This is a genomic window from Herbaspirillum sp. alder98 (assembly GCF_020179755.1).
Taxonomy (GTDB): Bacteria; Pseudomonadota; Gammaproteobacteria; order Burkholderiales; family Burkholderiaceae_D; genus Herbaspirillum.
Window position 1 is genome coordinate 115,344 of sequence record NZ_JAIUCY010000009.1, and the last position, 57,392, is coordinate 172,735.

At 60.0% G+C, this 57,392-nt stretch carries 53 protein-coding genes and 1 tRNA gene (2 of these 54 cut by a window edge); 10 read left to right on the forward strand and 44 right to left on the reverse strand.

Features of this window, described 5'->3' with window-relative positions; translation table 11 throughout:
- The 3 genes from LBW87_RS18815 to metH form a co-directional block, all read right to left on the reverse strand.
- Positions 1-843, reverse strand: partial view of an MFS transporter gene (locus LBW87_RS18815; RefSeq protein WP_225203074.1) — the 5' portion only. It extends 339 nt beyond the left edge of the window; the window shows 843 of its 1,182 coding nt (coding positions 1-843); it begins with the start codon at positions 841-843; the stop codon falls past the left edge of the window.
- Positions 844-961: 118 nt separating this feature from the next.
- A complete protein-coding gene (locus LBW87_RS18820) occupies positions 962-1,294 on the reverse strand; it encodes a hypothetical protein (RefSeq protein WP_225202996.1) in 333 nt (110 codons plus the stop codon).
- Between the two features lie 86 nt (positions 1,295-1,380).
- Complete coding sequence (gene metH / locus LBW87_RS18825; RefSeq protein ID WP_225202997.1) at positions 1,381-5,124, reverse strand: methionine synthase; 3,744 nt, start codon at positions 5,122-5,124, stop codon at positions 1,381-1,383.
- A gap of 179 nt (positions 5,125-5,303) precedes the next feature.
- Here metH and LBW87_RS18830 point away from each other — a divergent pair, with 179 nt between their 5' ends.
- Positions 5,304-5,888, forward strand: coding sequence for a 5'-methylthioadenosine nucleosidase (locus LBW87_RS18830; RefSeq protein WP_225202998.1), 585 nt, complete (start codon positions 5,304-5,306; stop codon positions 5,886-5,888).
- Positions 5,889-5,894: 6 nt separating this feature from the next.
- On the opposite strand, the gene LBW87_RS18835 is transcribed toward LBW87_RS18830, so the two are convergent.
- Positions 5,895-6,770 carry a dimethylarginine dimethylaminohydrolase family protein gene (locus LBW87_RS18835; protein ID WP_225202999.1) on the reverse strand — a complete coding sequence of 292 codons (876 nt, stop codon included), beginning with the start codon at positions 6,768-6,770 and terminating at the stop codon, positions 5,895-5,897.
- A 165-nt stretch (positions 6,771-6,935) separates the two neighbouring features.
- Here LBW87_RS18835 and LBW87_RS18840 point away from each other — a divergent pair, with 165 nt between their 5' ends.
- On the forward strand, positions 6,936-7,403 hold the full coding sequence (locus LBW87_RS18840; protein WP_225203000.1) for an Lrp/AsnC family transcriptional regulator: 468 nt from the start codon (positions 6,936-6,938) through the stop codon (positions 7,401-7,403).
- 37 nt (positions 7,404-7,440) lie between these two features.
- On the opposite strand, the gene fmt is transcribed toward LBW87_RS18840, so the two are convergent.
- The 8 genes from fmt to gabD all read right to left on the reverse strand — a co-directional run bounded on the left by fmt (position 7,441) and on the right by gabD (position 18,171).
- Positions 7,441-8,394 (reverse strand): methionyl-tRNA formyltransferase, encoded by a 954-nt coding sequence (gene fmt / locus LBW87_RS18845; RefSeq protein WP_225203001.1) that lies wholly within the window; start codon positions 8,392-8,394, stop codon positions 7,441-7,443.
- 14 nt (positions 8,395-8,408) lie between these two features.
- The gene (locus LBW87_RS18850; protein ID WP_225203002.1) at positions 8,409-9,209 is read right to left on the reverse strand and encodes an SDR family oxidoreductase; all 801 of its coding nucleotides are present in this window, start codon (positions 9,207-9,209) and stop codon (positions 8,409-8,411) included.
- An 84-nt stretch (positions 9,210-9,293) separates the two neighbouring features.
- Positions 9,294-10,001 carry a thiol:disulfide interchange protein DsbA/DsbL gene (locus tag LBW87_RS18855; protein ID WP_225203003.1) on the reverse strand — a complete coding sequence of 236 codons (708 nt, stop codon included), beginning with the start codon at positions 9,999-10,001 and terminating at the stop codon, positions 9,294-9,296.
- 129 nt (positions 10,002-10,130) lie between these two features.
- Complete coding sequence (locus LBW87_RS18860; protein WP_225203004.1) at positions 10,131-10,772, reverse strand: SPOR domain-containing protein; 642 nt, start codon at positions 10,770-10,772, stop codon at positions 10,131-10,133.
- Positions 10,773-10,812: 40 nt separating this feature from the next.
- On the reverse strand, positions 10,813-12,552 hold the full coding sequence (argS, locus tag LBW87_RS18865; protein ID WP_225203005.1) for an arginine--tRNA ligase: 1,740 nt from the start codon (positions 12,550-12,552) through the stop codon (positions 10,813-10,815).
- Positions 12,553-12,746: 194 nt separating this feature from the next.
- Complete coding sequence (locus LBW87_RS18870) at positions 12,747-14,861, reverse strand: primosomal protein N' (RefSeq protein ID WP_225203006.1); 2,115 nt, start codon at positions 14,859-14,861, stop codon at positions 12,747-12,749.
- Between the two features lie 652 nt (positions 14,862-15,513).
- On the reverse strand, positions 15,514-16,593 hold the full coding sequence (hemE, locus tag LBW87_RS18875; RefSeq protein WP_225203007.1) for a uroporphyrinogen decarboxylase: 1,080 nt from the start codon (positions 16,591-16,593) through the stop codon (positions 15,514-15,516).
- Positions 16,594-16,716: 123 nt separating this feature from the next.
- Entirely contained in the window at positions 16,717-18,171 is a 1,455-nt protein-coding gene (gene gabD, locus LBW87_RS18880) for an NADP-dependent succinate-semialdehyde dehydrogenase (protein ID WP_225203008.1), read from the reverse strand.
- A 153-nt stretch (positions 18,172-18,324) separates the two neighbouring features.
- Here gabD and LBW87_RS18885 point away from each other — a divergent pair, with 153 nt between their 5' ends.
- Positions 18,325-19,113, forward strand: a complete 789-nt coding sequence (locus LBW87_RS18885) for a transporter substrate-binding domain-containing protein (RefSeq protein WP_225203009.1) — start codon at positions 18,325-18,327, stop codon at positions 19,111-19,113.
- Positions 19,114-19,758: 645 nt separating this feature from the next.
- On the opposite strand, the gene LBW87_RS18890 is transcribed toward LBW87_RS18885, so the two are convergent.
- The 15 genes from LBW87_RS18890 to LBW87_RS18960 all read right to left on the reverse strand — a co-directional run bounded on the left by LBW87_RS18890 (position 19,759) and on the right by LBW87_RS18960 (position 32,682).
- The gene (locus tag LBW87_RS18890; RefSeq protein WP_225203010.1) at positions 19,759-20,571 is read right to left on the reverse strand and encodes a polyphosphate kinase 2 family protein; all 813 of its coding nucleotides are present in this window, start codon (positions 20,569-20,571) and stop codon (positions 19,759-19,761) included.
- Between the two features lie 35 nt (positions 20,572-20,606).
- Positions 20,607-21,047, reverse strand: a complete 441-nt coding sequence (locus LBW87_RS18895) for a CoA-binding protein (RefSeq protein WP_225203011.1) — start codon at positions 21,045-21,047, stop codon at positions 20,607-20,609.
- Positions 21,048-21,204: 157 nt separating this feature from the next.
- The gene (locus LBW87_RS18900; protein ID WP_008111583.1) at positions 21,205-21,627 is read right to left on the reverse strand and encodes a F0F1 ATP synthase subunit epsilon; all 423 of its coding nucleotides are present in this window, start codon (positions 21,625-21,627) and stop codon (positions 21,205-21,207) included.
- Positions 21,628-21,693: 66 nt separating this feature from the next.
- Positions 21,694-23,094, reverse strand: a complete 1,401-nt coding sequence (gene atpD, locus LBW87_RS18905) for a F0F1 ATP synthase subunit beta (RefSeq protein WP_225203012.1) — start codon at positions 23,092-23,094, stop codon at positions 21,694-21,696.
- A 50-nt stretch (positions 23,095-23,144) separates the two neighbouring features.
- On the reverse strand, positions 23,145-24,014 hold the full coding sequence (gene atpG / locus LBW87_RS18910; protein ID WP_225203013.1) for a F0F1 ATP synthase subunit gamma: 870 nt from the start codon (positions 24,012-24,014) through the stop codon (positions 23,145-23,147).
- Positions 24,015-24,043: 29 nt separating this feature from the next.
- Positions 24,044-25,585: a F0F1 ATP synthase subunit alpha gene (gene atpA, locus LBW87_RS18915; protein WP_225203014.1), complete on the reverse strand. Its 1,542-nt coding sequence runs from the start codon at positions 25,583-25,585 to the stop codon at positions 24,044-24,046.
- A gap of 46 nt (positions 25,586-25,631) precedes the next feature.
- The gene (locus LBW87_RS18920) at positions 25,632-26,165 is read right to left on the reverse strand and encodes a F0F1 ATP synthase subunit delta (RefSeq protein ID WP_225203015.1); all 534 of its coding nucleotides are present in this window, start codon (positions 26,163-26,165) and stop codon (positions 25,632-25,634) included.
- A gap of 1 nt (position 26,166) precedes the next feature.
- Positions 26,167-26,637: a F0F1 ATP synthase subunit B gene (locus LBW87_RS18925; RefSeq protein ID WP_008111589.1), complete on the reverse strand. Its 471-nt coding sequence runs from the start codon at positions 26,635-26,637 to the stop codon at positions 26,167-26,169.
- Positions 26,638-26,712: 75 nt separating this feature from the next.
- Positions 26,713-26,958 (reverse strand): F0F1 ATP synthase subunit C, encoded by a 246-nt coding sequence (gene atpE / locus LBW87_RS18930; RefSeq protein WP_006461334.1) that lies wholly within the window; start codon positions 26,956-26,958, stop codon positions 26,713-26,715.
- A 72-nt stretch (positions 26,959-27,030) separates the two neighbouring features.
- A complete protein-coding gene (gene atpB / locus LBW87_RS18935) occupies positions 27,031-27,852 on the reverse strand; it encodes a F0F1 ATP synthase subunit A (RefSeq protein ID WP_225203016.1) in 822 nt (273 codons plus the stop codon).
- A complete protein-coding gene (locus LBW87_RS18940; protein WP_225203017.1) occupies positions 27,849-28,193 on the reverse strand; it encodes an ATP synthase subunit I in 345 nt (114 codons plus the stop codon). The genes atpB and LBW87_RS18940 overlap by 4 nt, the downstream gene beginning before the upstream one ends.
- A 666-nt stretch (positions 28,194-28,859) precedes the next feature.
- Positions 28,860-29,954 (reverse strand): LLM class flavin-dependent oxidoreductase, encoded by a 1,095-nt coding sequence (locus LBW87_RS18945; protein WP_225203018.1) that lies wholly within the window; start codon positions 29,952-29,954, stop codon positions 28,860-28,862.
- Between the two features lie 55 nt (positions 29,955-30,009).
- Positions 30,010-31,011: an NrtA/SsuA/CpmA family ABC transporter substrate-binding protein gene (locus LBW87_RS18950; RefSeq protein ID WP_225203019.1), complete on the reverse strand. Its 1,002-nt coding sequence runs from the start codon at positions 31,009-31,011 to the stop codon at positions 30,010-30,012.
- A gap of 61 nt (positions 31,012-31,072) precedes the next feature.
- Positions 31,073-31,819, reverse strand: a complete 747-nt coding sequence (locus LBW87_RS18955) for an ABC transporter ATP-binding protein (RefSeq protein ID WP_225203020.1) — start codon at positions 31,817-31,819, stop codon at positions 31,073-31,075.
- Positions 31,819-32,682 carry an ABC transporter permease subunit gene (locus tag LBW87_RS18960; protein ID WP_225203021.1) on the reverse strand — a complete coding sequence of 288 codons (864 nt, stop codon included), beginning with the start codon at positions 32,680-32,682 and terminating at the stop codon, positions 31,819-31,821. Before LBW87_RS18960 ends, LBW87_RS18955 begins: the two co-directional genes overlap by 1 nt.
- Positions 32,683-32,857: 175 nt before the next feature.
- On the opposite strand from LBW87_RS18960, the gene LBW87_RS18965 reads away from it, so the two are divergent.
- On the forward strand, positions 32,858-33,745 hold the full coding sequence (locus LBW87_RS18965; RefSeq protein WP_225203022.1) for a LysR family transcriptional regulator: 888 nt from the start codon (positions 32,858-32,860) through the stop codon (positions 33,743-33,745).
- A 110-nt stretch (positions 33,746-33,855) separates the two neighbouring features.
- Here LBW87_RS18965 and LBW87_RS18970 read toward each other — a convergent pair whose 3' ends face one another.
- Complete coding sequence (locus LBW87_RS18970; protein ID WP_225203023.1) at positions 33,856-34,839, reverse strand: AraC family transcriptional regulator; 984 nt, start codon at positions 34,837-34,839, stop codon at positions 33,856-33,858.
- Between the two features lie 113 nt (positions 34,840-34,952).
- Here LBW87_RS18970 and LBW87_RS18975 point away from each other — a divergent pair, with 113 nt between their 5' ends.
- From LBW87_RS18975 to LBW87_RS24075, 3 genes are all read left to right on the forward strand, one after another.
- Positions 34,953-35,846, forward strand: coding sequence for an SDR family oxidoreductase (locus LBW87_RS18975; protein WP_225203024.1), 894 nt, complete (start codon positions 34,953-34,955; stop codon positions 35,844-35,846).
- Between the two features lie 453 nt (positions 35,847-36,299).
- Positions 36,300-37,277, forward strand: a complete 978-nt coding sequence (locus tag LBW87_RS18980) for a site-specific integrase (protein WP_225203025.1) — start codon at positions 36,300-36,302, stop codon at positions 37,275-37,277.
- Positions 37,278-37,304: 27 nt separating this feature from the next.
- On the forward strand, positions 37,305-37,511 hold the full coding sequence (locus LBW87_RS24075; RefSeq protein WP_225203026.1) for a type II toxin-antitoxin system MqsA family antitoxin: 207 nt from the start codon (positions 37,305-37,307) through the stop codon (positions 37,509-37,511).
- 117 nt (positions 37,512-37,628) lie between these two features.
- On the opposite strand, the gene LBW87_RS18990 is transcribed toward LBW87_RS24075, so the two are convergent.
- The 6 genes from LBW87_RS18990 to LBW87_RS19015 form a co-directional block, all read right to left on the reverse strand.
- Complete coding sequence (locus tag LBW87_RS18990) at positions 37,629-38,318, reverse strand: hypothetical protein (RefSeq protein WP_225203027.1); 690 nt, start codon at positions 38,316-38,318, stop codon at positions 37,629-37,631.
- A 581-nt stretch (positions 38,319-38,899) separates the two neighbouring features.
- Positions 38,900-40,201: a DUF5677 domain-containing protein gene (locus LBW87_RS18995; protein WP_225203028.1), complete on the reverse strand. Its 1,302-nt coding sequence runs from the start codon at positions 40,199-40,201 to the stop codon at positions 38,900-38,902.
- A gap of 35 nt (positions 40,202-40,236) precedes the next feature.
- Positions 40,237-41,112, reverse strand: a complete 876-nt coding sequence (locus LBW87_RS19000) for a DNA adenine methylase (protein WP_225203029.1) — start codon at positions 41,110-41,112, stop codon at positions 40,237-40,239.
- Between the two features lie 12 nt (positions 41,113-41,124).
- Entirely contained in the window at positions 41,125-42,897 is a 1,773-nt protein-coding gene (locus tag LBW87_RS19005) for an ATP-binding protein (RefSeq protein ID WP_225203030.1), read from the reverse strand.
- Positions 42,898-43,337: 440 nt separating this feature from the next.
- Complete coding sequence (locus LBW87_RS19010; protein ID WP_225203031.1) at positions 43,338-44,222, reverse strand: hypothetical protein; 885 nt, start codon at positions 44,220-44,222, stop codon at positions 43,338-43,340.
- Between the two features lie 933 nt (positions 44,223-45,155).
- Positions 45,156-45,231 (reverse strand) — tRNA-Arg (locus LBW87_RS19015).
- A gap of 232 nt (positions 45,232-45,463) precedes the next feature.
- Here LBW87_RS19015 and LBW87_RS19020 point away from each other — a divergent pair.
- Positions 45,464-46,039 carry a c-type cytochrome gene (locus tag LBW87_RS19020; RefSeq protein WP_225203032.1) on the forward strand — a complete coding sequence of 192 codons (576 nt, stop codon included), beginning with the start codon at positions 45,464-45,466 and terminating at the stop codon, positions 46,037-46,039.
- A 77-nt stretch (positions 46,040-46,116) separates the two neighbouring features.
- On the opposite strand, the gene LBW87_RS19025 is transcribed toward LBW87_RS19020, so the two are convergent.
- The 5 genes from LBW87_RS19025 to LBW87_RS19045 form a co-directional block, all read right to left on the reverse strand.
- Positions 46,117-46,827, reverse strand: coding sequence for an OmpA family protein (locus LBW87_RS19025; RefSeq protein WP_225203033.1), 711 nt, complete (start codon positions 46,825-46,827; stop codon positions 46,117-46,119).
- Positions 46,828-47,012: 185 nt separating this feature from the next.
- On the reverse strand, positions 47,013-47,426 hold the full coding sequence (locus tag LBW87_RS19030) for a hypothetical protein (RefSeq protein WP_225203034.1): 414 nt from the start codon (positions 47,424-47,426) through the stop codon (positions 47,013-47,015).
- Positions 47,427-47,449: 23 nt separating this feature from the next.
- Positions 47,450-47,854 carry a phage holin family protein gene (locus LBW87_RS19035; RefSeq protein WP_225203035.1) on the reverse strand — a complete coding sequence of 135 codons (405 nt, stop codon included), beginning with the start codon at positions 47,852-47,854 and terminating at the stop codon, positions 47,450-47,452.
- Positions 47,855-47,863: 9 nt separating this feature from the next.
- Positions 47,864-48,172 carry a DUF883 family protein gene (locus LBW87_RS19040; protein WP_225203036.1) on the reverse strand — a complete coding sequence of 103 codons (309 nt, stop codon included), beginning with the start codon at positions 48,170-48,172 and terminating at the stop codon, positions 47,864-47,866.
- A gap of 198 nt (positions 48,173-48,370) precedes the next feature.
- Positions 48,371-49,519, reverse strand: a complete 1,149-nt coding sequence (locus tag LBW87_RS19045) for a gamma-glutamyl-gamma-aminobutyrate hydrolase family protein (protein WP_225203037.1) — start codon at positions 49,517-49,519, stop codon at positions 48,371-48,373.
- A 331-nt stretch (positions 49,520-49,850) separates the two neighbouring features.
- On the opposite strand from LBW87_RS19045, the gene LBW87_RS19050 reads away from it, so the two are divergent.
- A complete protein-coding gene (locus tag LBW87_RS19050; RefSeq protein WP_225203038.1) occupies positions 49,851-50,387 on the forward strand; it encodes an NAD(P)H-dependent oxidoreductase in 537 nt (178 codons plus the stop codon).
- 36 nt (positions 50,388-50,423) lie between these two features.
- The gene (gene kefC / locus LBW87_RS19055; protein WP_225203039.1) at positions 50,424-52,268 is read left to right on the forward strand and encodes a glutathione-regulated potassium-efflux system protein KefC; all 1,845 of its coding nucleotides are present in this window, start codon (positions 50,424-50,426) and stop codon (positions 52,266-52,268) included.
- Between the two features lie 69 nt (positions 52,269-52,337).
- Here kefC and LBW87_RS19060 read toward each other — a convergent pair whose 3' ends face one another.
- The 5 genes from LBW87_RS19060 to LBW87_RS19080 form a co-directional block, all read right to left on the reverse strand.
- Positions 52,338-53,819 (reverse strand): DegQ family serine endoprotease, encoded by a 1,482-nt coding sequence (locus LBW87_RS19060; protein ID WP_225203040.1) that lies wholly within the window; start codon positions 53,817-53,819, stop codon positions 52,338-52,340.
- Positions 53,820-54,061: 242 nt separating this feature from the next.
- Entirely contained in the window at positions 54,062-55,396 is a 1,335-nt protein-coding gene (locus LBW87_RS19065; RefSeq protein ID WP_225203041.1) for an ATP-binding protein, read from the reverse strand.
- Complete coding sequence (locus tag LBW87_RS19070) at positions 55,393-56,049, reverse strand: response regulator (protein WP_225203042.1); 657 nt, start codon at positions 56,047-56,049, stop codon at positions 55,393-55,395. Before LBW87_RS19070 ends, LBW87_RS19065 begins: the two co-directional genes overlap by 4 nt.
- 27 nt (positions 56,050-56,076) lie before the next feature.
- Entirely contained in the window at positions 56,077-56,271 is a 195-nt protein-coding gene (locus tag LBW87_RS19075; protein ID WP_225203043.1) for a DUF2905 domain-containing protein, read from the reverse strand.
- A 10-nt stretch (positions 56,272-56,281) separates the two neighbouring features.
- Positions 56,282-57,392, reverse strand: the 3' portion of a protein-coding gene (locus LBW87_RS19080; RefSeq protein WP_225203044.1) for a class I SAM-dependent methyltransferase. Its footprint extends 50 nt past the window's final position; only the last 1,111 of its 1,161 coding nucleotides appear in the window; its start codon lies off the right edge, out of view; its stop codon occupies positions 56,282-56,284.

The window sequence follows — 57,392 nt, forward strand, 5'->3', positions numbered from 1 at the left end:
TTGCAGCACCGATCCCAGCAACAGCGTGCGCAAGCCGCCGATGCGGTCGCAGATGGCGCCCGACACCAGGCGGCTGACCACGCCGCAGGCCAGCATCAGCGACAGCATCTGCGCTCCGCGCGCCGGCCCGTAACCGAGGTCACCGCAATACGCCACGATATGGACCTGCGGCATCGACATGGCGGTACAGCAGGCCACGCCAGCCACGCACAACAGCAGCAGTGCGTTCCTGGCCGACAATCCGAACGGGCGCGCCGAGGCGGTACTGCGCACACCCGCGGCGGGCGCTGCTTGGATGGGTGGGCGGGCACGCATCAACAGCGCCAGCGAACACATCACGGCCGCGCACAGTATCCCCAGGCCGATATAGGTGTGGCGCCAGCCGATGGCGTCGACGAAATGCTGCACGATGGGCGGCCACAGCGCGCCGCCGAGGTAGTTGCCGCTGGCGCAGATGGCCACCGCAATGCCGCGCCGGCGAACGAACCACAGCGAGGTGTCGGCCACCAGCGGCGAAAAGGTCGAGGAGGTGCCCAAGAGGCCGATCAGGATACAGTGGGCCGCCATGAAGACCCAGATGTTGGGCGCCATCGCCGCCAGCACGAAGCCCCCGCCCAGGCAGGCGCCGCCCAGCATCAACGGCAGCGTGATGCCATGGCGGTCGGCCAGGCGTCCCATCCAGATGCCGCCGACGCCAACGCCGAGCATGGTCAGGGTATAGGGCAGCGACGCCAGGCCACGGTCAACTGCGAATTCGGCCTGTACCGCAGGCAGCACCACGGCCATCACGTACATGCCGCTGGCGCCGACGATCATCAGGATCAGGGTAATGAACAGCCGCATGGCGGCAAAGCGCGAATCGACCTGATGGCGGTCGTCTGAACTGGGGGTCACCGGTTGTCTCCGTTATGATTTTTCTGCCGGCAAGACTAACACGGTGCCATCGCACGCGCTGGCGGCGTCAGCTCCGGTGCATTCGCACGTGATAGTCGAGCACCGGCACGAAGCCGCTGCGCTGCTTGGCCTGTGCGATCTGCTGCAGCACCTGCAGTCCGGCCTCCTGATCGTTGACCAACAGTCGCTTGCCGCCGCCGCGCTGCATGGCGTTGCCGCTCCAGGTCAGGGTCACGACCCAGTCGCCCAGCAAGTCTTGTCCCAGATCGATGGTGAAGATGTTACGGGTGGCGTCGGTAAAGCGCAGGCGCGTCGCTCCGGTGACAGGCAGCGAATGGGTGGCGTTATCGGCGGAATCGATCATGATGCAGGAGGATGACAGGACAGCAATGGAATTCAAGAGCGCCGCCCGGCCGGTATGCCACGGAAGGCATACCGAACCAGCGCGGGGAAAACATGATGGTGAAAAGTGTTAGCGATTCGGTGTTAGAGATTCGGCGCCAGCCAGCGTTCGATATCCTCACGCGGGACATTGCGGCGCTGTGCCATGTCGTCGACCTGGTCCTGGCCGATCTTGCCCACCACGAAATACTTGGATTGCGGGTGCGCAAAATAGAAGCCCGACACCGCCGCCCCCGGGAACATCGCGAACGACTCGGTCAATTGCATGCCGATCTCTTCGCACTGCATGGTGCGGAAGGCATCGGCCTTGACCGTGTGTTCCGGGCACGCCGGATAACCGGGCGCCGGACGGATGCCGACGTATTGTTCCTTGATCAACTCGACGCTGGACAAGGACTCCGTCGGCACATAGCCCCACAGATCCTTGCGCACCCGTTCATGCAGGTATTCGGCGAAGGCTTCGGCCAGGCGGTCGGCCAGCGCCTTGAGCATGATCGACGAATAATCGTCGTGGGCATCCTCGAAACGCTTCTCGTATTTCTCGATCCCGAGTCCCGAGGTCACGGCGAACAGGCCGATGTAGTCGGCAATACCGGAGTCCTTGGGCGCGATGAAGTCCGACAGGCACTGATTCGGGCGCGGCACGCCGTCGACCACCGGCTTTTCGGTCTGCTGGCGCACGCCGTAATAAGTGAATGCCACCTGGCTGCGACTGTCGTCGGTGTAGATCTCGATATCGTCATCATTGACGGTATTGGCCGGCAACAACGAGATGACGCCATTGGCCGTCAGCCAGCGGCCGTCGACGATTTTCTTCAACATGGCCTGCGCTTCGGCGAACACCTTGGTGGCTGCGTCGCCTACCACTTCATCGGTGAGGATGGCGGGATACGGCCCGGCCAGGTCCCAGGTCTGGAAGAACGGGCCCCAGTCGATGTAGTTGGCCAGCAAGCCCAGGTCGACGTTCTTGAACAGCCGGCGGCCGATGAACTTGGGCTTGACCGGCGCGAAGTCGAGCCGGGTCTTGTTGGCGCGGGCCGCCGCCAGCGTCAGCATCGGCACCGCCTTCTTGTTGGCGTGCTGCTCGCGGATGCGAACGTAGTCGGCATTGAGCTCGCTGACGTACTGCGCGTTCTGTTCGGGCGTGAGCAGCGATTGCGCCACCGATACGGCGCGTGAAGCGTCCGGTACATACACCACCGGACCTTCGTAGTTGGGCGCGATCTTGACTGCCGTGTGGGCGCGCGAGGTCGTGGCGCCACCGATCAGCAACGGCATCTTGACGCCGCTGAAATACGGATCGCGCTGCATCTCCTTGGCGACGTAGGCCATTTCTTCCAGCGACGGCGTGATCAGACCCGACAAGCCGATGATGTCGGCCTTCTCTTCCTTGGCGCGCGCCAGGATCTCGGCGCAAGGCACCATCACGCCCATGTTCACCACTTCGAAGTTATTGCACTGCAGGACCACGGTGACGATGTTCTTGCCGATGTCGTGCACGTCGCCCTTGACGGTGGCGATGACGATCTTGCCCTTGGGCTTGGCCACCACCCCGGTCTCGATCTCGATCTTGCGTTTCTCTTCTTCGATGAAGGGGATCAGGTGGGCCACGGCCTGCTTCATCACGCGAGCCGACTTGACCACCTGCGGCAAGAACATCTTGCCCTGGCCGAACAGGTCGCCGACCACGTTCATGCCATCCATCAGCGGCCCTTCGATCACATGGATCGGACGCCCGCCGCTGGCATCGATCTGCTGCCGCGCCTCTTCGGTGTCTTCGACGATCCACTGCGTAATGCCATGCACCAGGGCATGCGACAGGCGCTTGGCGACCGGTTCGCTGCGCCATTCGAGGGTGGCTTCTTCCTTCTTGTCGCCGGCCTTGAGCGTGGCGGCGATCTCGATCATGCGCTCGGTGGCGTCAGGACGGCGATTGAGCACCACGTCCTCGACCCGTTCGCGCAATTCGGGCGACAGGTTGTCGTAGACGCCGATCATGCCGGCGTTGACGATGCCCATGGTCATGCCGGCCTTGATGGCGTGATACAGGAACACGGTATGGATCGCTTCGCGCGCGGGATCGTTGCCGCGGAAGCTGAAGCTGACGTTGGAGACGCCGCCGCTGATCTTGGCGTAGGGCAGGTTGTCGTGGATCCAGCGCGTGGCTTCGATGAAGTCGACCGCGTAGTTGTTGTGCTCTTCGATGCCGGTGGCCACCGCAAAGATGTTGGGGTCGAAGATGATGTCTTCGGGCGGGAAGCCGACCTTGTCCACCAGCAGCCGATAGGCCCGCTCGCAGATCTCGATCTTGCGCGCATAGGTGTCGGCCTGGCCGACTTCGTCGAAGGCCATCACGATCACCGCCGCGCCGTAGCGACGGCACAGGCGCGCCTCGTGCAGGAATTTCTCTTCGCCTTCCTTCATCGAGATCGAGTTGACGATCGACTTGCCCTGCACGCACTTGAGACCGGCCTCGATCACCTCCCACTTGGACGAGTCGATCATGATCGGCACGCGCGCGATGTCGGGCTCGGAGGCGATCAGGTTCAGGAACCGCTTCATGGCCGCCAGCGAATCGAGCATCGCCTCGTCCATGTTGATGTCGATCACCTGCGCGCCATTTTCGACCTGCTGGCGCGCCACGGCCAGCGCTTCGTCGTATTGCTCGTTGAGGATCAGGCGCGCGAACGCCTTGGAGCCGGTGACGTTGGTGCGCTCGCCGACGTTGACGAACAACGACTGGTCATCGATGGTGAACGGTTCCAGTCCCGACAGCCGCATCGCATGCGAATCTACCGCCAGCTGGCGCGGCGCGATGGCAGCGACGGTCTGGGCGATGGCCTGGATGTGGGGCGGCGTGGTGCCGCAGCAACCGCCGGCGACGTTGACGAAACCGCTCTCGGCGAATTCCTTGAGCAGCGCTGAAGTGACGTCGGGGGTCTCGTCGAAACCGGTGTCGCTCATCGGGTTCGGCAGACCGGCGTTGGGATAGATGCACACGAAGGTATCGGCGATGCGCGACAGCTCTTCGGCATAGGGACGCATCAGCGCTGCGCCCAAGGCGCAGTTCAGACCCACGGTCAATGGCCGCGCGTGGCGAATCGAATTCCAGAAGGCCGTCACGGTCTGGCCCGAGAGGATGCGCCCGGAGGCGTCCGTGACAGTGCCCGAGATCATGATCGGCAGGCGCTTGCCCGACTCTTCGAAGAAGGTGTCGATGGCGAACAGCGCGGCCTTGCAGTTGAGGGTGTCGAAGATGGTCTCGACCAGCAGCACGTCGGATCCGCCTTCGACCAGCGCCCGGGTCTGCTCCAGGTAGGCCGCGACCAGCTGATCGAAGGTGACGTTGCGTGCGGCAGGATCGTTGACGTCGGGCGAGATCGATGCGGTCTTGGGCGTGGGACCGAGCGCGCCGGCCACGAAGCGCGGCTTGTCGGGGGTCGAATACTTGTCGCAGGCCGCACGCGCCAGGCGCGCCGATTCCAGGTTCATCTCATAGGCCAGATGGGCCATGTGATAGTCGTCCTGGGCCACGGTGGTGGCGCCGAAGGTGTTGGTCTCGATCAGGTCCGCGCCGGCGGCCAGGTATTGCTCGTGGATCTCGCGGATGATCGCCGGCTGGGTCAAGGACAACAGCTCGTTGTTACCTTTGACGAACATCTCCTTGCCGGGCACGCTGAAGTCGGCGAAACGCTCGCCGCGATAATCTTCCTCGGTCAGCTTGTAGCGCTGGATCATGGTACCCATGGCGCCATCGAGGATCAGGATGCGCTTGGACATCAGATCGCGCAGCAGCAATTCGGTGGGGCACAATTCGTTAGGCTTCATCTGGCGTTTTTCTCTCGATCCGGCAACAATACGGCTCGCCCATGACACAAAAACCCGGCCATGGACGGGACCGGGTTCAGCGTCGGAAAATTAGGCAAAAACAGATCGAAATTATACGCGAAAGGCCCGTCCTCCCTCGCGCCGTTGCCCCTTTGCCACCAATATTAATCCAAGGCAACATGCCATCGACAGCCCACGCTCCCATCGTCATCCTGACCGCTCTGCCCCACGAACTGGCAGCCGCTGACGCCCCTGCAGGGGTTGAAGTCGTCTATTGCGGCGTCGGCAAGGTCAATGCGGCGTTGCACGCCACCCGCATCATCCTCGAGCGCCAGCCATCGCTGATCATCAATTTTGGCACCGCCGGCAAGATCGACCCGCGCCACGACGGCTTGCTCGAGGTGTCGGCAGTCGTCCAGCGCGACATGCTCGCCATGCCCCTGGCCGCCCGTGGCGTGACGCCGTTGATGCCCGAGGCCGAACAACCGGCCCGGCTGGAATCCGGCTACCCCGGCGTGGTCTGCGGCACCGGCGACAGCTTCGTCAGCAGCGCCGACGAATGGCTGAACCAGCAGCGCATCGATCTGGTGGATATGGAATTGTTTGCCATCGCCCGTGCATGCCGCCACTTCGGCGTGCCCTGGCGGGCGTTCAAGTTCATCACCGACGGCGCCGACGAGGGCGCCGCCGATGACTGGGAAACGCGGGTGCACCTGGGCGCCGAGCTGTTCTGGCGCCACCTGCCGCAGGTCATCGCCCGCTAGAACGACTCACGCAGACAGGCGCATCGCGCCCGGGTCGCTGGCGCCGGCGGCGTGGCGCCGTGGCTCGGTCAATTTCAATGTCAGGCACTTGGCCGCGCCCCCTGCCCGCATGAATTCCGACAACGGCAGTTGATGCACGGTGAAGCCACGGCCCTCAAGCTGCGTGCGCAAATCCGGCGAGGCCTGGTTGAGCAGCACGTGCTGCCCGGCATTGACGGTATTGCAGGCGAACGCAAGTGCGTCATCTGCCTCGACCACGATACGCCGCTGGGCCGGCACCCGGCGGGCGATGGCCTGCTGCGATGCCAGATCGAAGGCGCCCGGGTAATACATCAGGTAGCCGCCCTCGAGCGGGCAGAAACAAGTATCGAGATGATAGAAGCGCGGATCGGCCAATTTCAGCGATTGCACTTCGATATCGAGCCAGCCGGCCACCATGGGCGCGGCGCGCACATCGGTGCGGTGCCCGTAGCCCATCCACAGCACCTCACCAAGGCGATCGAGCAGGGCATCGCCAGCGCCTTCGAAGGCAATCTCATCCGGCATCCGCAACACCCGCAAGCCTTGCCCGGCGAACCAGCGCGCAAAGTGCGGCTCTTCGGCCTGGCGTTCGGGGTGCAGAAAGCGCGACAGCACCACCGTGTCGCCCAGCACCAGCCCGGCGTTGGCGGTAAACACCATGTCCGGCACACCGGGCACGCCAGGCATCTCGCGCACTTCGGCCAACCGGCCCAGTACGTCGCGCAGCGCATGCCACTGGCGCGCCGCGAGCAGCGGGTCGCCCAGGGCAACATTACCCGCCATCCACGGATTGATCACGTAGGACACCTCGAAATGGGTGGGCGGACACATCAGGAACACATCGTGGCGGTCGGCTTTCATCTGCATTCTCCTTGTGATGACTGCGGGCTTACATTTAATTGAACACGCCACACAAGACGGGTTCAATCAGTGCGCACAGGATACTTGCGGCGACACAAAATGTTCTTGCGTTTTTGTTCTCATAAATCGATATTTATGAATGATTCTTGTACAACAGGGCAAATCATGAACAAATTCGATCGTTTTGATCGCATCATTATCGAATCCCTGCAAAAAAATGGCCGCGCCAGCAATGTCGAGCTGTCGGAGAAGGTCAACCTGTCGCCGCCGCAATGCTATCGGCGGGTACAGCGACTGGAGCAGGAAGGCGTGATTCGCGGCTATACCGCACAGGTCGAGCCGGGCGCATTGGGATTGGGCGTGATCGCCTTTGTCAGCCTTGGCCTGGCGCGCGAGCAGTTCAAGCAGGTGCGCAGCGTGGAGCAGGCGATCCGGCAGTTTCCCGAGATACTGGAGTGCTATACCATCTCGGGCGACTTCGATTACCTGTTGAAAGTAGCGGCCACGGACCTCAAGAGCCTGTCGTCGTTCCTGACCGATCGCCTGATGCAGGTGCCGGGCGTGGCCGGCGTGCGTTCGATGGTGTGCATGGAAGAAATCAAGGCGGCCAGCCCGTTGCCGGTGCCGGACTGAGCCGTCCTGTCGGGCTGGCATCGCCAGCCCATATCCATCAGGCGAAATGCGCCCCCTCGAGCGCAAACCCCTTGAGAAACTCGCTGGCGGCCAGGCGCTTGCCGCCCGGCTTTTGCAATTCGGTCAGCAACAAGGCCCCGCTGCCGCACGCCACCACGATGCCGTTCTGGGCATCGGCTGACAACACAGTGCCGGCTGCGCCCGACGCGGCCGCCGTCACCGGCCTGGCCTGCCACAGCTTGATGACGGCGTCGCCCACGCGCCCGGTCGCCCCCGGAAAAGGATTGAACGCACGGATCTTGCGCGCCAGCTCTTCCGCCGGCCGGGTGAAGTCGAGCGCGGCTTCTTCCTTGGCGATCTTGGCGGCGTAGTTGGCGCCGGCCTCGGGTTGCGGCGTGGCCGGCAAGTCACCACGCTCCAGCCGGACCAATGCCTCGACGATCATCCTGCCGCCCAGCGCCGCCAGCTTGTCGTGCAACGAGCCGGTGGTGTCGTCATCGCTGATCGGCACGCTTTCGATGCTCAGCATCGGACCGGTATCGAGCCCCTCTTCCATCTGCATGATGGTGATGCCGGTCTCGGTGTCACCGGCTTCGATGGCGCGATGGATGGGGGCGGCGCCACGCCAGCGCGGCAGCAGCGAACCGTGGATGTTGATGCAACCCAGCGGCGCGATATCGAGCACGCTGCGCGGCAGGATCAGGCCATAGGCGGCCACCACCATCACATCGTGCGGCGTCGCGTGCAGCAGTGCATGCGCCTCGCGCGCCACCTCCGGATATTTTCCGTCCAGCCGCAGCGACACCGGCTGCGCCACCGGCGTGCCATGGCGCAGCGCGCATTGCTTCACCGCCGAAGCCTGCAGTTGCATGCCGCGCCCGGCCGGGCGATCGGGCTGGGTCAGCACCAGCGTGATGTCATGCCCGGCGGCATAGAGTGCTTCGAGGGCCACCGCCGCGAATTCGGGGGTGCCGGCATAGATGATCTTCATGTTGACTCCTGGGATTACAGATTGCGTGGCTTGTGCGGGGCCCGTGCGAACACCGCATCGTACAACCAGTTGGGCGCCATCCTGAGCACCTTGGCGACGACGCCCATCTGCCACGGAATGACGCGGTAGCTGCGCCCCTCGGCGATGGTCTGCAACGCCCGCGTGGCAAATTGATCAGGCGGCATCAAGAAAGGCATGCGGTAGGTATTGACGCGCGTCATCGGGGTATCGATGTAGCCGGGGGCGATGGTCACCACCTTGATGCCGGCCGCACGCAACTCCACCCGCAGCGACTCGCAGTAACTGATCACCGCAGCCTTGGAGGCGCTGTAGGCCTCGGCCCCCGGCAAGCCGCGAATACCGGCCACGCTGCCGATGCCGACCAGCCGGCAGCGTCGACGCTGCGCTTCTGGCAGCGACTTCATGCGCGCCACGAAAGGGCTGAAGGTGGCGAAGGTGGCGGTCACATTGACTGCCATGATGCGCTCGAAAGCGGCCAGGTCTTCGCGAAACTCGGTCAGCGTTCCCTGCGAGATGCCGGCATTGGCGATCACCACATCGGCGCCGTCCAGCGCCGCGATGAAGTCGTCGGCGGCCGCCTGCAACGCCGCGTGATCGGTGACGTCGAGCACATAGATGCGATGACGCTGCGGCTCGGGCAAGCTATCGCGCAGAGCCGTCAATTCGCTGGCGCGTCGCGCCACCAGGCCGAGCGTGGCGCCCTGCCCGGCATAGGCGCGCGCCAGCGCCATGCCAATGCCGCTGGAGGCGCCGGTCAGAAATACCCGCAAGCCGCGGCCATCGTTATGGTTCATCTTGATCACCTTCCTGGACGCTGCAGCAAATGAAAACGGTCCGCGACCTTGCGGACCGCGGACCGTTTCTGGTCTGGCAAAAACTTACTTTTTCTTGGCTGCCGGTGCGCTGCTCTTTTCAGCTGCGACCTTGTTGACCAGGTGGTCCATGACTTGCAGCGCTGCGGCCTGCTGCATCGATTCAGGCTGGTTGGCCAGCGCCACACCCACTACCGACGGCGAAGTCACGTAACGGCCATCGATGGCGATCATCGGCACGCCATCGACCTTGTACGCTTCTTGCAGCTGGGCTGCGCGTCGTGCCTTGGTCTGTACGCCGAACGAGTTATACAGGTCGAGGAATTTCTGCTTGTCCAGGCCAGCCTTCTCGATATAGGCCAGGATGGTCTTGTCGGTATTGACGCGCTGGTTCTCGACGTGGATGGCGTGGAAGATCTTCGGTGCCAGTTCTTCGGCGCGGCCCATGGCTTCGAGTGCGTAATACAGCTTCTGCTGCGGCACGAAGGTGTCGCGGAAGGCCACTGGCACCTTCTTGAAATTGATCTTGTCACCCTGCTTCTTGACCCACGCCGTCAGTGAAGGATCCCAGGCGGCGCAGTGCGGGCAATCGAACCAGAAGAACTCGATCACCTCGACCTTGTTGCCGGCGACCTCGGTTGGCTGGGCCTGCTCCAGCACGCGGTAGTCGCTGCCCACCTGCGGATTGGCCGGCGACGCGGCGACATTGCCGCTGGCCGACAAGGCCAGCACGCCGAAACTGACTGCTGCCAGCAGCTGTTGATAGAAACGCATGTCTTATACCCTTCTGTGATGAATATTAGAAAACCTGGCGAGGAAGTCGGGCGACTTCCCTGGCCTTCGATATGGCTGGCGACCATCCCCAGTCGCCAGAAACACCCAAAGCCCTTGCTGGCCTTTACATTATTTCGGAATGCGTACGATCGCCGCATCGACCCCGTTATCTGACAGCTTGCTGCGGGTACGGTTCATTGTCTCGGCTTGCGTGAAGGGACCGATACGCACCCGATACAGCACGCCGGTATCGGCCGATCGCTCGGTGACCTTGGCCTCGAAACCGAGCAGCGCCAGGCGTGCCCGCGCGCTCTCGGCATCAGCCTGTTCGCGGAAGGCGCCGGTCTGCAGGAAATAAGTCCACTTGTCATCGGCCGCATCGTTCTTGGCCGGCGCGGCCGGCTTGGCATCGGCAGTGCGCGCCTCAGGCTTGGCCGCCGGCGGCGTGACCGGTGCGGCAGGCGCCACCGGCGGCACCGGTTGCGCCGCAGCGGTGTTGGGCGGCACGGGTGCCGCCGACTGCTGTTGCTCACGGGCGGCATCGCGCGCGATGTCGCGATTGCCATACAGCGGACGGTTGGGGTCGGCAGCCTGGGCCGGCGTCGGCTCGCTACGGTCGGCGCGGGTCACCTTGTTGACGAAGGGGATCGGCGACTTGGTGATCATCAACGCCACGCCGACGGCAATGCCGAGACCGACGATCAGGCCCAGGATCAGGCCCAGCAGAGTGCCACCAGCCTGTTTGCGATGTTTCAGGTTCAACTGTTTCACGGTTTTCTTGGATAGCAGCTTGGGTTGCTTACGTTGTTAGTTACATGCGCGCCGGAGAGGACACACCCAGCAGGGCCAGGCCGTTGCGCAGCACCTGGCGCGTGGCGGCCATCAGGGCCAGACGCGCGAACCTGGTTGGGACATCATCGACCAACACGCGTTCCGCATTGTAGTAGCTATGCAGTTCGCCTGCCAGATCGCGCAGATAGAACGCCACCTGGTGCGGCCCCAGCTCTTGCAGCGCGTGCGCCAGCATCTCGGGATACTCGGCCAGCTTGGCCAGCAATGCGGCCTCGCGCGGCGAGGTCAGCGGCGACAGGTCGGCCACTGCCGGCAGTTCGGATTCATCGCCGCCCCATTGCGCCAGCACCGAGCAGATACGTGCATGCGCGTACTGGACGTAGTAGACCGGGTTCTCGTCGGACTGCGCCAGGGCCAGGTCGACATCGAACACGAATTCGGTATCGGCCTTGCGCGAGATCAGGAAGAAACGCACGGCATCGCGACCGCGTGTCAGGTCGCGCGGCGCGCCCGATGCGTCGTCCTCGGCGCCGGTCGACCACTCGATCAGGTCACGCAGCGTCACATAGGAACCGGCGCGCTTGGAAATCTTGACCTCTTCGCCATTGCGCATGACGGTCACCATCTTGTGCAGCACGTAGTCGGGGTAACCCAGGGGGATACCGACGCCGGCCGCCTGCAGCCCCGCGCGCACGCGCGCGATGGTGCCGTGGTGATCGCTGCCCTGGATATTGATGACCTTGCCGTAACCACGCTGCCATTTGTTGATGTGGTAGGCGACGTCGGGCACGAAATACGTATAAGTGCCGTCGGTCTTCTTCATGACGCGATCCTTGTCGTCGCCATAGTCGGTGGTGCGCAGCCACAGCGCGCCATCGAGTTCGTAGGTCTTGCCGGCGGCGATCAGGGCATCCACCGCAGAAGCCACCTTGCCTTCGCGATAGAGCGACGACTCGAGGTAATAGTTATCGAACTTGACGCCGAAGGCTTGCAGGTCGAGATCCTGTTCGTGGCGCAGGTAGGTGACGGCGAAGCGGCGGATCGATTCGATGTCTTCGACATCGCCGCTGGCAGTGGTCGGCTCGCCATCGCTGGCCGAGACGGTCTTGCCGGCCAGGAAATCGCGCGCGATGTCGCCGATGTAGTCGCCGTTATAGGCCGCTTCAGGCCATTCGCTGTCGCCCGGCTTGTAGCCGCGTGCGCGTGCCTGCACCGAAGTGGCCAGGGTCGCGATCTGAACCCCGGCATCGTTGTAGTAGAACTCGCGCAAGACCTCATAGCCCTGCACTTGCAGCAGCGACGACATGGCATCGCCCAGCGCGCCCTGGCGTCCGTGGCCCACGTGCAATGGCCCGGTCGGGTTGGCCGAGACAAACTCGACCAACACCTTTTTGCCGGCGCCGGCGTCGCTACGTCCGAAGTTGCTGCCCTGCGCGTGAATGGCCTTGACCACTGCCTGCTTGGCGGCGGCCGCCACGCGCAGGTTGATGAAGCCGGGGCCGGCGATCTCGACCGACTCGACCAGGCCTTCGCGCGCCGGATCGGCCAACACCGCGGCGACGATGGCCTGGGCCAGCTCACGCGGATTCTTCTTGAGGGGCTTGGCCAGTTGCATGGCGATGTTGCAGGCGATGTCGCCGTGCGTCACATCACGCGGGCGCTCCAGCGTGATGGTCGGTTGCAGGTCGGAGCCGGCGACCAAGGGCTTGAGCGCGGACGAAAACAGGTCGGCAATTTGTTGTTTCTGTTGAGCGAGCATGGGAATGACTGGTAAGGCGGAAGCACTGCGGCGCATCGCTTGGGGTAGCGCCGGAACGAATCGCTTCGAATTGGTTGAGCAGCCGCGATTATACCGGCTAGCGGCTCCGCTTTGCGCGCCCCGGGCCCCTCATTGCGTGCCGTCGACTTAGTTGCCTGACAGGCAATGATTTACACCGGGACTCAGGCGCGGCTTCATATGTCGACCGGATCGACCTCCAGCGACCAGCGCACCCGACTCTTCTGTTGTCGCAGCAAGGCCAGCCATTCGCGCAGGAAAGCCTGCAAGGCCGGGCGCGAAGCGCATTCCACCAACAATTGGGCGCGTTCGACGTTGGCCACCCGCATCATGGTCATCGGGATCGGTTCGTTCACGGTGACCCCGGGCCAGTCGAGCAGCGCCGCCGCATCGCTCAGGAAACCCAGCGCCAGGTCGAGCTCGCGCGCCTCGGCCCGCAACAGCGCCTGGTACATGAACGGCGGGAAATACGCCTGGCGTCGCTCGTCCAGCAGGTCGCCGGCGAAGCCATCGTAGTCGTGACGCATCACCGCCTGGTACAGCGGGTGATGCGGGTATCGCGTCTGGATCAGCACTTCGCCGGCGCTGCCGTCGGCCGACAGCCCGGCGCGCCCGGCACGCCCGGCCACCTGCATCAGCTGCGCGAACAGCCGCTCGCTGGCGCGATAGTCGTGCGAGAACAGGGCGGTATCGGGATTGAGCACGCCCACCAGCGTCAGCTTTTTGAAATCGTGTCCCTTGGCCACCATCTGGGTGCCGACCAGGATATCGACCTCGCCCCGGTGCACGCTGTCGAACGCCAGTTGGGCCGAACCCTTCAGGCGGGTCGAATCGGCATCGATGCGCAACACCCGCGCCTGCGGAAAAATCGACTGCAGGCCCTCTTCGACCCGCTGGGTACCTCGCCCCAGCGGTTGCAGGTCGACGTTGCCGCAGGTCGGGCATGACTTGGGAATGTGCAATTCGAGGCTGCAATGGTGACAGCGCAGACGACGCTCCGGGCGGTGCACCACCATGAAGGCATCGCAGCGCATGCAGTTGCTGATCCAGCCGCAGGCGTCGCACGACAGCACCGGCGCATAGCCGCGCCGGTTCAGGAACAGCAGCGATTGCTCGCCGTTCTCGAGCCGCTTGCGCAGGGCGCCGATCAAGGTCGAGGTCAAGCCGTCGGTGGGCTTGTCGCGCTCCATGTCGATCACGCCCACCTTGGGCAATACCGCTTGCTGCACCGCGCGCTGGCGCAACTCGAGACGCCGGTAGCGGCCGGCCTGGGCGTGGTGCCAGGTTTCCAGCGACGGCGTGGCCGATCCCAGCACCACCGGTATGCCAAGTTGATGGGCGCGCCAGATCGCCAGATCACGCGCCGAGTAGCGCAGGCCCTCCTGCTGCTTGTACGAAGGATCGTGCTCTTCGTCGATCACGATCATGCGCAGCGCCGGCAACGAAGACAGGATCGCCAGTCGGGTGCCGAGCACGATGTGGGCCTGCCCCAGATGCGCCGCCAGCCAGTTGCGCGCACGCTCGCCCTCGGCCAGGCCGCTATGCAGCGCCACCACGTTGAGATGCGGAAAGCGTGCGCGGATATTGCCCTCGAGCTGGGGCGTGAGATTGATTTCGGGCACCAGGATCAGGATCTGCGCCGGCACGACGCCGCTCACCTGGCCGTTTTCTGCGGCCCGGCGCAACAGCGCCGCCGCCGCCTGCAGGTAGACCTCGGTCTTGCCGCTGCCGGTCACGCCATACAACAGCAGCGGGGCAAACCCCTCTGCCTGTGCGATGGCGTCGACGGCTTCTTGCTGGGATGCATTGAGCGGAGGCGCCTCGCCAAACTGCAGCGGATCGGGCGGATTCTCGGGTAACGCTTCGTCTGCGACGGGACGTGCCCGTGCCCGCCGTTTGGGGGGCGCCGACGGCAGGTGACCCAATGCCTTGAGCGCCTTGTCCAGCGCCACCGTGGTGAGGGCGCGCAGGTTCTTGGGCAGCGCCGGCAGCATCACCTCACCCAGCGGACGCTGGTAATAATCGGCAGCAAACCCGCACAACGCCAGCCATTGCGGCGACACCGGCGGCAACTGCGCCCGCAGCGCGACCACGTCCTTGATCTTGTCGGCGGCCAGCTCGGTCTGCGCCGCCACGGCCGTGACCACGCCCATGGCCTCGCGCCGGCCGAAGGGCACCACCACCAGTTGACCGACCTGCGGCACCGCCTCGCCCGGCAACATCGGCCAGCGATAATCGAACACGGTATGCAAGGGGGTGTCGAGGGCGACCTTGAGGATGCACTGTTCCACGGACTTAATGTAATTCCTGAGAAACTGGCCTAAGCCTTGGTTTCATTGATGTTTTTTAGACTATCCACAAAGCCTGTGGATAACTTTGTGGGCAACTCCCACTTGACAGCCGTACAGCCAGTCCCGTCGCGGCTCCTGGCGCACACCCCATTTCCGGCGAAAAAATATTATCCAATTAAATCAATGACTTGCAAAACGCATTCTCGTCCGCGAAATAATCTTGAAATATTTTTTTTCGAATAAACCGCCCGCTTTAAATGTGCATAAGTACAAAGTTCAAAGAGCGAAACAGGCATTTGTCAAGCATCCAGCGCACCCTGCTGACCGCAAATTTCTGACGACGGATTGCCGGGCACTGTCCTACAAACTTAATGTGAAACGTTAGAAGGCTCGATAAATACCGGTTTACTAAGCGCTTTTACGTTTATTCACAATTACTGTGGATAACTATGTTGAGAAGTGCCTATTGACAGCCCCGCAACCCACGTCAGCAAGCCTTCTACGGGCTTTTGCCCAAAACCGCAGCAAAAATAATTCCCAATAAAATCAATGACTTACCTAGCAACCGCAGGTAAACAAAAGCGCATGACGATATAAAATTTACGCACCCGGGTTCGGCGCCCGGATGTGCATAAGTTTAGCCGCCACGATATTACCCGCGCAGGGACCGACTGATCTCGTGGACCGCTGCCGACAGCGTCGAGACGGCCTCGGGCGGCGTGAATTGCGAGATGCCGTGGCCAAGGTTGAACACGTGGCCGCTGCCGGCCGAGGGCGCACCAAAGGACTCAAGCAGCTTGCGCACTTCGGCACGGATCGCCTCATCTCCCGCAAACAGCACGTTGGGGTCGAGGTTGCCCTGCAGCGCGACCTTGTCGCCTACCCGGCGGCGGGCGTCGCCCAGGTTCACGGTCCAGTCCAGACCGACGGCATCGGGACCGATATCGGCGATCTGCTCCAGCCACAGGCCACCGCCCTTGGTGAATACAATGGCCGGAATACGCACGCCATCATGCTCGCGCTTGAGCTGGCGCAGCACTTCGGCCATATAGGCCAGGGAGAATTCCTGGTAGATGCCATCGGCCAGCGCCCCACCCCAGGTATCGAATATCATCACGGCCTGGGCGCCAGCGTCGATCTGCGCGTTCAGGTAGGCGGCTACCGCCGCAGCGTTGGTCCTGAGGATGTGGTGCATCAGGTCGGGACGGTCATACAGCATGGTCTTGACCAGCCGGAAGTCGTCCGAACCACCGCCTTCGACCATGTAGCAGGCCAGCGTCCAGGGGCTGCCGGAAAAACCGATCAGCGGCACCCGGCCGTCCAGTTCCTGACGGATCTGCGTGACTGCCTTGAAGACATAATCAAGCTTCTCCAGGTCGGGCACCTGCAAGGCGCGCACCGCTGCCTCGTCGCGCAGCGGGTGCCGGAACTTGGGGCCTTCGCCTTCGACGAAGAACAGCTCCAGTCCCATCGCATCCGGCACGGTCAGGATGTCCGAGAACAGGATGGCAGCATCCAGCGGATAGCGCTCCAGCGGCTGCAGCGTGACTTCGGTGGCGTAGTCGGGATTGGTCGCCAGGCCCATGAAGGAGCCGGCGCGGGCGCGGGTGGCCCGGTATTCCGGCAAGTAGCGACCCGCCTGGCGCATCAGCCACAGCGGGGTGTACTCGGTAGGTTGGCGCAGCAGCGCGCGCAAAAAGGTGTCGTTCTTGAGGGGGGCGAATCGGGACATGTGGCGGGCCTATCAACAGCAATTCGCCATTATCTCATTCAATTGCGATCTGTCCCCGGTGTTGTCGCTGCCAGCGGCCAGCCAAGGGCACCGGGTTTGATCCAGGTCGCCCCCGGGCCGGATTCAGATCCCGCCCATGCACAGGTACTTGACCACCATGTAGTCATCCAGCCCGTAGTGCGAGCCTTCGCGCCCCAGCCCTGATTGCTTGACGCCGCCAAACGGTGCGACTTCGTTGGAGATCAGCCCGGTATTGATGCCCACCATGCCGCTCTCGAGCCCATCGGCGACACGCCAGATGCGGCCGATGTCGCGCGAATAGAAGTAGCTGGCCAGGCCGAATTCCGAATCATTGGCCAGGCGCAGGGCCTCGTCATCGGTCTTGAAGCGAAACAGCGGCGCCACCGGGCCGAAGGTTTCTTCGCGCGCGACCAGCATCGTCGGCGTCATGTCGGCCAGCACCGTCGGTTCGAAGAAGGTCCCGCCCAAGGCATGTCGCTTACCGCCCAGCAACACCCGGGCGCCATGTTGGGTGGCGTCGGCGATATGCTGCTCGACCTTGTCCACGGCATCGCTGTTGATGAGGGGTCCGAGCGTGACGCCCGACTCCAATCCATCGCCGACCTTGAGCTTGCCGACCGCCGTCACCAGCCGGGCCGCGAAATCGTCGTAGACGCCGTCCTGCACATAGATCCGGTTGGCGCAGACGCAGGTCTGCCCGGTGTTGCGAAACTTGGAGGCGATGGCGCCCTCGACGGCGGCATCGAGATCGGCGTCGTCGAACACAATGAAGGGCGCATTGCCGCCCAGTTCCAGCGACAGCTTCTTGATGGTGGGCGCCGATTGCGCCATCAGCTTGCGCCCGGTATCGGTGGAGCCGGTAAAGGACAGCTTGCGCACCAGTGGATTGGCGGTCATCTCGCCGCCGATCTCGGAGGACGAGCCAGTCACTACGCTGAACACGCCCGGCGGCACGCCAGCGCGCTCGGCCAGCACCGCCAGCGCCAATGCCGAGAACGGCGTGGCGCCGGCCGGCTTGAGCACCATCGGACAGCCTGCGGCCAGCGCCGGGCCAGCCTTGCGGGTAATCATCGCAGCCGGGAAATTCCACGGCGTGATGGCAGCGCACACGCCGATCGGTTCCTTGGTGACGACGATGCGGCTGCCCGCCAGCGGCGCCGGGATGACGTCGCCATAGGCCCGCTTTGCCTCTTCGCCGAACCACTCGATGAACGACGCGGCATAGCCGATCTCGCCCTTCGATTCGGTCAGCGGTTTGCCTTGCTCGAGCGTCATGATCAACGCCAGGTCATCGGTATTGGCCAGCATCAGCTCGCTCCACTTGCGCAGGATACGGCCGCGCTCGGCAGCCGTCTTGGTGCGCCAGTCTTTCCAGGCGGCGTTAGCGGCCTCGATGGCGCGCCGGGTTTCGGCGACACCCATCTTGGGCACCGAGCCGATCACTTCACCGTTGGCCGGATTCTTCACGGCGGTGGTCTGGCCGCCATCGGCGTCCACCCACTTGCCATCGAGATAGGCTTGCTGGCGCAACAGCGCCGGGTCCTTGAGCTTGATCATGCGGTTCTCCTTGAGCGTTCGTATCAGCAATTAGAGGCGACCAGGCGAGGGAGTTCAGAATCGGCGCGATGTCCTACAGCGGGGGCAAGTCCTGCTATGATCAGGTCGCAAAAAAAAATGGCATCGCCAATAAAACCTGACGGAGACAACAACATGATCAAGCTCATCCATGCCGTGCTTCTGGCCGGCTTCGCCTTATCCTCACTGCTCTTTCAACCCGCGCTGGCGGCAGAGCCTGACGGCTCGCGCCTGGACCGCGTGCTGGCGTCGGGAAAATTGCGCGTCTGCATGACCGGCGACTACAAGCCTTTCACCTTCTATCGGCCCGACCAGCAGTTCGAGGGCATCGATGTCGAGCTGGCGCAATCGCTGGCCAAGTCGCTGGGGGTGGAAGCGCAGTTCATCAAGACCACCTGGAGCACGCTGATGAACGACTTCATCGCGCAATGCGATGTGGCCATGGGCGGCGTATCGATCACGCTGGAGCGGCAGAAGAAGGCTGCCTTCTCGGCGCCGCACATGGTGGACGGCAAGTCGCCCATCGTACGTTGCGCAGACCGCCAGAAATTCACCAGCTTCGAGGCCATCGACCAGCCGGGCACGCGCGCCATCGTCAATCCGGGCGGCACCAACGAGCGTTTCGCGCGGGCCAACTACAAGCGTGCCACGCTGCTGCTGCACCCTGACAACGTCACCATCTTCCAGCAGATCGTCGATGGTCGCGCCGATGTGATGGTGACCGATGCCAGCGAAACGCTGTGGCAGGCCAAGCTGCATCCGGAGCTGTGCCCGGTCAATCCCGAGCATCCACTGCAATTCGCCGAAAAGGCCTTCATGCTGCCGCGTGGCGATGTGGCGTTCAAGGAGTACGTCGACGCCTGGCTGCACCTGGCCAAGGAGACCGGCGAATATCAGCGGGTGTTCGACAAGTGGCTGAAGTGAGCGGCGTGCGGTAAGTCACTGGGTCCCGGCCTGCGCCGGGACGACGAGGTTTTTTTGGGCTCGGGGACTATTCCACCGGCATGACGAAGTTGGTTTTACGTCTGTGCCTTCCCCACTACTTCCGTCGTCCTGACGAAAGTCAGGACCCAGCGACTTGTAACGGCAGCCAGGGCACGACGGAAGTCACTGGGTCCCGGCCTGCGCCGGGACGACGAGGCTGTTTTGGGATCGGGGACTATTCCACCGGCATGGCGAAGTTAGTTTTACGTCCCCGCCTTCCCACTACTTCCGTCGTCCTGACGAAAGTCAGGACCCAGCGACTTGTAACGGTAACCAGGTCACGGCGAAAGTCACTGGGTCCCGGCCTGCGCCGGGACGACGAGGTTGCTTTGGGATCGCGGCCTATTCCACCGGCATGGCGAAGTTAGTTTTACGTCCGTGCCTTCCCTACTACTTCCGTCGTCCTGACGAAAGTCAGGACCCAGCGACTTGTAACGGCAGCCAGCGCACGACGGAAGTCACTGGGTCCCGGCCTGCGCCGGGACGACGAGGTTGTTTTGGGCTCGGCGCCTATTTCACCGGCATGACGAAGTTAGTTTTACGTCCCCGCCTTCCCCACCACCCCATACGACATACGCACACTATTCAGTCGAACTTGAGCTTCTTCAGCTCCGGCTTGGGATCGGGAAACTTCAACTTCAACGCCTGCAGGGTTTCCAGCACCACATTGGCCACCACCAGGTTACGGTGGGTCTTGGAATCGGCCGGTACCATGATCCAGGGCGCATGGGCAGTGCTGGTAGCGCGCAGGGCGTTCTGATAGGCCTGCTGGTAGCCATCCCAGAACTTGCGCTCCTCGATGTCGCCCATTTCGAATTTCCAGTGCTTGCTGGGATCGTCGATGCGGGCCTGCAGGCGGCTCTTCTGTTCGGCCTTGGAGATGTGCAGGAAGAACTTCAGGATCACCGTGCCGGTTTCGCTCAGCATCCGCTCGAAGTCGTTGATCTGGGCATAGCGTCGCTTGCACTCGCGCTGGTCGATCCAGTCGTGCACCCGGGTGATCAGCACATCCTCATAATGGCTGCGGTTGAACACCGCAATCTCGCCGGCCACCGGCACCTGCTGATGAATACGCCACAGGTAATCGTGCTGTAGCTCAAGCGCACTGGGCGCCTTGAAGTTGGCGATGCGAATGCCCTGCGGATTGACGCCCGCAAACACGTCATTGACGGTGCCGTCCTTGCCGCTGGTATCCATCCCCTGCAATATCACCAGCACCTTCTGCTGGCGGCTGGCGTACAGCATTTGCTGCTGCAGCCCGATGGCGTCGGCCAGGCGGCTTACCTCGGCGCGGTCGGCTTCCTTGTCGCCACTCGACAGCGGTCGGGTCGCAGCTTGCGCATCCTTGATCTGGGTTCGTGAATCGATGGTGAAGCCGGGCGCGATCTTCTTTGCCATGAGGTCTCTTTATGGTGAGGGATGAAGTGCTGGGATCACAGTACGCCCAGATGGTTGCCGACACGGTGTTCGATCTTGATGCACTTGTCCATGATCACCGTCAAGCCGGCCGCGCGCGCCTTGGCAGCTGCCGCTTCGTGCACGATGTCGAGTTGCATCCACACGCAGTCGGCGCCGATGGCGATCGCTTCATCGACCACCGGTGGGATATCGGCCGATTTGCGGAAGCAATCGACAATCGAAATACGCTGGTCCTCGGCCGCCACGGCGGTCGCAGCATCAGCCAGGCTGGCGTGACAATGCTCGCCGAGAATGGTCTGGCCGGCATACATCGGATTGACGGCGACGATCCGGTAGCCGGCGTCCTGCATATAGGCCGCCACATCGAAACTGGCGCGTTCGGGACGATTGGACAAGCCGACCACGGCAATCACCGGCTTGGTGGATGTTGCGGATGAAGAAAGCGCTGATGCCATCTGTGCTCCCAAGATTGCGTTAGTCAAGCTGATGACTGTACCCGAAACCCATGATTGCGACAGCGCGCCGCTCAAACCTGCGCCCATGAAAAAAGGCAGCCGAAGCTGCCTTTTGACGATATTGCCTGCCGTCCCGAAGAACGGCCGCGCTGACGAATCAGCGCTTCTGACGCAACTTCTGGATCGCCGCCAACTGCGCCACTGCCGCGGCCAGTTCGGCCTGGGCTGCTGCGTAGTCGATCTTCGAATCGCGATTGGCCAGTGCTTCCTCTGCCAGTTTCTTGGCTTCGGCTGCCTTGGCTTCGTCCAGGTCGGCGCCGCGGATCGCGGTGTCGGCCAGCACGGTCACGGAATCCGGCTGCACTTCCAGCAAGCCGCCAGCGACGAACACGAATTCGTCAGCTGCCTGGCCCGGCACCTTGATGCGCACGGCGCCCGGCTTGATGCGCGTGATCAGCGGAGTGTGACGGGGATAGATCCCCAGCTCGCCCGCTTCACCCGGCAACGCGACGAACTCGGCTTCGCCGGAGAAGATTTCTTCTTCGGCAGAGACCACGTCAACGTGAATTGTATGTGCCATGTCGTTTCCTATCCGGTTGACCATCCCCGCTTGCGCGGGAATGGCGCCCAGGATCAACCAATCGGATTAGTTGATCTTCTTGGCTTTTTCGATTGCTTCGTCGATCGTGCCGACCATGTAGAACGCTTGTTCCGGCAGGTGATCGAGTTCGCCGCTGGCGATCATCTTGAAGCCCTTGATCGTGTCCTTGAGCGAAACGTACTTGCCAGGCGAACCGGTAAACACTTCAGCAACGTGGAACGGTTGCGACAGGAAACGCTGCATCTTACGTGCACGCGCCACCAGCAGCTTGTCTTCCGGAGCCAGTTCGTCCATGCCCAGAATCGCGATGATGTCGCGCAGTTCCTTGTAGCGCTGCAGGATACCCTGGACCGAACGGGCGGTCTCGTAGTGTTCCTGGCCGACCACTTGCGGGTCCAGCTGGCGCGAAGTCGAATCGAGTGGATCGACCGCAGGGTAGATACCCAGCGAAGCGATGTCACGCGACAGAACGACGGTCGAGTCCAAGTGAGCAAAGGTGGTAGCTGGCGACGGGTCGGTCAAGTCATCGGCTGGCACGTAGACGGCCTGGATCGATGTGATCGAACCGGTCTTGGTCGAGGTGATACGCTCTTGCAGACGGCCCATTTCTTCAGCCAGCGTAGGCTGGTAGCCCACGGCCGAAGGCATACGACCCAGCAGCGCCGACACTTCGGTACCGGCCAGTGTGTAGCGATAGATGTTGTCGACGAAGAACAGCACGTCCTTGCCTTCATCGCGGAAACCTTCAGCGATGGTCAGGCCGGTCAGCGCCACGCGCAGACGGTTGCCCGGCGGTTCGTTCATCTGACCGTAGACCATGGCCACCTTGGAGTTGGCCGGGTTTTCCAGGTCCACCACCTTGGCTTCTGCCATTTCGTGATAGAAGTCGTTACCTTCACGGGTACGCTCACCAACACCGGCGAACACGGACAGACCGCTGTGCGCCTTGGCGATGTTGTTGATCAGTTCCATCATGTTCACGGTCTTGCCCACGCCGGCGCCGCCGAACAGGCCGACCTTGCCGCCCTTGGCAAACGGGCACACCAGGTCAATCACCTTGATGCCGGTTTCCAGCAGTTCCTGCGACGGCGACAGTTCGTCGTATGCAGGAGCCTTGCGGTGGATCTGGGCGGTTTGCGCGTGGCTCACCGGACCGCATTCGTCGATCGGGTTGCCCAGCACGTCCATGATACGACCCAGGGTCGCGGTGCCCACTGGCACGGTGATTCCCTTGCCGGTGTTCGTGATGGTCAGGCCGCGGCGCAGACCGTCAGACGAACCCAGAGCAATGGTGCGAACCACGCCGTCGCCCAGCTGTTGCTGGACTTCCAGGGTCAGGTCAGAACCTTCCAATTTCAAGGCATCGTAAATCTTGGGCATCGCATTGCGCGGGAACTCTACGTCCACCACAGCGCCGATACACTGAACGATTTTGCCATCAGCCATTTTCGTTCCTTCAATAGGTAAAATTTAAATTCTGATTCGCGTGCGTGACGTCAGACCGCAGCCGCACCGGCGACGATTTCCGACAGCTCTTTGGTGATCGCTGCCTGGCGGGTCTTGTTGTAGACCAGCTTCAGCTCTCCGATCACGCTGCCGGCGTTGTCGCTCGCAGCCTTCATCGCCACCATCCGCGCCGATTGCTCGGACGCCATGTTTTCAGCGACAGCCTGGTAGATCAGTGCTTCGACGTAACGCACCAGCAGCTCGTCCACCACGCTTTGCACATCGGGCTCGTAGATGTAATCCCAGGAATGCGATCCTTCATCAGCCTTGAGCTTGTCGCTGGTCAGCGGCAGCAGCTGTTGCAGGGTTGCTTCCTGGCGCATCGTGTTGATGAACTTGGTGTACACCAGGTACACCGCGTCCAGCTTGCCTTCCTGGTAGGCATCGAGCAGCACCTTGACGGGGCCGATCAGCTTTTCCAGATGAGGCGTATCGCCCAATTGCGTCACGTTGGCGGCCACACGGGCGCCAATACGATTCAGAAAACCGAGACCCTTGTTGCCAATGGCAACGGTCTCGATTGCAAGGCTCTGGCCTTCCAGTTCACGAATCTTCGCGGTCAGCAGACGCAGCGAGTTGGTATTCATGCCGCCGCACAGACCCTTGTCGGTCGTGACGACGATGAAACCAACACGCTTGGCAGTATCCTGCTTGACCATGAACGGATGCGTGTATTCCGGATTGGCCTGCGACAGGTTGGCCGCAATATTGCGGATCTTGTCGCTGTATGGGCGGGCAGCGTGCATCCGGTCCTGCGCCTTGCGCATTTTGGATGCCGCGACCATTTCCATCGCCTTGGTGATCTTCTTCGTATTTTCTACGCTCTTGATCTTGCCACGTATCTCTTTACCTGTAGCCATGAGTAAGACTCCTTATAGCCTGGGCAAGATCAGTACGCGCCGGATTTCTTGAAGTCAGCGATGGCAGCAGCCAATGCAGCTTCAGCGTCCTTGTCCAGTTGCTTGGTGTCTTCAATCTTCTTCAACAGGTCAGCATGGCTGGTCTTGACGAAATTGAGCAGACCGGCTTCGAAGGCCAGGATCTTCTTGACTTCGACGTCGTCCATGAAACCCTTGTTGACCGCGAACAGCGACACGGCCATCAACGAGATCGATTGCGGCGAGTACTGGGCTTGCTTGAGCAGTTCAGTCACACGGGCGCCACGGTCCAGCTGCTTGCGGGTTGCTTCGTCGAGATCGGAAGCAAACTGCGCGAAAGCGGCCAGTTCGCGGTACTGCGCCAAGTCGGTACGGATACCGCCGGACAGGCCCTTGATGACCTTGGTCTGGGCAGCACCACCCACGCGCGACACCGAAATACCGGCGTTGATCGCAGGACGCACACCAGCGTTGAACAGCGAAGTTTCCAGGAAGATCTGGCCGTCGGTGATCGAGATCACGTTGGTCGGAACGAAGGCGGAAACGTCACCTGCCTGGGTTTCGATGATCGGCAGTGCCGTCAGCGAACCGGTCTTGCCCTTGACTTCACCGTTGGTGAACTTCTCGACGTAGTCGGCGTTCACGCGCGCTGCGCGTTCCAGCAGGCGGCTGTGCAGGTAGAACACGTCGCCTGGGTACGCTTCGCGACCTGGCGGACGGCGCAGCAGCAGCGAGACCTGACGGTAAGCCACGGCTTGCTTGGACAGATCGTCATACACGATCAGGGCATCTTCACCGCGATCGCGGAAGTATTCGCCCATGGCGCAACCCGAGTAGGCCGACACGTATTGCATCGCTGCCGATTCGGAGGCGGTCGCGGCGACCACGATGGTGTATTCCATCGCGCCGTGCGCTTCCAGTGCGCGCACCACGTTCTTGATCGACGAAGCCTTCTGGCCGATCGCAACGTAGATGCAGGTCATGTTCTGACCCTTCTGGTTGATGATGGCGTCGATGGCGACGGCGCTCTTGCCGGTCTGGCGGTCGCCGATGATCAGCTCACGCTGGCCACGGCCGACTGGCACCATCGAGTCGATCGACTTCAGGCCGGTCTGCATCGGTTGCGACACCGATTGACGGGCGATAACGCCCGGCGCGATCTTTTCGATCGGCGCAGTCAGCTTGGTGTTGATCGGACCCTTGCCGTCGATCGGCTGGCCCAGTGCATTGACCACGCGGCCGCACAGTTCCGGACCGATTGGCACTTCCAGGATGCGGCCGGTACACTTGACCACGTCGCCTTCGGAAATGTGTTCGTACTCGCCCAGGATAACGGCGCCGACCGAGTCACGCTCCAGGTTCAGCGCCAGGCCGAAGGTGTTACCCGGGAATTCCAGCATCTCACCTTGCATCACGTCGGACAGACCATGGATACGGCAGATACCATCGGACACGGAAATCACCGTGCCTTGATTGCGAATCTCAGCGGTATCGCCAAGGCCTTGGATCCGGCTCTTGATCAGCTCGCTGATTTCAGATGCGTTGAGTTGCATACAAACTCCTAAAAATTTTTATTCGCTTACGCCAGGCTCAGGCTTTTCACGCGGCCAGAGCAGCATGCAGCTGCTGCAATTTCGCGCGTACGGAGGTATCGAATACTTCGTCGCCGACCACGACCCGCACGCCACCGATGAGGCTGCTGTCGACCGTCACCTGGGGAATCAGCTTGCGGCCGAATTTCTTTTCCAGGTTGGCGACAACATCCTTGACCTGCGCATCCGTCATTTCGAACGCACTGACGATATAAGCATCGGCCGAACCTTCCTGAGCATTCTTGAGCTCATGGAACTGATCGGCGATCTCGGGCAACAGGGTCAGGCGGCCGTTTTCGATCAATGTCTTGACGAAGTTCTGGGCTTCGACGGACAGCGGGGTCTTGACGGCGGCGGCAAACACTTCTGCCAGCTTGTCGTGCGAAACGGAAGGATTGTGCGCCACGGCCTTGAGCTCGGAATGCGCTGCTACCTGGGCCATCTCGGAAACGAGATCGGACCAGGCTGCCAGGCTGCCAGCCTTGGCCACACGAAACAGGGCCTCGGCGTAAGGGCGAGCGATCGTTGCAAGTTCGGCCATATTACAGCTCTGTCTTCAGTTGGTTCAGCAAGTCGGCGTGAGCCGATGCATTGACTTCGCGCTTGAGGATCTGCTCGGCGCCCTTGACGGCCAGCGTCGCGACTTCACCGCGCAGTTCTTCACGCGCCTTGTTGACTTGCTGCTCGGCATCAGCACGAGCGTTGGCGACGATACGGGCAGCTTCTTCAGCAGCCGTCTTCTTCGCCTCTTCGATGATCAGCTGGGCACGCTTCTCGGCATCGCCGATGCGCTTCTGGCCTTCATCGCGCGCCGAGGCCAGCTCGGTCTGGACGCGCTTTTCAGCGGCAGCCAGATCAGCCTTGCCGCGGTCGGCAGCAGCCAGACCATCCGCGATCTTCTTGGCGCGCTCGTCGAGCGCCTTGATCAACGGCGGCCACACGAATTTCATCGTGAAGCCGGCGAGGATGAAGAAGACCACGAACTGAGCAATCAATGTTGCATTTAAGTTCACGGTAATTTCCTTCTCAGAATAACGAGTGCCGGAACCAATCGTCCGGCAAGATGAGAATCGGCTGTGAAGCGCGAATTACTTGGCGATGAACGGATTTGCGAATGCGAACAGCATGGCGATACCAACACCGATCAGGAACGCAGCGTCGATCAGACCAGCCAGCAGGAACATCTTGGTTTGCAGGGTGTTCATCAGTTCTGGCTGACGTGCGGATGCTTCGAGGTACTTACCGCCCATGATCGCGATACCGATACAAGCGCCGATAGCACCCAGGCCAATGATCAAACCGCAAGCCAAAGCAACGAAAGAGACATCAGTCATGACAATTCCTTAGAAAAGTTAAGTAAATACAAAATCAAAAAACAAACTGAAAAACAGGTACTGCAAGCCTTGTTAATGCGCTTCGTGCGCCTGGCCCAGGTACACCAGTGTCAACATCATGAAAATGAATGCTTGGAGCAACACGATCAGGATGTGGAAAATTGCCCAGATAGAACCCGCGACGACGTGACCGATAAAGCCGAATGCGGTCGCGGTCGATCCCAGCAATGCGATCAGCAGGAACAACAGTTCGCCTGCGTACATGTTGCCGAACAGTCGCATGCCCAGGGACACGGTCTTGGCGGCGAATTCGATGATATTCAACAGCAGGTTGAACGGCGCCAGCCAGATACCGAAGGGCGCAGCGAACAGTTCGTGCACGAAGCCGCCGGCACCCTTGATCTTGACGCTGTAATACAGCATCAGCGCCAGCACGCCGAGGGCGATGCCGAGGGTGCCGTTGAGGTCGGCGGTAGGCACGATACGGTGATGCATTTCACCCATGCCGAAGATACGGAAGATGCCCGACGCCAGGTCGACCGGCAGGAAGTCGAGCGAATTCATCAGGGCGACCCAGACGAACACGGTCAGCGCCACTGGTGCGATGAAGGTGCGGTTGCCGTGCACGATGGCCTTGGACTGGTCTTCGACCATCTCCACCACCATCTCGACGAAGGCCTGGAAACGGCCCGGCACGCCCGAGGTTGCGCGACGCGCAGCCAGGTACATGAACAGGCTGCCGATCACGCCGGCGAAAATCGACCAGAAAATGGTATCGACGTTCAGGACCGAGAAATCGACGACCTTGGTTTGATGACTGGTGGAAAAATGTCCGAGGTGGTGGACGATATATTCGGAGGCTGTTGGCGCGTGCTCAGCGGCTTCTACGGTCATGGTCGGTGTCTAAACAGTAAAATGAAATAACTCTTAAGCACCACGATGAAGCTCAGCAGAAACGCGAGCCAGTTAACACCGTGGTACAACCAAACGATCACGCCCATGAGCGCGAAAGTCGTAGCAATCTTGATAAATTCCCCGAAGAAAAAGGCCATCGGGTCGGTACCACCGGGCTTACGTGCGCTGACGAAGAGTCGCAAGGCAAACAAGGCGTTGGGAACCACGCAGCAGATTCCGCCCAGAAGAGCAGACCACAGCGCCGGAAGTCCGCCCAGCATGCTTGCCACCAATGCAACGACGACCGTGGTTACGAGCTGCAAAAGGATGATGCGCAGCATATATATCCAATATCGTGCATGCGCCGCACTCATTACGAGCAGACGGCAGCTTAAAAGCCCGGCGATTATAAAGGTTCGATTTCCTGTTAGTCAAACCTTTTACTGCCAGATACCGGCGTTATCTCAGCCATTTATCAGCGAGATGTGGCAAATAGTCTGCGACTTGGATTTTGCGCATTGCAGCAAATCAAGTGCAGCAATCGTTGTGGATGAGAACGTTGTCACCGCTACTGCTTTCCCGGTCGCTGCATTGCAGTCTTTTTTCTTATCTTTGAGCAGGCAGATCATGGCTCGCCGGCACTGACAATCACGGAAAATCGAAATGGCAGCGGCAAATGTAATCAAAAGTCGCCCGCTGCGCCATAAAAAAAGCGTGAATATTCAATGATTTATGGCCTCGGAGCATGACGCTCGCAAACGACGAACGCTTTTTCGGCGCTGATGCCAGTCAGGGGGGAAGTCATCAGATGACTGGGCTCGCTTTTTGGCGCAGAGATGTTGCACCACAGCGAAGCATTTGTCGGCAAAAGCCATGCGAACAGCCTTTACGGTAAATCACCCGCATGCCTCGTTGCCGGTGACAACATAAGTTTCTAGAAACACCCAATAGGGCCCGACGTACACAGGGAAAAGATCCGGTTGCGACCTTGAGCCCGGGCGTCCCTATCAGGCAGCCTTTCTCTGCGCCACCCGTTGCGCCACCAGCGCGCGCGTGCGCGGGATCAATTCGCGCCCGTAGTCGATGGCGTCTTCCAGCGGATCGAAGCCGCGAATCAGGAAGTTGGTGACGCCCAGGTCGTAGTAATCCAGCAAGGCCTCGGCCACCTGTTCGGGAGTACCGACCAGCGCCGTCGAGTTGTAGCGGGCGCCGGTCTCCTTGGCGATGGCAGTCCACAGGCGTTTGTCGACCCGCTCGCCGCGGTCGGCTGCGGCCAGCAAGCGGCGCGCACCTTCGCTTTCCTGCGGGCCGGTATAGGCTGGATGCAGCTTGCCGTCGCCGGCGCGCAGGCGTCGGGTCTCGGCCAGGATCGCTTCGGCGCGGGCCCATGCCTTCTCTTCGGTATCGGCCAGGATCGGGCGGAACGACACCGAGAACGCAATCTCGCGCCCATTTCGCGCCGCCTCACCACGCACGCGCCCGGTCAGGTCGCGCACTTGGTCGAGCGACTCTCCCCACAACGCATAGATGTCGGCGTGCCGCCCGGCAACTGGAATGGCCGCATCGGAGGCGCCGCCGAAGAAGATCGGGATATGTGGTTGCTGCACCGTGCGCACCTCCGAATAAGCCTGCTCGAAGCGATAGAAAGCGCCGTGGTGATCGAACGGCTTCTCGGCGGTCCACACGCGACGCAGGATATCCAGATATTCATCGGTGCGCGCATAGCGCTGGTCGTGATCGAGATAATCGCCGTCACGGCGCTGCTCGGCGTCCGATCCGCCCGAGATGATGTGCACGCCCAGCCGTCCGCCGGTGTATTGATCGAGAGTGGCCAGTTGCCGCGCCGCCAACGTCGGCGCGGTAAATCCCGGGCGGTGCGCCAGCATCAGCTGAATGCGTTCGGTGGCTGCGGCGGCCTGGGCAATGGTCAGGATCGCGTCCGGTCCATTCGAATGGTAAGGCACCAGCACGCGGTCGAAACCGGCGTCTTCATGCGCCTTGGCAAAGCGGCGGGTGTAATCGATATCGATGGCAGGACCGACCGAGGGATGGATCTCGGAGTTCTTGTGGGTGGTGATCATCCCGATGAAATTGACGCTCATGATATTGCCTCCATGACTGGAACTCATTTCATAAATAAAGCGCGGCACTCATGCATCAAGTGCGAACGATGTAGTCGCTCACCTGCACCTTCTGCGGCAGGATCTTGCGCTCCGACAGCCAGTCGGCTGCCTTCTGGAAAGTGGCGATGAACTTGCTGTCATCAGCGCCATGGAACTCCCAGCGTCGCTTGAGCTTGACCAGCGAATCGCGCACCGGATCGGAGTACCCTGCATCCTTCTGCACCAGCAGCTCGGCCTCGGCGGTGTTCTGGGTAATCCACAATCCCTCTGCGCGATACGCGGCATTGACCGCGCGCACGATGTCGGCATTTTCCTCGGCGAATTTTCGGTGCGTCACATACGAATTGAAATCGATCAGGAACTCGAGGTCACGCCCTTCGAAGAACACATCGTGCGCCTTGTATTCGACGCGGGCGATGTCCACGCCCGGGCTCCACATCGACCACGCATCCACCTTGCCCTGGGCGAAGGCAGGTCCCGCATCGGGCGGATTGAGGTAGACGAACTTCACCTTGCTGCGGTCGATGCCATGCTTTTCGAGCGCCGCCACCAGCAGGAACTCACCCAGGCCGGAACGGTTCACCGCAACCGACTTTCCGACCAGATCGGTCACCTTGTCGATGCCCGATCCATCCTTGGCGATGATCGCCGTGCTGCGCGGCTCGACCACGGCGAACTGGGTAAATACCAATGGCGAACCGGCGATCATCGCTGCCAGCGCTGGCGTGGTACTGCCACCAAAACCGAAGTCTGCGCTGCCGCCGGTGACCGCCTGCAGCGACGGCGCGTGGTTCGGAAATGGACCAACCCATTGCACCTTGATGCCATCCCTGGCCAGGATCTTTTCAAACTCGCCCCGGGCGCGCGCAATGCCAGGCAGGCCGCCCCGGCCCCAGGCCAGGCGCACGGTATCGGTATTGCGCGAGCGCGCCAGCGCCGCACCCGGCAAACCGGCCACGGCGATTGCCGCGCCGCTCAGGGCCGCTTGAAGAAGATGACGTCGCGTCAAACCACGCGGCAGATGTTGGTCGTTCATGAAACCTCAAGGTTGAGTCAAAGGGATGCGCGCAGGCGCAGGAGAAATCCGGTGGTCCGCGTCAGGCCGCCAGCGCTGGCGACGGCGCCACGCCCAACTGGGCCAGCAATTGTTCACGCAGGGCTTGCGCCGCGGGATGCAGGCGGTTGCTGCCTGCTGCATGCGGCACATCGTATTGGCCGGCAATGGCGCCGTCGCGCATCACCAGGATGCGGTCTGCCAGCACGATCGCCTCATCCACATCGTGAGTGACCAGCAAGACTCCCGGCCGATGGCGCGCCAGCAATTGCCGCACCAGCGTATGCATGCGAATGCGCGTGAGTGCATCCAGGGCGGCGAAGGGTTCGTCGAGCAACAGCAGGCGCGGCTCGCGCACCAGGGCCCGCGCCAGCGCCACGCGCTGGGCTTGCCCACCGGAGAGATTACGGGGCCAGTCGTCGACCCGGTCGCCCAGTCCCACCTCGGCCAGCGCCGCCTGCGCCAGCGCACGGCCGATCTTGTCGTCCAGACCCAATGCCACATTGCGCCACAGGTTGTCCCACGGAATCAGGCGATGCTCCTGAAACACCACGGCCGGTTGCCGCGCACCTTCGATGCGACCGCTGTCGATCGCATCCAGCCCTGCCAGTGCACGCAACAGCGTGGTCTTGCCGCAACCGCTCTCGCCCAGCAACGCCACGAACTCGCCGCGCGCTATCTGCAGGTTCAAGCCCTTGATCACGGTGCGCTCGCCGTAGCGACGCTGCAATCCACGCACATCCACAGCCAGGCCTTCTGCCTCGCCATTGAGCTTGTCGATTTCGCTCATCACCTGGCTCCCTTCGCGTAATTGGGGTGCCATGCCAGCAGGCGTCGCTCGAGCGCGCGGGCGATGGCGTCGGAGGCCACGCCGATGCCGGCGTAGATCACGATGGTCAGCACGATCACATCGGTCTGCAGGAACTCGCGGGCATCCATCGCCAGCGAACCGATGCCCGAATTGGTGGCGATGGTTTCGGCAATCACCAGCGCCAGCCAGGCCACCGCCAGGGCATAGCGCACGCCCGCCAGGATCGACGGCAAGGCGCCGGGCAGGATGATGCGACGGATCAGCGTCCAGCTCGACAGGCCGGACACCCGTCCCAACTCCACCAGCTTGGGATCGACCTGGCGAATGCCGAGCACGGTATTGATGTAGATCGGAAACATCACGCCCAGCGACACCAGAAACACCTTGCCGCCCTCGTCCACGCCGAACCAGACGATCACCAGCGGCAGCGCTGCCAGAAAAGGCACTGCGCGCACCATCTGCACGCTACGGTCGAACAGCGCCTCGGCCAGACGCGAGAAACCGACCAGTGTACCCAGGCCGAAGCCGATGCCGCCGCCGATCAGGAAGCCCGCCACCGCGCGCAACAAACTGGCACCGAGGTCGCTGATGAGTCGGCCCTGTTCGATCAGCTTCAAGGCGGTGGCAAACACCTTGCTGGGCGCGGGCAGCACCTGTGGCGACAGCGCGCCAAGACGAGCGAATGACTCCCATGCCACTAACAGAATCAACGGCGCCGCCCAGGAAATGGCCAGTAAGGCATGCGGCCCCAAACCGCGTGGCCGGCGTGTGACCGGCGACACCGCAGCGACGGTGGACGCCGGGGGCGAAGAGAGAGCAATCGGGGTTGCCGCTTCAGGCATGGCATTTCCTTCGTGATGGCCTGCGGCAGATGCCGCAACGTCAAAAATGCTAAACGCCTTTCATGCATAAATTAAATAATCATTTCGTTCCAATATATACATTAAACATATTTGAAAAATTGACCGGGCAGGCGCAAGCTCCTGTTCGTCCTGTCTGCCGTGACTGCAAAACCGAATGAAAACAGATGATCTGGAAGCCTTTGTTGCCGTTGTCCGCCACCAATCCATCAGCCGTGCGGCGCAAGAACTGGGAATCGCCCAGCCACTGTTGAGCCGCCGCGTGCAAGGGCTGGAAGGCACGCTGGGCATCGCCCTGTTCGATCGCCAGAGCAAACCCGTGCGACCGACACCGGCAGGACTTAGATTGGCCGAGCAGTGTCGCAGCGTCCTGCGCGAAGTCGATATCCTGCGCGACCTGGCGGCGGCCGACTTGCCGCCCAATGGCAATCTGCGCCTGGGCGTAACACAGAGCCTGGGCGAACTGGTGTTGGGACCATTGCTGGACCAGTTGCGCCAGGAATGGCCCGACCTGCGGCCACAGGTCAGCACCGGTTGGGGCGCGACGCTGGTGGAAAGAGTGGAACGGGGCGAACTGGATGCGGCGGTGGTCCTGCAACAGCGCGGCAGGACCTTGCCCGGCGGGGTGGAAGCGCGGCTGTTGCATCGGGGAGAGGTCAGCGTGTTGGGACGCCTTCAGGACTGGCCCCTGAAACGTTACGGCCTGGCAGACTGCGTCGCCACAGGCTGGGTGCTCAATCCCGATGGCTGTGGCTTTCGCGCCGGACTGGCACGTGCCTTGGGCGCGCTGGGCCTGTCAATGAATGTGCGGCTCGATACTTATACCCGCGACCTGCAACTGGACAGTGTGAACGGGGGATTGGGGCTGGGGCTGATGCCGCAGGCCTTGTATGAAAAGAGCGCCTTCAATGGAAAACTGGCGACACTGGCGTTGCGCGACTTCAAGCCAGAAGCCGAGGCCTGGCTGGTCGTTGGCCAGGGACAGGCACGGCTGGAAGGACCGATCAGGCGCATTGAGACGGTGGTCGCACAGGCATTGGCCTGATTCAATGCTGAAAGTCCATAACCGCAGACGCTGGGTCCTGACTTTCGTCAGGACGACGGGGGTGAGGCTATAACTATTTCGTCGTCCCGGCGCAGGCCGGGACCTAGTGGCTACGACAACGAGACGCTGGCACCTGCTCCCTGTGTAATCTCATCGGCGCCACTACTGCCCAGCACCCTGTTGGGGAGCACCGCCGCCCGTCCATATTCCCTGGGTGAACACGCCATGGTGCGCTTGAATGCCTTGCCAAAAGCACTTTCAGATTCATAACCAAGGGACGAGGCAATTGTGGCAGTCGATTCGCGTGAATTCGTCAAGCGGTCGCCGGCCAGTAACATGCGCCAGCGCGTCAGGTATTCCATCGGCGTCGTGCCCACCGTCTGCCTGAAGCGCAATGCAAAGACCGACCGCGACATGCCCACGTGCCCCGCCAGCTTTTGCAGAGTCCAGTCATGGCCGGGCGCGTCGTGCATGCATCTGATGGCGGCCCCCATCTGCTTGTCGGCCAGCGCGAACAGCCAGCCGATTCCCCCGTTCGTCTCGTCGGACAGATGCAGCCGCAACGCCTGGACCAGCATCATGTAGGCCAACTGCTGCGTAATCAACGATCCGCCAGGTTGTGGGTCGCGCACTTCTTCGGTCATCCGTTGCAGCGACCAGCGCATCGCTGCCTTGTCCGCCTCCTTGCGGATATGCACGATCGGCGGCAGCGCATTCAGCAGAAAATCGGCGTGACTGCCGGTCAGCACAAAGTGACCTCCGACCAGGTAACAAGCGCCCTCTTGCTTCTCATCGGCGGCATCATCCGACTTTCTCTTGGCGCGAAGCACATGGAAGTCGACCGGCCTGACTGACAGGTCCGTCGCCAGCCGGAATGGCGGCCCGGGTGGCAACAAATAACAATCGCCGGCCTCCAGCAGTATGGCTTCGTCAATCCCTTCAACGCTTAGCCAGCATTGACCGGACACCACCGCATAGCACTTGATGCCTTCGTGCTGCGGCCACTGTATGGCCATCTCGCCCGCAATCCGGAAACCGCCTGCGACATAACTTCGGGGCTTGAACAGCGCCAGCACTTCTGACAATGGATCCATATAACTCCGGACGATCGAACCAATAACAAAGACTTTATCGCATTGATGATATCAACTCAAGCACCTACATTGGACGATGCAAACCATCCTCAACTAAATCAAAGGTGCTCATCTTGCGTATTTTCATTACCGGCGCGACCGGTTTCATTGGCACGGCCATCGTGGCAGAAGTCATCAAGGCTGGCCATCAGGTATTGGGCCTGACCCGTTCTGAAGCGGGCGCGCAATCGTTAATCGCGGCCGGGGCAGACGTCTTTCACGGCAACCTGGAAGACCTGGACAGCCTGCGCCGTGGCGCGGCGATGGCGGACGGCGTCATCCACACCGCCTTCAACCATGACTTCTCCAGATTCGCGGCCAACTGCGAAGCCGACCGCCTGGCAATCGAAGCGCTGGGCGCGGGCCTGGCGGGTTCGGATCGCCCTCTGGTCATCACCTCCGGCACTGGCATGGGCGCCATCGCGCCCGGCGTCGCCGCGATCGAGGACAACTTCAATCCCGACCATCCCAATCCGCGCAAGACATCCGAGCTGGCCGGATTATCGGTGGGACAGCGCGGCGTCAATGTGTCGGTAGTCCGTTTGCCGCAGGTCCACGACACGGTAAAACAAGGCCTCATCAGTCCCCTGATCCAGATAGCGCGGGACAAGGGTGTCTCGGCCTATGTCGGCGATGGCTTGAACCGCTGGCCGGCGGCCCATGTGAGCGACGTCGCCCGACTCTACCGACTGGCACTGGAGCGAGGTCAAGCAGGCCGCAGATACCATGCCGTGGCCGAAGAAGGCATATCGCTGCGCGACATCGCCACAGTCATCGGCCACGGCCTGAAGATCCCGACGGTCAGTCTTTCGCATGAAGAAGCGCTGACCCATTTTGGGTGGCTGGGGGATTTTGTCGGGCGGGACCTTCCTGCCTCGGGCCGGCAAACGCAGCAATGGCTTGATTGGCATCCGAGCGGACCGGCGTTGATTGCCGACCTCGAACGCATGAAATATGCCGGGGACTGATCGCGAGAAAGGACGGCAGGGGCGTCAAGTCAGGTAACGACCCTGCCCGAACACTACTCGCTGCTGCCCAATTGATATCGCGCAAGGCATGCGGATCACAACAACCGGATAATATTTCTCAACAGAATGCGTTGTCGTTTTAATAATTCTTTGTATTCGCCGATTAAGTTATGTTTTTATTAAATTTATCGGCGCGCGTTGTCCGGATTTGGAATCCCATTTCACCAAGGCAATACGCAGCATAAGGCTGCCTAACGGCAAAGTGTTGGCTCCAGCTTCAGGAAATGACGGAAAAAGGCAGGAGTGGCGCGGCTGGCGGGGATCGAACCCACGACCCTTGGCTTCGGAGGCCCAATTTCACCCCATATTCATAGGTTCTTTCAGGATTTTTCTGTATTTATTGGCACAATTTTGGCACACTGACGACATACCCACTCAGTGCCGGAAAGCAACGTGCCAACCATCCGCAAAAAAGGCGAAGGCCAGTACCACGTACAGATTCGCAAACGGGGCTACCCCACCCAAACCAAGACCTTCACCAAAGAAGCCGATGCCCGGCGCTGGGCGACCATTATCGAATCCGAGATGGAGCGCGGGGTGTTTGTCTCTCGCACTGAAGCTGAAGGCACTCTGGTCAAGGATATTCTGGCCCGCTACGAGACAGAGGTGTTGCCGGCGAAGCGCGGCGCGCCATCCGACAAATCCCGACTCAAGACGTTGAACGAGGCATTTGGTGACTACCGGCTGGCCAGCCTCAATTCAAGCCAGGTTGCCAAGTTTCGGGATCAGAGGTTGAAGTCTGTCGGCCCTCAGTCCGTCATTCACGAAATAAACCTGCTGAATCGCGTCCTGAAGGCCGCATCGATTGATTGGGGTATCCATCTACCCAATGGGCTGCCAACGGCCCAGGTGCGCAAGCCTACGAAGCCTAGAGGGCGTGATAGGCGCGTGACCGATGCTGAAATCGAATCGATTCTCATGGCAACTGAGTCAGCTGAGTTGCGTACCGTCGTCATCCTAGCGTTAGAGACCGGTCTACGACGCAGTGAATTGGCCTTGCTCGCCTGGGATGAGATAGACCTGGAAAAGAAGATCGCTCATATTCCCAGAACAAAGACTGATGTGCCTCGTACCGTGCCACTTTCCACCAAAGCTGCCGCGGCACTCCAGAACCTCAAGAGAGACGATGGACCAGTCTTCAAGTTGAAGCCTGAATCCATGAGCCAGTCTTTTGAACGGGCCTGCGAGGAGCATCGAGCGAATATCGTAGGTCTTCGCTTTCATGACCTACGGCATGAAGCGACTAGCAGACTATTTGAGAAGGGGCTTAATATTATGGAGGTTGCTGCGATTACAGGCCATAAGACGCTAGAAATGCTGAAACGGTATACGCATTTACGTGCGGAAGACTTAGCAAAGAAACTCGGGTAGCAAACACTCAGAGAGAAAAGACTAGCCATGAAATGTTCAAATTGCGGGGCCGAAGATTCCATCTCCGGCCCGCGCTCAATAGCGCGCACGTACAAGGATACGTCGGTGATGTTTCACGACATTCAATGCGGCTACTGCAAACAATGTGGAGACATCACTCTGGATTTAGTAGAGGGTGAACGGCTCTTCAAACTCATGAAGGAGTTCATGAAAAGAGTAGATTCACAATCCTGAGACGCCTCACGATGACCAATCACGACAGTTCTTCTGACGTTGAGATCAGCTAGGCAATCCAAGCAACATGCGCGGCTTCATCATCTCACTGCGGAGAGCCGCGTGGAGCATGCTAAATTATTGGGCTGGTCTCCACGGGGGAAGACCTTCTTTGACAATATCGGCAACTCTTTTGTCTTGAAATTCTGCACCAGGCCTCCCAGCCACCTGTGCAGCAAGCACCATAGCTGCACGCAAATTCATGGCGGCTGCGGCAAGCAATTGGCTCATTTCACGGCAGAAACGTTTGTGAGCTAACGGCCCCTGAATTTTCGGGTTTTTCGCAGCACTTCCCATAAAGTGACAGCAATACGAGATGTGATCTACAGCGGCTGCCATCCCCATGGCGACCCCTTCATTCACAGATCTAATTCTCTCGATCTCTATCATTTCGAGCGTACAGTATGCCTTGATGTTTTCGCTAGATGCGCTGTAATCAATATTACTAAGCCGCTCAGGCGTCCAATCGTGCATTGCTATCGCGACCTTTTCCACCTGGAGACGAAGAGTATTCAATCGAAACTGCATGCTCATCAGCGTAATTGCACCCAGCGACCTTGCATCTCTTTGAATCAAACGCCGTTCAGATGTTGCGATATAGATTGCCCCAATCAAAGCAGCAACAGTCCCGATAGAACCCACCCACGTCGCCCAATCAGACGCGGACAAATTGCTCCAGCAGATTTCATTGTAGGCTGCCACTCCCACGGCGGTAGCGAGGGCCACCACAGCGTATTTGTTGTACCAACTTGCCCACCATTCCCTCATAACTCCCCCCGTCTTTTTGGGGGAGCGTAGCACAACGAGGTAAAAAGCCGAGTTTAAGCGTCTAATGCGCCTTGCCAATGCGATCAGGGGCCCGGTTCTCTACAAGCGCCGTAATTCAAAACCGTCCTATATTCAAAGTACTTCAAGATACTCATGTTGAGCACGGAAGTGCGAATAAATCTGTGAAGGTGGCCACCTTCACACATCCTGCCCCGAACTTCGGCACTTTTTTTAGCGGCTAAAGAACGGTCATAGGAACTATTCGCCCACAAATCTCTACCCTAAGTACCGATTTTCTAACTATTTATTCCCTGCTAGTAGCACTATTTACCCGCGATTAGGCGAGATCGATAATTTCAGATGGGAAAGGTAAAATGCCAGCCACTTCGGACTGGCAAATTTTTAATACGTTAGAGTGCACGATAACCCGCGCCAGGTTAAAAGTTGTGAGTGGATGATTTTTAGGCCTTCGTTTTTTTACAGACGCTAGGAGGCGCCTGAATTTTTTCTTAAAAATCCGCACACAGCGTCTACTATTGGAGGAGTTTCAATCCGGCAAAGATTGGCGAAATCTAGCCTCCTCAGATTGAAGCAACTTCAGCTGCAACCCCAATATCTGAATCAACGTATGTTAAAAACTCTGTAACAATTAGATCGGCAAACCGCAAGTAGGTCTCTTTTACATCCTCTTTTACGGCAGAAAAAGTCTCATCATCGAATCGATTGGCATGTAGAGATGCTATCTCGAAATTTTGATGCGAAACTTGAGACAGAAAATCGTAAATCGATTCGTGGTAGTGGACACCAACCTTCGAAAGCTTTGCCTTCTCCACGACCGACGCGGCAAAACTTACAGGCTTCCAAGCGCTATACGCACGTTCTTCAGCCAATTTTTCACCCATACCCTCAGCGACATAGTGCTGCGCAGCCGTCAGTCTATGCTTTGCGATGTCTGAATGGGTAAAAACAGCTGCGGCGGCAAGATATTTGTAGTTTGTCTCCGGCTGAAGCCAATCGAAACAGAAATTCAAATGGATTTCGTAAAGAACTCGCAATAAAGCTAACGCCTGATACCAGAGATTATTTTGTACAAGTAAAGAGACTGCATCAAGCGTCTCCTTCACTCGAATTAACGCCGAAAAAAGCATGTGATGGTAGTGCATCTCAGTTTCATGCTTACTATGAAAACTCTTTAGTCGAGACATCACTACGGACAACTTCTCATCCAATTTCTTCATTACATCTAAGGGAACGGACGGCAATGTCAGCCCAAATGATGATTCGAGGAGTTCTGGAAGAGGGGGAGCGATGACCCTAGTCATCTCAATGTAATGCGCACTAGAAGCTATTTTGGCTTTAGTTTCGAACGCAGAGAATGGCAACGGCTCATTGCCCGGTGCGAAAACTATGCAAGGAACCGCGTCGAATTTTAATCGACGATATGCCAGGCACGTGACTACATCGTCAGGACAGAGAAATCGAACAAAGTCGCTCGGATTGACATTCCGATAAAGATGTAATGGCGGCCGAGCACCCAGGCGCAATTGCCGTATTCGACCAAGAATAATGTCCTCAGGAGGACGATCGCAAATGTACTCAAATCCACGAGCAGGGATGTAAAAGCCTTCCCTAACCAGCTCCATCGGCATCCTCGTGGCATACCCTGGAATCTTTCCCAAAAGGTATCGTTTATACAGGCTACCAAAGATCTCGTCGTTCTCCGCCATCCACTCAGGAACATGGATTTCGCTCGAGAGAACTGAAAAACTCTCACGCCTCCTAACAATGTTGCTGGCATTGAGTGGATGCGTTCTCAGCGATGTTTTTTTAGTCTTTATTGAACCATTAGCTCGGCGTTTAATGCGATGCTTAGATTTAGGCATATCGGGATCTAAATTATCCAAAGAACAGCAAACTTCTACGCTGCCTCGCCTAGACTCTCACTCACATCCGGCAACGTTGCCAAACGATCACTAAAGAACATTATCTCGGAGCCGATATACTGTTTTTGAGCACTATAATTTAATCCGTACGATAACGCTTTTGCCATAGCGTACATCGACTGAATTTCAGCAACGTTGTCATAAGAAACAACCCAAGATCGAGAGAATCGTTTTCCCTGGAGCAGATGAGCAATTTCTGCATGATCCTTGTGCTCATAAAAGTTTCGATAAAGCCCTTGTCCCTTCATGTAATACGGTGGATCAAGATAAATCAGCGAGCGGAGTGGCAAAAAATCTTTGCAACGCTTCAGAAGTGACAGCGCGTCCTCGTGATACACAGAGATATGGTTCGAATGGGAAGCAATGCGTTGAATGCGCGCCATAAGAACATCTTTCTTGTAACGTGCATCGAGCTTATAGGCGCCGCTTTGGCATAGCCCACCAATCACCCCGCCTTTGAGTATCCCCGATCGGTTAGTTCGATTCATGAAGAGTGTGGCAAAACCGCGCTCTACTTGCGTAACGACAATTTCTCCGCGCATAACATTTCGCCAATAATGCCATTGCTCCATAGATACCGGTGTATCAGCGATAAGGCGCAAAAGATCTTCCGGAGCGTGAATTACAGAATGCCAAAAATCGTAGATGGCCGGATCTAAATCGTTTATATGCGCATGGCTACATACCCCGTGAAAAAGGAGCTCCAGTGCGACCCCGGCCCCACCAGCGTATGGCTCAAAGTAATGACCACCGGCTAATCCATTACTGACCATAAGTTGCCCTATGAAAGGAGCAAATCGGGCTTTACCACCTGGGTATCGCAGAGGGGTATAAAGCTTTTTTGAAAACATAGATAAGGCGATTTATTTATTTTTCCGCCTAGAGGCGGGAAGCTGCGGAAGGATAGGTAAATGGGGGCGCGCTGCGTGTACAGCCTCTTCAAGTTTTTTCAAAAATTCGTTAACACCATCTGAATTATCTGCAACCCACCCCTCAATCAACTTCATTTCTTGAATTGCACTTAGTCGTTTATTGAACCAATTTTTGGCAATGTCACGATCTTTTTCTATCGGCAAGGAAGCAACGGTTTCACCCCGCTGCCGGTTCAAGATTTTCTTTTCGATATAAGAGGTATCAGCACCAACGCTGGCAAGCTTTCGGCGAGTCTCAGGGTACGCAGAACCTACAGTGCAAAGCTTTTCGCACATGGCTTTGATTATGACCTCCGGAGATTGCTTAGAAAGCTTGTTCGTATCCGCAGGTAAACGTACGACGTTCTTAGCGTTCCCTGCATTGACTGTCGTGGTATCGGCATCCAAAACAATTACCACTGACTTGAAGTAATCGTCTGCCTTCAGCAACCCTACAAGATTCGAACAACCAACTTTGGCAGCAACGATGCTGAGATTACATTCGGTCTTGGCCAAGATCTCTTTTCGTCGGCTTGTTGTGAGGATCGCATCGAGAAACAGCGCCGCTTCTTCATCTTCCACATAAACCTTAACCGTCGGTAGTACCGGACTTGGCTTCGGGGTCGTCAAAAGCATATGCATATCGTTATAGATAGCATCGAAATTGGAGGCGTCTAGCAGCTGAATAGGCAAGCCTCCTTTCAAGTATACGATATTGTCAAGGGGACTACCCTTGATCTGCTCGTTATATATACCGGCGTGTGCATGCTCGAGCATTGTCAAAGAATGCGTGGTGGCAATGATTTGTATATCCAACTGACGCGCTTTGCTCTTCAACTCGGTTAAAAGTTCGATTTGAGCGTGAGGGTGAAAGCCAGCATCAATTTCGTCAATAATGAGCAGCCCTCCTGGATAGTCCGATCCTAGAGTTCGCTTAAGCTTACTAAAAGAAGCGAGGGCCGTAGCGATTGCGCTGAGAGAATCCTGCCCCAGAGAAACATTGGTGCTGTCATAGCCTTGATATTCTGGGTAGACCGACCGTTTCTTTGTTCCTGCAACGCTTTGCGAGACAACGTTTGGCCCATTACCAGATGAGCCAGTAGATATCACTTGATTGGTAAAATCTTCATACAGCTCATAGTCAATCGGGTCCATTTCAAAGGATCGACTCTCAAGAGACCCCGGCACGGCTTCGCCCATTGGCAGCACTCGGGTCATACCCAAATAAATCGTTGGGATGGGCACCTTTCCATCCGCTGGAATTGTGGTACCCGCGACCATCTGGGGCCCTTTAGGGTCATTGCGAGGGACAACACGCAAACGCTCCTCGGAGCCAGAGACATTACTTTTTTTGCTAAATGGTTTCCCATTGAGTTCATATCTCAGCAACGCATAGGGCTTTGCAGCATCGTCCTTAACGTAATCCCGAGCGTAGGATAGCTTTAGGATCTCTTCGGCGTTTGCATTCGGGAGCGTACCGAAGTAGCTGTGGTTCTTCACTCCTCGAGTTAACCCAGAGCCGCCAGCGATCAACGCCAAGATTGTGGATTTTCCAACGCCATTACGACCAGCAATTAACGTTAGTCGATCCGCTAAATCTATCTGAATGCCCCCTAATTTCCGAAACGGCGGCTGGTGAAATCCAATTGATCGAAGTTTGATAATGCCTTTGGACGATACTGCAACCGCGGCATCAGTGCCCGCGGCAACCTTGCTCTTCTTCATTGTTGTACTCATTTGAAAGCTAATCTTACGCAGGATCTCCGCCCTGCCCCCCTTATTTAGCGCATGTACACATTTTAAAGTGTTTTTTCTGGCCTTGAATGTGCGAGGCTTAGGCGTATGGAATGCCAAGAAATTCGCGTAAATAGCAGCTTACATACTCGATGTGCTGCTTCTTCAAATATCGGACCATTTCTCTTGGTAAAACAAAGATGAATATAAAGATAAAGACAAGGTAAATAGGACGCAAATCGCCCAGAAGCCGCTCCCCGCATAGCCCCCAGAAAGGACACTCGAACAAAGCACCGAAAACTCCGAAACAAATACCGATTTGGACGATTCAAGTACCGAATTCGTAGAATCAAATACCGAAAAAACGAATCAAACACCGACAAAAACCGAACTCAATACCGAATAAAGCCGAATCAAATACCGACAGTTATTCACAATCGATCCCAAACGGCCATTTCGATCCCGTCGCTATTTTTCTGAAATCTCAAATTACGAGCGACTCCAGCTTTCTCAAGTAGAGACAGTGCATTCCTCAACGACCGTTTAAATTTATCCATCGGACTTGAATAGCGAAACCTAGCCCGTAACCACTCGACGCTACGCCTTTGCTCAGACTCTTTCGACGTGCAAATATAGGTGAGCAACGATTTCGCCAATGCCTGCTTAGCGCCGAAGCTAAGCCTGGTTGGCCAGTCAATCAACACATATTGATTGTTTGCATAGAGCCTTGCCCATCTAGGATCAATTTCGAACGAAATATTGCCTCTGCAAATTTCCAAGCAATCGATCATATGAAGGGCTCCAGTTGCGGTCACGTCAGTTACATGACCGTTTGATGCTGCTATCCGGATCGTAAATTTTGCATCAGCTAGAGCATCTAATGCGCCGTACAACCAACTATATTGCTTCCCGCCCTCTGTTTCTTTGAGTGCTTTCAATAGAGTAGCGGCGTGTGATTTGATCTTCTGCCTATTCGTAGAGCGCCGACCAAGGTGCATGAGTTGCATCCATAGGTCTCCATCTTTTTCGGATAACCTTTTCCCCCAATAACGCAGGTCTACATTTTGGTTCGACACCAACCTTTCACCGTCCACACGTGCTTTCACACCAAGCGACGGTAACGCAATCAGATTTGATCTTGCCAAATGATTTGGAAGTGCCCGCTTGTCCCCGCCGGTAGAAATTTTATAAAACTCCGCTTGATCACTTTCGCGCACTGTAGAGGCACTTTTAAGCCGAATACGCTCTACAGTCTCCAAGGAAGTTCTGGTTGCAGCAGACTGCGGGCGAAAATTCTCGAGATCATTCGTCAGCATGTCGATCCTTGACACGTCCGATGATCAATTTCTCTATAGAAGATGTCTGTGCGATTTTTCGTGGCCGCCCCCTTTTTCGCGGTTCGACCACAATATCGATGCACGCCGGCTTGGTCACATATTGCTGAAGCCAGGAGTCAACATCCTCCGCACGCCAGAGCAAACGCTTGGTACCAGGTAGCCGGCAAATGGGAGGAAGCGACTGAGGATTACGAGTCGCGTCACTACGAATGCTAGCGACGGACTTATGCAGAAATGCAGCTAATTGTTCTACTGACAGAAGGTTTTGCATGGACGAATATCTCCGAGCCCATCCATGTGGATAGGATCGAATGAGTCCACGGAGTACGCACAACCTTTCTTTTGATCAGGACTTACGCCAGCAATTGGGGCCTGTCACGCAGCTCAAAGGTCATACGACGGGGTAGTCCCCCATGTCGCCCCCGCTCTCCGAAGATAGACGCCCTTGGAATCCAGCCTCACTCTGACTGGTGGCACCTATCTCACGGCGATTGCCTTTCGGCATCCTTTCTAGCCCCCACCATTCCGTTTCAGGCGGGGGGTTACTGAACGACTCACATTCATCTCGGTTTTTAGTGCGGACTTGTCGACTGCAAATCGCAAGACCACGTGCTTTTATATCGAGGAAAAATGCTCTCAGCGCGATTGATTGCAATATTACACGATGGCAACGCAATCTTGTGCGCTACATCAAAAAGCAAACAAACTACGAGTGTGCCAATATTAGAAAGGAAACTAGACTTACGCCTGTGCGATGTTTAGCAATGCGGTGCAGGCGGGGAGCGAATCTTGTGATTTTTATGCGACTAGCGCGGCACAATCTTGGCACAGTCAGTGTGCCAAATGACGCAATTTAATGCTAAACAACGCATCGGATTGCGGAACGCAACCTATTGTATTTAAAGGGGAAACTGGCGCGGCTGGCGGGGATCGAACCCACGACCCTTGGCTTCGGAGGCCAATACTCTATCCACTGAGCTACAGCCGCGTTGAGGGGTAAAACCGAAGAGCGTGAAGGATACCGGGTTTCGGCAAGGCCGTCCATTGCATCAGGGTATTTTGCGTGTCAAAGGCCGGGCATTGTGCCTATAATCAGGCGCTGTCCGGCGAGAAAGCGCATTTTATAGCCCTGCCTGGTCATCCGTTCTGTCCTATGCCAGGCGATACAAAGGGAGTCGACGTTTTCCGCCCCAATTTCGAGGAACATTACGGAGGGACTAATGAGCTCAGCTCAGCATGAACAGGAATCGGCAATCAAGACGCCGAAGCAGTTGATCGCCGCCGTCGTGGCGGGTTTTCTGGTACCCATCATCTGCATCGTTTTATTAGTGCAGTATGTGACCAACGGCCAGAAGACCGGCGCGGGGTCGGATGGGCAGACCGCCGACATGATCGCCACGCGCATCAAGCCGGTGGCCGACGAAGGCTTTACCTTCCGCGATGCCAATACCCCAAAGCAATTACAGACCGGCGAAGAAGTCTATAAAACCACCTGTGTGGCCTGCCATGGCGCCGGCGTTGCCGGTGCACCCAAGGTAGGCGATGAACCAGCCTGGAAGGCGCGCCTGGCCGAAGGCTACGACAAGCTGGTATCGCACGCCATCAACGGCTTGCGCGCCATGCCACCCAAGGGCGGCAATCCCGAACTGGATGACGTCGAGATCGAACGCACCGTGGTCTACATGGCCAACCAGTCCGGCGCCAAGTTCAAGGAACCCGAAGTCAAGGCGCCCGCAGCAGCAACCGCTGCCGATGCTGCCGCTGCACCCGCCGGCGAAGCACCTGCCGCCAAGTAAGGCAACCTTGCATCGTTAGCCGCCAATGACAAAGCCCCGGTCTTTCGATCGGGGCTTTGTCGTTTGCAACCGGACGATCAATAACGCTGCGGTGGCGGCGGATAGTTGCCTGGTTGCGGCATCGGCGGTTGCGCCTGCTGCTGGGGCTCGGCCACGTAGATTTCTACGCGGCGATTCTTGGCACGATTGGCTTCGGTGGTATTGGCCACCAACGGCTCGTGCGAACCACGACCTTCGATCACGAAACGATTGGCGGCAACGCCACGGGTCGAGAGATAGTCGCGGGTACGGGCCGCGCGCTCGGTCGACAGCGGGTTGTTGATGGCATCGCTGCCGGTGTTGTCGGTATGGCCGACGATGGTGACCGAAGTGGCCGGGTTCTCGACCAGGGTCGATGCAAAACGGTCGAGCACGGGGCGCAGGTTGGGCTTGATGTCGGCACGGCCGGTGTCGAATGAAATGTCGCTGGGGATTTCAAGCTTCAAGCGATTGTCGGCAGTCTGGGTGACCTGCACGCCGGTACCCTGGGTTGCCTGCTCCATCGCCTGCTTCTGGTTTTCCATGCGCTTGGACCAGATATTGCCGGCCACCGCACCAATGGCGCCGCCAATGGCCGCGCCACCCAATGCACGACCACCGCCGCCCGGGCCGGTCACCGCGCCCAGCAAGCCGCCGACACCGGCGCCGATACCGGCGCCAGTGGCCGTGCCGCGATCCGTTGCATCCATGTTCGCGCATCCCGAGATGGCCAATACGCCCGCCAGTGCTGCTATCGATAACTTGTTCATGTGAACTCCTTTAATGAATGCCTTCTCAATTTTTTTATCCAGGCCTACGGCGCCGGTGGTGGTGAGATTGCAAACAATGTCGGACGTTCCGGCCATAATAATTTAGGCCACTAACAAAAAAGGCACCTGGATTCACCAGATGCCTTTCGATATGCCGAACAGAAACGGCGAATCCGTCCTGATATTCAGTTGTGCTCTTCCGTGTGCTCGGGCGGCTGCTCGCGTCGACGCGACAGGTAATACGCCACGCCACCGACGGCGGCGATGACACCGCCGTACATCAATGGCTTGCGCAACCAGCGCCGCGACAACAACGACGCGCCCGTCATCAGCAGCGGCGTCATCGACTGCAGCGAACGCAGGCTGATACCGCTGGCCGACAACGCCTTGATTGATTGCATGGTCTTGCCACCGCCCACAAACGAAGTGGCAAAGTGCGCCACTCGGCTCAAGGCGCCCTTGGCAAGCGATTCGGGACTCAGGTTCTCACGCACCACTTCACGTGCTTCCATCACCCCCAACCGGTACAGAGCGCCTTGCGCCAATACCTTGCGCTTGCGCTCTTCGTGGGTCATGCCATCTTTGACAGGCGCTTGCATGCGATTCTTCTCCGTGGGGACCATTACAACAGGGCGTCCTGGTCTTTACGCAACTCGGCCATGGTGGCCGGCAACGACAGCTTGCCTTGCGTCAAGGTCGCCCGCGCATAGAGCACAAGACCGATCGTGGCGACGGTAAAAATGGCGCCGAACAATGCCAGGATCTTCCAGCCCCAGCTATCCCAGGCCAGCATGACCACCAGTACCGACCAGAAGGCTACGGCAAACCACAGCGCCACCGTGGCAAGCGCAAACACGATCGCCAGGCGCACCAGGTTGACGCCGATTTCGGACATCTCCAGCGACGCCAGTTCGATGCGGCTGAGGATCAGGCCAAGCAGGTTCTTGGTCAGGCCTAGCAAACCCGCCGTCAACCCGGGATTACCAGGCTGATGCGGGGCGGGCCCATCCGAATGCGGGGTGGTCATCAGCGCCGCTTACTTGCTACGGCCAATGACCAGGCCGACCAGCAAGCCAACGCCGGCCGAGATGGCCACGGCGCGCCATGGGTTCTCGTGCACGTAATCGTCGGTCTTGGCAGCAACTACCTTGCCCTTTTCGATGGCGGCGATCTGGGCGTTGTGCGCAGCCTCGCTGGCGGCCTCCAGCAGCGTGAGGCCCTTGGCGCGCAGCTCATCGGCTTTTTCACCGGTGGCGGCAGCGGCTTCGGCGAACAGGATCTGAGCGTCTTTCACGAGGGTTTTCATATCGTTTCTCACGGTCTTGAGTGCAGCGGATTGGGTCATGGGAGTTCTCCTTTTTCTAAACCATTAATAAAAAACGGGCACTGCCAAGGCAAGAGTACAACGCCTGTCGGCTCCTGTCGCTAGCCGATTCTACCGGGGCTGGCCGCGCACGCGAAGCGTAACGTGGATCAACTTGCGGCAGCGCAAAAAACTTCGATGGTTCTTTACTGCATTAGTTTCAACAGACTTCGAAGGACTTCAGAAGCGGGTCTCGCGGGCGGCCCGCAGGAAGCTGTCGAGAATCGGCGTGCAGTCGAGCAATTCGGCGCCACCGGCGCGGTGAAACTCGGGGTGCCATTGCAAGCCCATCACGAACGGCGCCTTGCGATAACGAATCGCTTCGACGATCTGGTCCGGCCCCGATACCGCCTCGACCGACAAGTCGCGCCCGACATCCCGTACTGCCTGGTGGTGGATCGAATTGACGATGGCGCGCTCGGTGCTGACCATCTGCGCCAGGGTCGAGCCCGGTGGAAAGTCCAGCTCGTGGTAATTGCTGTCGTACATCTCGTTGACGTGCGGGATCGCGGTAGGGACATCGGTGGCGATATCCTGGTACAGCGTGCCGCCGAAGGCGACATTGATCAGCTGGCAGCCGCGGCAGATGCCCAGCACCGGCTTGCCGGCCTCGATGAATTCGTGCAACAGCTCAAGCTCATACATGTCGCGCACCCGGTCGCCGCTCCATTCAGGCCGGGTCGCGGCCTGGGCATAACTCTGCGGCGAGACGTCGGCGCCGCCCTGCAGCACTAGCCCGTCCAGATTCTTGGCATAGTCGCGCAGGCGAATGTTGCTGGGATGGACCAGCCCGTTGGTATTGACGGTGGGGATCATGAACACCAGCACGTCACGCGACATCACCCATTGCGCAATCGACTCTTCCAGGTATTGCAAGGTCTTGCTGCGCAAGCCCTTGGCGCCGGACTCCGGGTGGAAGATCCGTGCCGATACGCCGATCTTGAGCGTGCGGTGCATGACGCGCCGCCCGGCCTTGTCGGACAGCGCCCGAAAGCGCGCCATCAACAGGTTCCAGGTCTGGGACCAGGGTGCTTCGGTGGAGTGATGCGACGGTGGCGGCAGGGGCGAATGCGGAATGGCGTGCGGTTGTGCTGAAGGTTGTGCTGCCGGTTGCGGCGGCACCGCCGATGCTGGCTCTACCGGTGCAGCTGCTGGTGCTGCGGCGGCCGGCGCCGGCGTAGCGGGTGCAATGGGCGCCACCGGCACCACCGGTGGAACAGTGCCCAGCCCTTGACTGGCGGCACCGGCGCCTGGCTGGAGCTCGGGTGCTGGATTGCCCGGCTTGGGGTCGCGGGGCTGGCTGGCTTCGGAATCTTGGATATCGGACATGGCTGCAATAACGAATGAATAAGTGAACTGCGGCGTGTGTCAGCGGTAACCCTGAGGGGCTAACGTCGTCGGGATCGGCTCGGGGGTGGCTCGCATTGGCCAGGGTTGCCTGAGTATAAGCGCAATACCCGGCTTTTGATACCCACGGGCAAAACCGGCCGCAAAGGCGAGGAAGCAGTACAGCGCCACCCGCCGCACAAGGCGCCGGCTTTCGTGGCACACTCCCTCCGTTTAAAAAAGGCAGACAGCGAATCTGCCGCACATGTTCCGGAAAATTGCCAATCCGCCCCACTCCGGCGCTCTTTCGCCTGTGCCTCAAGTCCCCAACGCCATGTCCAACGTACTCATCCTCTACGCCCATCCCGCTGCCGAGTTGTCGCGCACCAATCGCCTCATGATCGAGGCCGCCGCACGCCTGCCCAACGTCACCGTCAACGATCTCTACCAGCGCTATCCCGATTTCGACATCGACGTCGAACACGAACAGCGGCTGCTGGAAGCGGCCGATCTGGTGGTGCTGCAGCATCCGATTCACTGGTACAGCATGCCGGCGCTGCAAAAGGAATGGCTGGACCAGGTGCTCACGCGCGGCTGGGCCTTCGGTCATGACGGCCATGCGCTGCGCGACAAGGGCCTGTGGCTGGTGGCCAGCACCGGCGGCGAGACCGAGGCGTACGGTCCGCAAGGGCGTCATGGCCATGTCTTCGACGACTTCCTGCCACCCTATCAGCAGACCGCCCGGCTCTGCGGCATGCGCTGGCTGCCGCCGCTGGTGCTGCACGGCGCGCATCATCTCAGTCCGATCCAGTTCCAGCAGCATGTGTCGCACTACGCCGACCACCTCGCCAGCTATCCTGCCTGGTCCTGAACGCCCCCACTGCCCAACTTCTGCACGACACATTCCATGGACGAACACCTCCTCAAAGCACTGGTCTACCTTCTCGCCGCGGTGGCTGCGGTCCCGATTGCCAAACGCCTTGGCCTGGGCGCCGTGCTCGGCTACCTGCTGGCCGGCATCGTCATCGGCCCCTGGGGCCTGGGCCTCATCAGCGAGGTCAAGCACATCCTCGAGTTTTCCGAATTCGGCGTGGTGCTGCTGCTGTTCCTGATCGGACTGGAGCTCGACCCCAAGCGGCTATGGTCGCTGCGCCGCTCCATCTTTGGCTGGGGTAGCGCGCAGGTGCTGGCGGTAAGCGCCGCCCTGCTGGCCGCCGCGCTGGTCGTGGGCGTGCCGTGGCGGATGGCGCTGATCGCCGCACTCGGCATGTCGCTGTCGTCCACCGCGATCGCGCTGGCCACGCTGGGCGAGCGCAAGCTCACCGCCACCCCGGCCGGCTCGGCCGGCTTCGCCATCCTGCTGTTCCAGGACATTGCGGCCATTCCGATGATGGCGGCGGTGCCGCTGCTGGGCATGGCGGCGGTCGAAGGCAGCGGCCAGGGCTGGCTGCATGCGGGCCAGGTGGCGCTGGTGATCGCGCTGCTGATCTTTGGCGGACGCGTGCTGATCCGTCCCATCCTGCGCATCATCGCCAAGACCGACATGCGCGAGATCTTCACCGCCTTTTCGCTGCTGCTGGTGATTGCGACTTGCCTGCTGATGCAGTCGGTGGGCATGTCGATGGCGCTGGGCACCTTCCTGGCGGGGGTATTGCTGGCCGACTCCGAATACCGCCACGCCCTTGAAAGCGACCTCGAACCCTTCAAAGGCCTGCTGCTGGGCCTGTTCTTCATCGCCGTGGGCATGTCGGTGGACTTCGGCGTGTTCTTTGCGCAACCGTGGCGCATCCTTGGCCTGGTCGCCGCCTTCGTCGCCATCAAGGCCGCCGTGATGTGGTTGCTGGGGCGCTGCTTCGGCATTCCCCGCGGGCAGCAACTGTTCTTTGCGTTCCTGCTGTCGCAAGGGGGCGAGTTCGCCTTCATCGTGTTCGGTGCGGCCGTCACGGCCAAGGTGCTCACGCCCGAGGTGTCGTCGATCCTGGTGGTGGTGGTGGCGCTGTCGATGCTGGTCACGCCCCTGCTGCTGCTGGTGCACGACCGCCTGCTGGTGCGCTGGCTCGATGCGGGCCAGCGCCGCCCCGAAGACAAGATCGAGCCGCAGGATCATCCGGTGATCATCGCCGGCTTCGGGCGCTTCGGACAGATCATCGGGCGGCTGCTGCATGCCAACGGCATCGGCGCCACCGTGCTCGATCATGATCCCGACCAGATCGACTTCCTGCGCAAGTTCGGCTTCAAGGTGTTCTATGGCGACGCCACCCGCATCGACCTGCTGCGCACAGCAGGCGCCGACAAGGCGCGCGTGCTGGTGATCGCCATCGATGATGCCGCCGGTGCGCTGCAGATGGTCGACAAGGTGCGCGAAGAGTTTCCGCACCTGGTCATCGCCGCCCGCGCCCGCAACGTCACGCACTACTACGACCTGCTCGACCGCGGCGTCACGGTGCTTGAACGCGAAACCTTCGAGAGCGCATTGCACATGGGCCGGCAAGTCCTGCAGGAACTCGACTTCGGCGCCTACCGGGCGCGCCAGGCGGCGATGAAATTCCGCACCCATAATATCAAGACCCTCTACAACCTGTATCCGCACTACAAGGACCAGCAGCAGATGGTGTCGATGGCGGTACAGGCGCGCGAAGAGTTGCAGGCCATGTTCACCGGCGACCGCGAAGCCATGCTGCGCGATCACGCACCGGAACACTGGCGCGGCGAGGCCGCCGAGGACAAACCACGAGACCCCGATCCGGTATAAAAAAGGCCGGGGAAGCATGCGCCGCCCCGGCCAACCCTCACTGCTTTACCACGTACATCAGCTGCAAAATCAATTCAGCGTCAACGGCACGAAGATCTTTTCGTCGCCCCGTTCGACCAGCAGCGCCACGCTCTTGCCGGCCTTGGTGGCCAGCTTGCGCAACTGATCGACATTGGTCACCGGCGTGCCGTTCAAGGCCAGGATCACATCGCCGCCCTGGATACCGGCGATAGCTGCCGGCCCCGACACGTCTTCCACCAGCAGGCCATTCTGTCCACCCAACTGCTTCTGTTCATCCTTGTCGAGCGGGCGCACGGCCAGGCCCAGGCGGCCCGGGTTGTCGGCCTTGTTGGCCGGTGCATCGTTCTTGGCCGCCTTCATCTCGCCCACCTTCACGTTCAGGTTGCGCACCTGCCCGCCACGCATCACCTCGATCGGCTGCGACGTGCCTGGCGCGGTGTCGGCCACCAGCGTCGGCAAGTCGACCGAATGATCGATGGCGTGACCGCCGAAGCGCAGGATCACGTCGCCCGCCTGCAATCCAGCCTGGTCGGCCGGACTGCCCTTCTCGACCGAACTCACCAGCGCGCCTTGCGCAGTCTTCAGGCCGAATGACTCGGACAGGGTCTGGTTCAGGTCTTGCACCGACACGCCGAGCCGGCCCCGGGTCACCTTGCCGTGCTGCACCAGTTGCTGCTCGACCTTCATCGCCACATCGATCGGAATCGAGAACGACAGTCCCTGGAAGCCGCCGGTCTGGCTATATATCTGCGAATTGATGCCGATCACCTGGCCGCTCAGGTTGAACAGCGGCCCGCCCGAATTACCCGGGTTGACGGCGACGTCGGTCTGCAGGAAAGGCACGTAATTGTCATCCGGCAGGCTGCGCGACTTGGCGCTGATGATGCCGGCCGTGGCCGTGTTGTCGAAACCGTAGGGCGAACCGATGGCCAGCACCGGCTCGCCGACCTTGACCAGCGACGGGTCACCGATCTGTACCGTAGGCAGGTTGCGGGCATCGATGCGGATCACCGCGATGTCACTCTGCTTGTCCACGCCCAGCACCTTGGCCTTGAATTCGCGACGGTCGGTCAGCTTGACCACCACTTCCTGCGCGCCGTCGACCACGTGGGCGTTGGTCAGGATGATGCCGTCGGGCGAGATGATGAAGCCGGAGCCCAGCCCGTGCATCACCTGCGGTCCGCGCGGCACCTGCAGTTGGGGGCCGAAGCGCTTGAAGAACTGGGCGAAAGGATCATCCGGATCGGCCTCGTCGTTGTCATCAGCCACCTTCTTGACCTTGCCGGTCACGCTGATGTTGACGACCGCCGGACCGGCCCGCTGCACGATGCCCGAGAAGTCGGTAGCGGCTGCCACCACCGGGCCGGCAGGCGCAGCCGGCGCCGTATTGGAGGCCACCAGCGGGGCACTGACCGGCGCCGCATGGGCAGACGGGAAATCGGCGCCGTGGAAATACACATAGCTGCCGCCAACCACGGCAGCCAGCATCACGGCCAGGGTGTTACGAACAAAAACGATGCGTCGGCTCATCATGCACTCCTTGTCGGTCAAAGGACGATCCATGGTCGAGTGGGGCTCGACCGTTGGAGTGCAGATTAATCGCTGAAAATTAAGAGAAACTTAAGGCGCCAAACCCTGGCCTGGTGATCGCCGTGGGGCTGACGCCGCTGGGTACCGGCCTTCGCCGGCACGACGGGACTGTGTATAACTCGAATCTCGTCGTCCTGACGAAAGTCAGGACCCAGCGTCTGCCGTGCGCCTGGCGCCAGGGATCAAGCGATCCCTGAATTCACAAAACTCACCCGCGCCTGCAGCCCGCCCCCCGCATTCTTCAACTCGACCTGCGCACCGTGCAGGTCGGCGATCTGGCGCACGATGGCCAGGCCCAGGCCGCTGCCGAAAGCGGCCCGCCCGGCGTTCTGCTCTTGCGGCCGCCGTGCCCGGTAGAAGCGATCGAACACGCGTGGCATTTCGCTTTCGGCGATACCGGGACCGCTGTCCTGGACCACCACCGTGCAACGTCCCGTCGATGACTCGAAGCGCACATCCACCACGCCGCCCTGCGGGGTGTAGCGCAAGGCGTTGTCGACCAGGTTGTTGAACAGAATGCGCAGAGCCTCGATATTGCCCACCACCATCAGCGGGCCGTCGCCATCAGCGTCGTCGGCCAGGCCCAGGTCGATGCCGCCATGCACCGCCACCGACGACAGGCCGCCCACCACGTCACGCAGCAACGCCCTCAGATCCAGCGGCTGCTGCGCCATGGCGTCGGGTTCCTGACGGGCCAGCGTCAACAATTGATGCACCAGATGGCTGGCGCGCTCAAGTCCATTCTTCAGGTCACCGAAGGCGGCCTGGCGCTCGGTGTCGTCAGCGGCGCGCTCGGCCAGTTGCACCTGCAGTCGCAACGCCGTCAATGGCGTGCGCAGTTCGTGTGCGGCATCGGCCACGAAAGCGCGTTGCGCCTCGGTGGCCTGCTTGAGTCGCGCCAGCAGATCGTTGAGCGCATGGGTGAGCGGCAGGATCTCCTGCGGCAGGCCGGCGTCGCCAATGGGCATGAGCGAATGCATGTCTCGCGCCTGCACTTCGGCGGCGGCGCGGCGCACCGGCGCCAGCCCGCGGCTCACGGCCAGCCACGCCAGCACGCCAATCAGTGGAAACAGCAACAGCATCGGCGCCACCGTCTTGACCGCCATCTGGGCGGCGATCTCGTCGCGCGCGCTCTGCGGCTGGGCCACCTGCACCACGGTGCTGCCGATCTGGGCGCTATAGACGCGCCACAGGCCGTTGGGGCCGTGGACGTTGGCAAAACCCAGTTCGGCCTGGCGCGGCATGACGCTGCGCGCATGGGAGTGATAGATGACGGTGCCGCTGCTGTCCCAGATCTGCATCATGATCTCGTCTTCCAGCTCCGGCAGTTGCTGACCCGGCGAAATCGGCGAGAACGCCTGGCGCGGTAGCGAGGCGGCAATCTGCCGCATCTGGTAATCGAAGATCTGGTTGGCCTCGCCCCGCGCCTGGAAATACAACCCGACGCCGGCGGCCACGATGATGGAAAACAATCCCAGGCCCAGCCACAGCAGCAGTTTGTTGCGCACCGATTTCATGCCGGCACCAGATAGCCTACGCCGCGCACGTTCTTGATGAAGTCGCTGCCGAGCTTCTTGCGCAACGCGTGGATGTGCACTTCGACCGCGTTGCTCTCGATGCTGTCGTCCCAGCCATAGAGCTTTTCTTCGAGCTGGGCGCGCGACAGGATCACCCCCGGCCGGTCCATGAAGGCACGCAGCAGCGTGAATTCGCGGGCCGACAGGTTGACGGCCTGCCCGCTCACGCTTACTTCGTGGGTCGCCGGATTGAGCACCACCTCGCGCACCTGCACCAGGCTGTCGGCGCGCCCCGACTGGCGCCGCAACAGCGCACGCATGCGCGCACTCAGTTCTTCCAGGTCGAACGGCTTGATCAGGTAATCGTCGGCGCCGGCGTCGAGACCTGCCACCCGGTCCGACACGGCGTCGCGCGCGGTGGTGATCAGCACCGGCAGCGTATTGCCGCGTTCGCGCAGGGTCTTGAGCACCGCCAGGCCGTCCTTTTGCGGCAAGCCCAGGTCGAGCAGCAGCATGGCGTAGTCCTCGTTGCGCAAAGCGGCATCGGCCGACTTGCCGTCCTGCACCCAGTCGATGGCAAAGCCGTCCAGGCGCAAACCCTTGCGCACGGCCTCGCCCACCATCGGATCATCTTCTACCAGCAACACCCGCATACCGGCTCCATCAAATGAATCTCGGCCTCAGAGCAGCTTGGCCACCAGGAAAACCACCGTCGACAGCAGGATGGTCGAAGCGAACGGCAACGAGAAGTTGCGGCCGAACAGGCGAAAGCGCAAGTCCCCCGGAAGCCGGCCAATGCCCAGCTTTTCCAGCCACGGCAGCAGCGTCGAAAAAACGATCACCGCCAGAAAGATCACCACGACCCAACGTATCACGCGTGTCTCCTTACAACCGGTGGGTACGGTCATGGCGCAACATGCGCTGCGGCCATTCGGCGCGATGCCCGATGACCAGCACCTTGAACAACTCACCCATCTCGGCCGGCGAGATCAGCCTTTGCACGGCATTGGCTTGCGGCAGGTACTGCAGGCTTTGCTCGGGCGAGGTCCGCAACAGCAGTTCCCCCACTCCCGCATTGAGCAGGAAGGCGCCCTGGCTGGTGTAGGCCAGCACCTCCGCCCCCTCCTCCACGGCCGCAATCGCCATGGCGGTGAAGTCGACGTGGGCTGTCACGTCCTGCAGGCCGGGAAGATAAAACGGATCGGGATGCGAATGGTGGCGATAGTGGCACATCAAGGTGCCCTCGGCGCGCTCGCCCAGGTAGTACTCGGCGGCCGGAAAACCATAGTCGGGCAGGATCGCCACGGCACCGTCGCCCTTGGCCAGCATGCGTGCCAGGGTGCGCATGAAGCCGATGGCCACCGGCGCCAGCTCGGTCAGGTAACCGTCGGGCAAGTCGTCGGCTTGCGGGATCTGCGCCACCGGCAGGTCAGCCACGGCACGGTCGGCAAAGCAGAAGGCGCCTTGCGCATCGAGCGCCACGCCACGTTCCAGCCACGCCGGCCCGGCCTTCACCGCCAGCCGTACCGGCATCGCATCGAGCACTTCGTTACCGATGACCACGCCCGAGAAGCTGTCGGGCAAGGCGTCCAGCCACACCACGCGGGAAGCAAAGTCCTGCAGGCTCTGGCGTTGCCGGTCGCGCAATTCACCAGATATTTCCACAATGAAATATTGTTCGGGCAACTGCCCGCGCGCCTGCAGTTCGCGCAGGATATCAGCCGCCAGCTTGCCGGTGCCGGCCCCGAATTCGAGCAGGACGTTAGCCACAGCCTCGCCAGCGGCGATCAGTTCTGTCGCTAAATGCGCCAAAGTGGCGCCAAACAGCGGCGAAATTTCTGGCGCGGTTGTAAAATCTCCGTCTTTGCCCATTTTGGCCGCGCCGCCGCTGTAATAGCCGAGTCGCGGCGCATAGAGCACCAGCTCCATATAGCGCTCGAATGATATCCAGCCTCCCGCAGCGACAATGTCGCCCGCGACCAGTTGCTGGAGGGAG

What these genes read in the sequence shown, in the direction of transcription:
- LBW87_RS18940 (WP_225203017.1), bottom strand. Translation starts at nt 28,193, where the DNA reads ATGCTGCGCATCATCCTTTTGCAGCTCGTAACCACGGTCGTCGTTGCA.
- LBW87_RS19040 (WP_225203036.1), bottom strand. Translation starts at nt 48,172, where the DNA reads ATGACCCAATCCGCTGCACTCAAGACCGTGAGAAACGATATGAAAACC.
- gabD (WP_225203008.1), bottom strand. Translation starts at nt 18,171, where the DNA reads ATGATCAAGCTCAAGGACCCGGCGCTGTTGCGCCAGCAAGCCTATCTC.
- atpE (WP_006461334.1), bottom strand. Translation starts at nt 26,958, where the DNA reads ATGACTGATGTCTCTTTCGTTGCTTTGGCTTGCGGTTTGATCATTGGC.
- LBW87_RS18840 (WP_225203000.1), top strand. Translation starts at nt 6,936, where the DNA reads ATGAACAAATTCGATCGTTTTGATCGCATCATTATCGAATCCCTGCAA.
- fmt (WP_225203001.1), bottom strand. Translation starts at nt 8,394, where the DNA reads ATGAAGATCATCTATGCCGGCACCCCCGAATTCGCGGCGGTGGCCCTC.
- LBW87_RS19060 (WP_225203040.1), bottom strand. Translation starts at nt 53,819, where the DNA reads ATGAGCCGACGCATCGTTTTTGTTCGTAACACCCTGGCCGTGATGCTG.
- LBW87_RS19005 (WP_225203030.1), bottom strand. Translation starts at nt 42,897, where the DNA reads ATGAAGAAGAGCAAGGTTGCCGCGGGCACTGATGCCGCGGTTGCAGTA.
- LBW87_RS19000 (WP_225203029.1), bottom strand. Translation starts at nt 41,112, where the DNA reads ATGTTTTCAAAAAAGCTTTATACCCCTCTGCGATACCCAGGTGGTAAA.
- LBW87_RS18920 (WP_225203015.1), bottom strand. Translation starts at nt 26,165, where the DNA reads ATGGCCGAACTTGCAACGATCGCTCGCCCTTACGCCGAGGCCCTGTTT.
- LBW87_RS19065 (WP_225203041.1), bottom strand. Translation starts at nt 55,396, where the DNA reads ATGAAATCGGTGCGCAACAAACTGCTGCTGTGGCTGGGCCTGGGATTG.
- LBW87_RS19070 (WP_225203042.1), bottom strand. Translation starts at nt 56,049, where the DNA reads ATGCGGGTGTTGCTGGTAGAAGATGATCCGATGGTGGGCGAGGCCGTG.
- LBW87_RS19045 (WP_225203037.1), bottom strand. Translation starts at nt 49,519, where the DNA reads ATGTCCGATATCCAAGATTCCGAAGCCAGCCAGCCCCGCGACCCCAAG.
- LBW87_RS18990 (WP_225203027.1), bottom strand. Translation starts at nt 38,318, where the DNA reads ATGAGGGAATGGTGGGCAAGTTGGTACAACAAATACGCTGTGGTGGCC.
- atpG (WP_225203013.1), bottom strand. Translation starts at nt 24,014, where the DNA reads ATGGCTACAGGTAAAGAGATACGTGGCAAGATCAAGAGCGTAGAAAAT.
- LBW87_RS19050 (WP_225203038.1), top strand. Translation starts at nt 49,851, where the DNA reads ATGTCCAACGTACTCATCCTCTACGCCCATCCCGCTGCCGAGTTGTCG.
- LBW87_RS24075 (WP_225203026.1), top strand. Translation starts at nt 37,305, where the DNA reads ATGAAATGTTCAAATTGCGGGGCCGAAGATTCCATCTCCGGCCCGCGC.
- hemE (WP_225203007.1), bottom strand. Translation starts at nt 16,593, where the DNA reads ATGTCCCGATTCGCCCCCCTCAAGAACGACACCTTTTTGCGCGCGCTG.
- LBW87_RS18970 (WP_225203023.1), bottom strand. Translation starts at nt 34,839, where the DNA reads ATGGATCCATTGTCAGAAGTGCTGGCGCTGTTCAAGCCCCGAAGTTAT.
- metH (WP_225202997.1), bottom strand. Translation starts at nt 5,124, where the DNA reads ATGAAGCCTAACGAATTGTGCCCCACCGAATTGCTGCTGCGCGATCTG.
- LBW87_RS18995 (WP_225203028.1), bottom strand. Translation starts at nt 40,201, where the DNA reads ATGCCTAAATCTAAGCATCGCATTAAACGCCGAGCTAATGGTTCAATA.
- LBW87_RS19035 (WP_225203035.1), bottom strand. Translation starts at nt 47,854, where the DNA reads ATGACCACCCCGCATTCGGATGGGCCCGCCCCGCATCAGCCTGGTAAT.
- kefC (WP_225203039.1), top strand. Translation starts at nt 50,424, where the DNA reads ATGGACGAACACCTCCTCAAAGCACTGGTCTACCTTCTCGCCGCGGTG.
- atpA (WP_225203014.1), bottom strand. Translation starts at nt 25,585, where the DNA reads ATGCAACTCAACGCATCTGAAATCAGCGAGCTGATCAAGAGCCGGATC.
- LBW87_RS18850 (WP_225203002.1), bottom strand. Translation starts at nt 9,209, where the DNA reads ATGAACCATAACGATGGCCGCGGCTTGCGGGTATTTCTGACCGGCGCC.
- LBW87_RS18960 (WP_225203021.1), bottom strand. Translation starts at nt 32,682, where the DNA reads ATGCCTGAAGCGGCAACCCCGATTGCTCTCTCTTCGCCCCCGGCGTCC.
- LBW87_RS18830 (WP_225202998.1), top strand. Translation starts at nt 5,304, where the DNA reads ATGCCATCGACAGCCCACGCTCCCATCGTCATCCTGACCGCTCTGCCC.
- LBW87_RS18835 (WP_225202999.1), bottom strand. Translation starts at nt 6,770, where the DNA reads ATGAAAGCCGACCGCCACGATGTGTTCCTGATGTGTCCGCCCACCCAT.
- LBW87_RS18950 (WP_225203019.1), bottom strand. Translation starts at nt 31,011, where the DNA reads ATGAACGACCAACATCTGCCGCGTGGTTTGACGCGACGTCATCTTCTT.
- LBW87_RS18955 (WP_225203020.1), bottom strand. Translation starts at nt 31,819, where the DNA reads ATGAGCGAAATCGACAAGCTCAATGGCGAGGCAGAAGGCCTGGCTGTG.
- LBW87_RS19025 (WP_225203033.1), bottom strand. Translation starts at nt 46,827, where the DNA reads ATGAACAAGTTATCGATAGCAGCACTGGCGGGCGTATTGGCCATCTCG.
- atpB (WP_225203016.1), bottom strand. Translation starts at nt 27,852, where the DNA reads ATGACCGTAGAAGCCGCTGAGCACGCGCCAACAGCCTCCGAATATATC.
- LBW87_RS18965 (WP_225203022.1), top strand. Translation starts at nt 32,858, where the DNA reads ATGAAAACAGATGATCTGGAAGCCTTTGTTGCCGTTGTCCGCCACCAA.
- LBW87_RS18855 (WP_225203003.1), bottom strand. Translation starts at nt 10,001, where the DNA reads ATGCGTTTCTATCAACAGCTGCTGGCAGCAGTCAGTTTCGGCGTGCTG.
- atpD (WP_225203012.1), bottom strand. Translation starts at nt 23,094, where the DNA reads ATGGCTGATGGCAAAATCGTTCAGTGTATCGGCGCTGTGGTGGACGTA.
- LBW87_RS19020 (WP_225203032.1), top strand. Translation starts at nt 45,464, where the DNA reads ATGAGCTCAGCTCAGCATGAACAGGAATCGGCAATCAAGACGCCGAAG.
- LBW87_RS18900 (WP_008111583.1), bottom strand. Translation starts at nt 21,627, where the DNA reads ATGGCACATACAATTCACGTTGACGTGGTCTCTGCCGAAGAAGAAATC.
- LBW87_RS19030 (WP_225203034.1), bottom strand. Translation starts at nt 47,426, where the DNA reads ATGCAAGCGCCTGTCAAAGATGGCATGACCCACGAAGAGCGCAAGCGC.
- LBW87_RS19010 (WP_225203031.1), bottom strand. Translation starts at nt 44,222, where the DNA reads ATGCTGACGAATGATCTCGAGAATTTTCGCCCGCAGTCTGCTGCAACC.
- LBW87_RS18890 (WP_225203010.1), bottom strand. Translation starts at nt 20,571, where the DNA reads ATGGCAAAGAAGATCGCGCCCGGCTTCACCATCGATTCACGAACCCAG.
- LBW87_RS18885 (WP_225203009.1), top strand. Translation starts at nt 18,325, where the DNA reads ATGATCAAGCTCATCCATGCCGTGCTTCTGGCCGGCTTCGCCTTATCC.
- LBW87_RS18895 (WP_225203011.1), bottom strand. Translation starts at nt 21,047, where the DNA reads ATGGCATCAGCGCTTTCTTCATCCGCAACATCCACCAAGCCGGTGATT.
- argS (WP_225203005.1), bottom strand. Translation starts at nt 12,552, where the DNA reads ATGCTCGCTCAACAGAAACAACAAATTGCCGACCTGTTTTCGTCCGCG.
- LBW87_RS18945 (WP_225203018.1), bottom strand. Translation starts at nt 29,954, where the DNA reads ATGAGCGTCAATTTCATCGGGATGATCACCACCCACAAGAACTCCGAG.